Annotated in this window: 52 protein-coding genes, 2 tRNA genes and 4 pseudogenes (1 of these 58 running past the window's edge); 29 read left to right on the plus strand and 29 right to left on the minus strand. The window is 42.9% G+C overall.

Going from position 1 to position 57671, the window contains the following annotated elements; genetic code table 11:
- Positions 1-421: 421 nt before the first annotated feature.
- From glmS to FTV29_RS10085, 9 genes are all read right to left on the minus strand, one after another.
- Positions 422-2260 carry a glutamine--fructose-6-phosphate transaminase (isomerizing) gene (glmS, locus tag FTV29_RS10045; RefSeq protein ID WP_180075474.1) on the minus strand — a complete coding sequence of 613 codons (1839 nt, stop codon included), beginning with the start codon at positions 2258-2260 and terminating at the stop codon, positions 422-424.
- Positions 2261-2272: 12 nt separating this feature from the next.
- On the minus strand, positions 2273-3637 hold the full coding sequence (glmU, locus tag FTV29_RS10050; protein ID WP_180075475.1) for a bifunctional UDP-N-acetylglucosamine diphosphorylase/glucosamine-1-phosphate N-acetyltransferase GlmU: 1365 nt from the start codon (positions 3635-3637) through the stop codon (positions 2273-2275).
- Between the two features lie 20 nt (positions 3638-3657).
- Positions 3658-4179, minus strand: a complete 522-nt coding sequence (locus FTV29_RS10055) for a phosphatidylglycerophosphatase A (protein ID WP_100535393.1) — start codon at positions 4177-4179, stop codon at positions 3658-3660.
- Complete coding sequence (gene thiL / locus FTV29_RS10060) at positions 4157-5074, minus strand: thiamine-phosphate kinase (protein WP_180001352.1); 918 nt, start codon at positions 5072-5074, stop codon at positions 4157-4159. The genes FTV29_RS10055 and thiL overlap by 23 nt, the downstream gene beginning before the upstream one ends.
- A gap of 18 nt (positions 5075-5092) precedes the next feature.
- A complete protein-coding gene (gene nusB, locus FTV29_RS10065; RefSeq protein WP_004728813.1) occupies positions 5093-5542 on the minus strand; it encodes a transcription antitermination factor NusB in 450 nt (149 codons plus the stop codon).
- 4 nt (positions 5543-5546) lie between these two features.
- The gene (ribE, locus tag FTV29_RS10070; RefSeq protein WP_004280926.1) at positions 5547-6017 is read right to left on the minus strand and encodes a 6,7-dimethyl-8-ribityllumazine synthase; all 471 of its coding nucleotides are present in this window, start codon (positions 6015-6017) and stop codon (positions 5547-5549) included.
- Between the two features lie 18 nt (positions 6018-6035).
- Positions 6036-7151, minus strand: a complete 1116-nt coding sequence (ribBA, locus tag FTV29_RS10075) for a bifunctional 3,4-dihydroxy-2-butanone-4-phosphate synthase/GTP cyclohydrolase II (protein WP_180075476.1) — start codon at positions 7149-7151, stop codon at positions 6036-6038.
- Between the two features lie 405 nt (positions 7152-7556).
- Positions 7557-9068 (minus strand): aldehyde dehydrogenase family protein, encoded by a 1512-nt coding sequence (locus FTV29_RS10080; protein ID WP_180050399.1) that lies wholly within the window; start codon positions 9066-9068, stop codon positions 7557-7559.
- A gap of 347 nt (positions 9069-9415) precedes the next feature.
- Positions 9416-10378, minus strand: coding sequence for an alpha/beta hydrolase (locus FTV29_RS10085; RefSeq protein ID WP_159138732.1), 963 nt, complete (start codon positions 10376-10378; stop codon positions 9416-9418).
- A gap of 366 nt (positions 10379-10744) precedes the next feature.
- Between FTV29_RS10085 and FTV29_RS10090 the strand changes: the two genes are divergently transcribed.
- Positions 10745-12445 carry an NAD-dependent malic enzyme gene (locus FTV29_RS10090; RefSeq protein ID WP_180001350.1) on the plus strand — a complete coding sequence of 567 codons (1701 nt, stop codon included), beginning with the start codon at positions 10745-10747 and terminating at the stop codon, positions 12443-12445.
- 269 nt (positions 12446-12714) lie between these two features.
- Here FTV29_RS10090 and FTV29_RS10095 read toward each other — a convergent pair whose 3' ends face one another.
- Together FTV29_RS10095 and FTV29_RS10100 are read right to left on the minus strand one after the other, a co-directional pair.
- The gene (locus FTV29_RS10095; protein WP_005173763.1) at positions 12715-12951 is read right to left on the minus strand and encodes a VF530 family DNA-binding protein; all 237 of its coding nucleotides are present in this window, start codon (positions 12949-12951) and stop codon (positions 12715-12717) included.
- 115 nt (positions 12952-13066) lie between these two features.
- Positions 13067-13255, minus strand: a pseudogene (locus tag FTV29_RS10100) (type II toxin-antitoxin system HipA family toxin); the annotation flags it as partial.
- Positions 13256-13727: 472 nt separating this feature from the next.
- Between FTV29_RS10100 and FTV29_RS10105 the strand changes: the two are divergent.
- A protein-coding gene (locus tag FTV29_RS10105; protein ID WP_373683608.1) for an IS5 family transposase occupies positions 13728-14479 on the plus strand; the annotation gives its coding sequence in 2 pieces (ribosomal slippage) (positions 13728-13959 and positions 13959-14479; 753 coding nt in all).
- A gap of 30 nt (positions 14480-14509) precedes the next feature.
- Positions 14510-15543 (plus strand): annotated as a pseudogene (locus tag FTV29_RS10110) (hypothetical protein).
- A gap of 48 nt (positions 15544-15591) precedes the next feature.
- Here the strand turns inward: FTV29_RS10110 and FTV29_RS10115 are convergent.
- The gene (locus FTV29_RS10115; RefSeq protein WP_005173768.1) at positions 15592-15900 is read right to left on the minus strand and encodes a helix-turn-helix transcriptional regulator; all 309 of its coding nucleotides are present in this window, start codon (positions 15898-15900) and stop codon (positions 15592-15594) included.
- A gap of 354 nt (positions 15901-16254) precedes the next feature.
- Here FTV29_RS10115 and acnA point away from each other — a divergent pair, with 354 nt between their 5' ends.
- On the plus strand, positions 16255-19011 hold the full coding sequence (acnA, locus tag FTV29_RS10120; protein WP_180075477.1) for an aconitate hydratase AcnA: 2757 nt from the start codon (positions 16255-16257) through the stop codon (positions 19009-19011).
- A gap of 267 nt (positions 19012-19278) precedes the next feature.
- Here acnA and FTV29_RS10125 read toward each other — a convergent pair.
- The 5 genes and pseudogenes from FTV29_RS10125 to FTV29_RS10145 form a co-directional block, all read right to left on the minus strand.
- Positions 19279-19541: pseudogene (locus FTV29_RS10125) on the minus strand (helix-turn-helix domain-containing protein).
- On the minus strand, positions 19501-19863 hold the full coding sequence (locus FTV29_RS10130; protein ID WP_159138894.1) for an MbcA/ParS/Xre antitoxin family protein: 363 nt from the start codon (positions 19861-19863) through the stop codon (positions 19501-19503). Before FTV29_RS10130 ends, FTV29_RS10125 begins: the two are co-directional and overlap by 41 nt.
- A gap of 128 nt (positions 19864-19991) precedes the next feature.
- Positions 19992-21149 (minus strand): annotated as a pseudogene (locus FTV29_RS10135) (site-specific integrase); the annotation flags it as partial.
- Between the two features lie 155 nt (positions 21150-21304).
- A tRNA-Gly gene (locus FTV29_RS10140) sits at positions 21305-21380 on the minus strand.
- A gap of 48 nt (positions 21381-21428) precedes the next feature.
- Positions 21429-21501: transfer RNA gene (locus tag FTV29_RS10145), tRNA-Gly, on the minus strand.
- A gap of 233 nt (positions 21502-21734) precedes the next feature.
- Here FTV29_RS10145 and FTV29_RS10150 point away from each other — a divergent pair.
- From FTV29_RS10150 to FTV29_RS10170, 5 genes are all read left to right on the plus strand, one after another.
- On the plus strand, positions 21735-22043 hold the full coding sequence (locus FTV29_RS10150; RefSeq protein WP_005094610.1) for a BolA family transcriptional regulator: 309 nt from the start codon (positions 21735-21737) through the stop codon (positions 22041-22043).
- Between the two features lie 9 nt (positions 22044-22052).
- A complete protein-coding gene (locus FTV29_RS10155) occupies positions 22053-22445 on the plus strand; it encodes a SirB2 family protein (protein ID WP_005094609.1) in 393 nt (130 codons plus the stop codon).
- Positions 22446-22540: 95 nt separating this feature from the next.
- On the plus strand, positions 22541-23377 hold the full coding sequence (locus tag FTV29_RS10160; protein ID WP_005094607.1) for a ParA family protein: 837 nt from the start codon (positions 22541-22543) through the stop codon (positions 23375-23377).
- A 13-nt stretch (positions 23378-23390) separates the two neighbouring features.
- Complete coding sequence (locus FTV29_RS10165) at positions 23391-23783, plus strand: hypothetical protein (RefSeq protein WP_005094604.1); 393 nt, start codon at positions 23391-23393, stop codon at positions 23781-23783.
- 194 nt (positions 23784-23977) lie between these two features.
- Entirely contained in the window at positions 23978-24571 is a 594-nt protein-coding gene (locus FTV29_RS10170) for a threonine transporter RhtB (RefSeq protein WP_159138893.1), read from the plus strand.
- Positions 24572-24592: 21 nt separating this feature from the next.
- On the opposite strand, the gene FTV29_RS10175 is transcribed toward FTV29_RS10170, so the two are convergent.
- Positions 24593-25231, minus strand: a complete 639-nt coding sequence (locus FTV29_RS10175; protein ID WP_074383709.1) for a DedA family protein — start codon at positions 25229-25231, stop codon at positions 24593-24595.
- A gap of 271 nt (positions 25232-25502) precedes the next feature.
- On the opposite strand from FTV29_RS10175, the gene FTV29_RS10180 reads away from it, so the two are divergent.
- The gene (locus FTV29_RS10180; protein ID WP_005173783.1) at positions 25503-25865 is read left to right on the plus strand and encodes a NirD/YgiW/YdeI family stress tolerance protein; all 363 of its coding nucleotides are present in this window, start codon (positions 25503-25505) and stop codon (positions 25863-25865) included.
- A 191-nt stretch (positions 25866-26056) separates the two neighbouring features.
- Positions 26057-27625 (plus strand): glutamine-hydrolyzing GMP synthase, encoded by a 1569-nt coding sequence (guaA, locus tag FTV29_RS10185; RefSeq protein WP_005094597.1) that lies wholly within the window; start codon positions 26057-26059, stop codon positions 27623-27625.
- A 396-nt stretch (positions 27626-28021) separates the two neighbouring features.
- On the opposite strand, the gene FTV29_RS10190 is transcribed toward guaA, so the two are convergent.
- Complete coding sequence (locus tag FTV29_RS10190) at positions 28022-29371, minus strand: GGDEF domain-containing protein (protein WP_180075478.1); 1350 nt, start codon at positions 29369-29371, stop codon at positions 28022-28024.
- Positions 29372-29882: 511 nt separating this feature from the next.
- On the opposite strand from FTV29_RS10190, the gene FTV29_RS10195 reads away from it, so the two are divergent.
- The gene (locus tag FTV29_RS10195; protein ID WP_180075479.1) at positions 29883-30830 is read left to right on the plus strand and encodes a pirin family protein; all 948 of its coding nucleotides are present in this window, start codon (positions 29883-29885) and stop codon (positions 30828-30830) included.
- Positions 30831-30993: 163 nt separating this feature from the next.
- Positions 30994-31644, plus strand: a complete 651-nt coding sequence (locus FTV29_RS10200) for a glutathione S-transferase family protein (protein WP_100329697.1) — start codon at positions 30994-30996, stop codon at positions 31642-31644.
- Between the two features lie 39 nt (positions 31645-31683).
- Here FTV29_RS10200 and phoR read toward each other — a convergent pair whose 3' ends face one another.
- From phoR to FTV29_RS10215, 3 genes are all read right to left on the minus strand, one after another.
- A complete protein-coding gene (gene phoR, locus FTV29_RS10205) occupies positions 31684-33042 on the minus strand; it encodes a phosphate regulon sensor histidine kinase PhoR (protein ID WP_005094591.1) in 1359 nt (452 codons plus the stop codon).
- Positions 33043-33067: 25 nt separating this feature from the next.
- Positions 33068-33778, minus strand: a complete 711-nt coding sequence (gene phoB / locus FTV29_RS10210; protein ID WP_005094589.1) for a phosphate regulon transcriptional regulator PhoB — start codon at positions 33776-33778, stop codon at positions 33068-33070.
- 248 nt (positions 33779-34026) lie between these two features.
- A complete protein-coding gene (locus FTV29_RS10215; protein ID WP_180075480.1) occupies positions 34027-34704 on the minus strand; it encodes a TetR/AcrR family transcriptional regulator in 678 nt (225 codons plus the stop codon).
- Between the two features lie 223 nt (positions 34705-34927).
- On the opposite strand from FTV29_RS10215, the gene FTV29_RS10220 reads away from it, so the two are divergent.
- Positions 34928-35776: an SDR family oxidoreductase gene (locus tag FTV29_RS10220; protein ID WP_074383703.1), complete on the plus strand. Its 849-nt coding sequence runs from the start codon at positions 34928-34930 to the stop codon at positions 35774-35776.
- Positions 35777-35873: 97 nt separating this feature from the next.
- On the opposite strand, the gene FTV29_RS10225 is transcribed toward FTV29_RS10220, so the two are convergent.
- Together FTV29_RS10225 and FTV29_RS10230 are read right to left on the minus strand one after the other, a co-directional pair.
- A complete protein-coding gene (locus FTV29_RS10225; protein WP_159138889.1) occupies positions 35874-37238 on the minus strand; it encodes an MATE family efflux transporter in 1365 nt (454 codons plus the stop codon).
- A 128-nt stretch (positions 37239-37366) separates the two neighbouring features.
- A complete protein-coding gene (locus tag FTV29_RS10230) occupies positions 37367-38521 on the minus strand; it encodes a methionine aminotransferase (protein WP_159138888.1) in 1155 nt (384 codons plus the stop codon).
- A 245-nt stretch (positions 38522-38766) separates the two neighbouring features.
- On the opposite strand from FTV29_RS10230, the gene FTV29_RS10235 reads away from it, so the two are divergent.
- From FTV29_RS10235 to FTV29_RS10245, 3 genes are all read left to right on the plus strand, one after another.
- Positions 38767-41604 (plus strand): type VI secretion system Vgr family protein, encoded by a 2838-nt coding sequence (locus tag FTV29_RS10235; RefSeq protein WP_159138887.1) that lies wholly within the window; start codon positions 38767-38769, stop codon positions 41602-41604.
- Between the two features lie 17 nt (positions 41605-41621).
- Positions 41622-43574: a LysM peptidoglycan-binding domain-containing protein gene (locus tag FTV29_RS10240; protein ID WP_180075481.1), complete on the plus strand. Its 1953-nt coding sequence runs from the start codon at positions 41622-41624 to the stop codon at positions 43572-43574.
- Positions 43575-43705: 131 nt separating this feature from the next.
- Positions 43706-44275, plus strand: coding sequence for a hypothetical protein (locus FTV29_RS10245; RefSeq protein WP_257224504.1), 570 nt, complete (start codon positions 43706-43708; stop codon positions 44273-44275).
- A 44-nt stretch (positions 44276-44319) separates the two neighbouring features.
- On the opposite strand, the gene FTV29_RS10250 is transcribed toward FTV29_RS10245, so the two are convergent.
- On the minus strand, positions 44320-45240 hold the full coding sequence (locus tag FTV29_RS10250) for a Dyp-type peroxidase (protein WP_159138886.1): 921 nt from the start codon (positions 45238-45240) through the stop codon (positions 44320-44322).
- Positions 45241-45401: 161 nt separating this feature from the next.
- Here FTV29_RS10250 and FTV29_RS10255 point away from each other — a divergent pair, with 161 nt between their 5' ends.
- Positions 45402-46022 carry a LysE family transporter gene (locus FTV29_RS10255; RefSeq protein WP_159138885.1) on the plus strand — a complete coding sequence of 207 codons (621 nt, stop codon included), beginning with the start codon at positions 45402-45404 and terminating at the stop codon, positions 46020-46022.
- A gap of 328 nt (positions 46023-46350) precedes the next feature.
- Here the strand turns inward: FTV29_RS10255 and FTV29_RS10260 are convergent, their stop codons facing one another.
- From FTV29_RS10260 to FTV29_RS10275, 4 genes are read right to left on the minus strand one after another with little or no spacing between them, the layout of a single operon-like run.
- Entirely contained in the window at positions 46351-46833 is a 483-nt protein-coding gene (locus FTV29_RS10260) for a DUF523 domain-containing protein (protein WP_005094567.1), read from the minus strand.
- Between the two features lie 3 nt (positions 46834-46836).
- Positions 46837-47637, minus strand: coding sequence for a zinc ABC transporter permease subunit ZnuB (gene znuB / locus FTV29_RS10265; protein WP_005094564.1), 801 nt, complete (start codon positions 47635-47637; stop codon positions 46837-46839).
- Positions 47638-47640: 3 nt separating this feature from the next.
- On the minus strand, positions 47641-48423 hold the full coding sequence (gene znuC, locus FTV29_RS10270; protein WP_005173813.1) for a zinc ABC transporter ATP-binding protein ZnuC: 783 nt from the start codon (positions 48421-48423) through the stop codon (positions 47641-47643).
- Positions 48405-48902, minus strand: coding sequence for a transcriptional repressor (locus FTV29_RS10275; protein ID WP_100355400.1), 498 nt, complete (start codon positions 48900-48902; stop codon positions 48405-48407). Before FTV29_RS10275 ends, znuC begins: the two co-directional genes overlap by 19 nt.
- A 146-nt stretch (positions 48903-49048) precedes the next feature.
- On the opposite strand from FTV29_RS10275, the gene FTV29_RS10280 reads away from it, so the two are divergent.
- The 11 genes from FTV29_RS10280 to FTV29_RS10330 all read left to right on the plus strand — a co-directional run.
- Positions 49049-49885 carry a metal ABC transporter solute-binding protein, Zn/Mn family gene (locus FTV29_RS10280; protein ID WP_100329707.1) on the plus strand — a complete coding sequence of 279 codons (837 nt, stop codon included), beginning with the start codon at positions 49049-49051 and terminating at the stop codon, positions 49883-49885.
- 174 nt (positions 49886-50059) lie between these two features.
- Positions 50060-50452, plus strand: a complete 393-nt coding sequence (locus tag FTV29_RS10285; RefSeq protein ID WP_005173819.1) for an ATP synthase subunit I — start codon at positions 50060-50062, stop codon at positions 50450-50452.
- Between the two features lie 110 nt (positions 50453-50562).
- A complete protein-coding gene (gene atpB / locus FTV29_RS10290) occupies positions 50563-51438 on the plus strand; it encodes a F0F1 ATP synthase subunit A (protein WP_005094552.1) in 876 nt (291 codons plus the stop codon).
- 85 nt (positions 51439-51523) lie between these two features.
- A complete protein-coding gene (gene atpE / locus FTV29_RS10295; RefSeq protein WP_000424060.1) occupies positions 51524-51769 on the plus strand; it encodes a F0F1 ATP synthase subunit C in 246 nt (81 codons plus the stop codon).
- 39 nt (positions 51770-51808) lie between these two features.
- Positions 51809-52279, plus strand: a complete 471-nt coding sequence (locus FTV29_RS10300) for a F0F1 ATP synthase subunit B (RefSeq protein ID WP_005173825.1) — start codon at positions 51809-51811, stop codon at positions 52277-52279.
- A gap of 12 nt (positions 52280-52291) precedes the next feature.
- Positions 52292-52828 (plus strand): F0F1 ATP synthase subunit delta, encoded by a 537-nt coding sequence (locus tag FTV29_RS10305; RefSeq protein ID WP_180075482.1) that lies wholly within the window; start codon positions 52292-52294, stop codon positions 52826-52828.
- A 45-nt stretch (positions 52829-52873) separates the two neighbouring features.
- Positions 52874-54418 carry a F0F1 ATP synthase subunit alpha gene (gene atpA / locus FTV29_RS10310; protein WP_100355398.1) on the plus strand — a complete coding sequence of 515 codons (1545 nt, stop codon included), beginning with the start codon at positions 52874-52876 and terminating at the stop codon, positions 54416-54418.
- 89 nt (positions 54419-54507) lie between these two features.
- The gene (gene atpG, locus FTV29_RS10315; RefSeq protein ID WP_004280996.1) at positions 54508-55377 is read left to right on the plus strand and encodes a F0F1 ATP synthase subunit gamma; all 870 of its coding nucleotides are present in this window, start codon (positions 54508-54510) and stop codon (positions 55375-55377) included.
- A gap of 26 nt (positions 55378-55403) precedes the next feature.
- The gene (gene atpD / locus FTV29_RS10320; protein WP_004280997.1) at positions 55404-56798 is read left to right on the plus strand and encodes a F0F1 ATP synthase subunit beta; all 1395 of its coding nucleotides are present in this window, start codon (positions 55404-55406) and stop codon (positions 56796-56798) included.
- Between the two features lie 26 nt (positions 56799-56824).
- Positions 56825-57244: a F0F1 ATP synthase subunit epsilon gene (locus tag FTV29_RS10325; RefSeq protein ID WP_064096955.1), complete on the plus strand. Its 420-nt coding sequence runs from the start codon at positions 56825-56827 to the stop codon at positions 57242-57244.
- 134 nt (positions 57245-57378) lie between these two features.
- A protein-coding gene (locus FTV29_RS10330; protein WP_180072504.1) for a DUF2846 domain-containing protein crosses the window boundary here: on the plus strand, positions 57379-57671 show its 5' portion. The gene runs 193 nt beyond the window's last position; 293 of the gene's 486 nt are visible here — the first part of the coding sequence; it begins with the start codon at positions 57379-57381; the stop codon falls past the right edge of the window.

Raw genomic sequence — 57671 nt, forward strand, 5'->3', positions numbered from 1 at the left:
CATCCTTTGTTGTGCATAAGTATTTGTTTTTATTGGTTCCAAAATTATATTGTATTTATTAAAGTATCATACTATAGGCAGGGCTAGTCTAAATTTAATCCTATCAAAATAAAAAAAAGTTTCATACCTATATGAGAGTAATAAAGTTTCATCCTTTGTTGTGCATAAGTATTTGTTTTTATTGGTTCCAAAATTATATTGTATTTATTAAAGTATCATACTATAGGCAGGGCTAGTCTAAATTTAATCCTATCAAAATAAAAAAAAGTTTCATACCAAAATTACAAAATACTGAAAATAATGAATATATTTTCTTTATTTTGAAAATTCGTATGAAACTTTATTACTAAGTATGATTATTTATTACCTAGTATTTAACTTTATTACTCAAAAACATTCCCCAGCCCTGATTCAATTTTAATTATTCTACCGTAACCGATTTTGCCAGATTACGTGGCTGATCGACATCTGTACCACGCAGCACTGCCACATGATAAGACAGTAACTGCACCGGGATGCTATATACAATCGGTGCCAAGACAGCATCGACTGCCGGAATATGTACCACATGCTGGCGCTCTTTGGCTTTAATACCACTATTTTCATCGGCAAAGACAAACAGTTCGCCACCACGTGCCTGAACTTCTTCCATATTGGATTTCAGTTTATCCAGCATGTCATCCTGCGGCGCCAGAATCACCACCGGCATGTCATTATCCACTAGGGCCAATGGACCATGTTTCAGCTCACCTGCCGCATAACCTTCGGCATGAATATAGGAGATTTCTTTCAGCTTGAGTGCACCTTCCAGTGCGATCGGGAAATGCGTACCACGGCCCAGGAACAGGCAATGCTGTTTTTCTACGAACAGCTCAGAAAGACCTAAAATCTCATTATCATGACGCAAGGTATCCAGAATCACTTTAGGCATATGCCAAAGTCCAGTGGTGATTGCCGTCATGTTTTCTGTAGAAATCGTATTTTTCACAGAACCGATTTTCAGTACCAGCAGCATCAATGCAGCAAGTTGCGTGGTAAAAGCTTTGGTTGAAGCCACACCGATTTCAGGGCCAGCCAGGGTCAACAGGCTATGCTGAGTTTCGCGTACCATTGATGAAGTGGCCACGTTACAGATGGTCATCGTGGTGATATCCAATCCTTTGGCAGCGGCACGTTTCTGTGTATCACGTAATGCAGCCAAGGTATCGGCAGTTTCACCGGATTGGGAAATACACACATAGAGTGTGTGATTCACAATAACTGGCGTGCGATAACGGAATTCGCTGGCAATCTCGACCTGACAAGGCAGATCAATCAGCTGTTCAAACCAGTACTTGGCGATCATGCCGGCATGGTAGCTGGTACCGCAGGCAATAATCTGGATTTGCTGAATTTTTGCGAAGTCTTGTTCTGCACTGGCAAGGAAGTCTTCGCGCAGGTCATTGCCATTTAAGGCTTGAGAAATGGTCTGTTTGATCGCTTCAGGCTGCTCATAAATTTCTTTGAGCATGTAGTGCTTATATTCACCTTTAGAGGCATTGCTGACCGCAGCATCCAGTTCCTTGACCGGACGATCGACCAGCTGACCATCGACGAAAACTTCAATCGTGCTGCGGGTCAAACGCGCAATATCACCTTCTTCCAGGTAGATAAAACGGTTGGTAATCGGGAGCAGCGCCAGCTGGTCAGAACTGATAAAGTTCTCGCCAATCCCCACACCAATGACGAGTGGCGAACCTTCACGTACGGTAATAAGTTCATCCGGATGATCTGTATGCACGATACCTAGGGCATAAGCACCTTTGAGTTGTGGTACCACCTGGCGCACAGCTTCCATTAAGCTGGGGGTGGATTTCAGGGCGTCATTGATCAGATGTGCAACCACTTCTGTATCGGTCTGTGAAGTAAAGACATAACCCAAAGCTTCAAGATCATCTTTGAGTTCTTGATAGTTCTCAATGATCCCGTTATGAACCACTGCCACATTTTCAGAAATATGCGGATGGGCATTTTCTTCAGTCGGTTTGCCATGGGTTGCCCAGCGTGTATGTGCAATGCCAAGTGAGCCGCTGATCTGTGATTCATTCACGGCCTGTTCAAGGTTCGCGACCTTGCCGACACGACGTTCACGCAGGACCTGGCTATTGTTGATGAGTGCCAAACCTGCTGAATCATAACCCCGGTATTCCAGGCGTTTTAAGCCTTCAATCAAAATATTGGTAATGCTACGTTCTGCAATGCCACCGACGATACCACACATATTTATTCCCCCTTATTTCTTGATTTTTTGCGGACGTGGATAGTTTTCTTTGGCAAATTGCTTAGAACGTTCTACCGCCAAACTGTTGTCTTCCACATCACGAGTAATCGTCGAGCCTGCACCCACTGTAGCACCATTGCCAATTTTCACAGGTGCAACCAATGAACTGTTCGAACCAATGAAAGCCTGATCACCAATGATGGTTTTAAATTTATTCACACCATCATAATTGCAGGTAATGGTACCTGCACCAATATTAGAACCGGCACCGATTTCAGCATCCCCGAGATAGGTGAAGTGGTTGGCTTTAGAGCCTACGCCAATTGTGGTATTTTTCACTTCTACAAAGTTACCGATATGCACCTCGGCAGCAAGCTTCGCACCCGGACGCAGTCGTGCAAAAGGTCCAATTTGGGTATCTTCCCCAACGATGGCGCTATCGAAAATGCTATATGGCTGAACCTTGGTCCCAGCTGCAATCTTGGTATTCTTGATAATACAGCCAGCGCCAATTTCAACGTTGTCGCCCAGCTCGCAATCACCTTCGATGATGACATTGATATCAATCTGTACATCTTGACCGACAGTTAAATTACCACGCAAATCAAAACGGCTCGGATCAATCAGATGTACACCTTGTTGCATTAGCTGTTTGGCTTGATAAGACTGGAACTGACGCTCTAAAGCAGCGAGCTGTACACGGTCATTTACCCCTTCAACTTCAAAAGCCTGCTCAGGTTCTACCGATGCAACTTGCATACCATCTGCCAAAGCCATCGCGACAATATCAGTCAGGTAATATTCACCCTGCGCATTGTCATTGCTTAAATTTGGCAGCCATTCATGTAATTTAGCATTGCTGACGGCATAAATACCGGTATTGATTTCCTTGATCTGACGTTGCTCGTTCGTTGCATCTTTATGTTCAACAATGGCCTGAATCTGACCATTTTTACGCACGATGCGACCATAACCACTGGCATCTGGCAGGGTAAGGGTTACCAGACCAATGCCGGTTGCTGTAGTGGCATCGAGTAATTTTTGCAAGGTCACAGGATTAATACAGGGTACATCACCGGAGAGGATCAGTGATACGCCATCTTGAGGCAGGACAGGTAAGGTCATTTGCACTGCATGACCGGTACCGAGCTGTTCAGCCTGTTCTACCCATTTAATAGCGTATTGTGCAAATGCTGACTGAACCTGGTCACCACCATGACCATAAATGGTAATAATATTATCTGCGTTTAATTTTTTTGCCGTTTCAATGACATGACCCAGTAAAGGACGTCCTGCAAGGGGTTGTAATACTTTCGGTAAGCTAGAGCGCATGCGCGTTCCTTTACCTGCAGCAAGAATAATAACAGTCGTTGACATGTTCTAATCCTAAATATGGCTTATGCCACGATGAAGTAAAAATAAAGCAAAATACAAAGAGCAGCCCAAAGGCCGGCAATAATGTCGTCCAGCATGATGCCGAAGCCACCGTCCACTTGACGGTCAATGACCCGGATCGGCCAGGGTTTCCAGATATCAAATAATCTGAACAGGGCAAAACCGACCAGCAACCATAACCAGTTCATCTGACCTAAGTAGATCAGGGGTAAAAATGTGATGGATTGTCCGGCAAATTCATCCCAGACAATGCGTCCATCATCATGTACGCCCATGACCTTGGCTGTGTGGCCACAAATATATATGCCAATCAGGGACATGATAGCAATGGCAAAAACACTGTTTAGAAAACCAAGATGCAGCCAAATCGGGATAAATAAAAGTGCAAAAGCCGAACCAAAGGTACCAGGTGCTTTAGGTGCCAGACCGGAACCAAAACCAACCCCACTAAAGACAATCAGTCGGTCGATCCATGACATGGCTTTAAAATTGATCGCAGGTTTATGCAAAATGTTGATACCCATTAAATTGAAGCAAATGATCTACGCCATCTTTTTCAAAAGTTAAGCCGTGCTGCTGCTGAATTGTGCCGACTATACTAATCGAAACATCAAGTTGTTTTTGCAATAATTTTTCGTAATTTTGCGGGCTTATTGTAAAACATAATTCATAATCGTCGCCACCGGCCAGTGCATATTGCCATTTTTGTGCTTCACTTAAGGCCTGCAGGGCAGGATTGATCGGTAAGTGTTCCAGTTGTAGCTTGGCACCGACTTGCGAGGCTTTGAGAATATGTCCAAGATCTTGGGCCAAACCATCCGAGACATCAATCATGCTATGCGCCAAACCTTTTAAGGCGGCACCGAGCTGACAGCGTGGCGTCGGATAGTCCAGACGTTTCTGTAGCGGATGACCTAAATGATTTAAGGCAAAAGCAGCATCGCCGACAGTTCCACTGACACAGATCAGATCACCTGGTTTTGCACCTGAGCGTGGCACCGCTTGGCCAATATCGACCCAGCCTAAGGCTGTCACAGATAAAGTGAGATGCGGACTTTGGGTGGTATCACCCCCGATTAAACTCACGCCAAATTGATCGCAACAATCATATAAACCCTGACTAAAGGCTTTGAGCCAGTCATGATCAATTTGGGGTAGGCTCAATGCCAGAAGAATACTATGCGGTTTTGCACCCATCGCGGCAATATCGGAAAGATTAACAGCAACCGATTTCCAGCCAATCGCATGCGGATTTGTATCGAGAGGAAAGTGTCGTCCAGCAACCAGTGTATCGGCACAGATGACCAGTTGTTGCTGAGGTGGAGGGGTGAGCAAGGCTGAATCGTCACCGACGCCTAAATCGACAGAACGGGTATTCTTGCGATTGAAATAGGTGTCGATAATCGAAAATTCAGCCATACAACAATTCGACTTTAATTAGTTGGCTTGTTGCTTTTCTGCTGCACGTAAAGTTGTCGCTAAACGATCCAATACACCGTTGATGTATTTGTGGCTGTCGGCACCGCCAAAATGTTTAGCCAACTCGATCGCTTCGTCTAGAACCACACGATATGGAATCTCAAGATGTTCTTTGAGTTCATATGCACCAAGACGAAGGGTCGCAAGTTCAACACCATCCAGTGCTGAAAGTTCACGATCGAGTACCGGAATTAAGAGCGCATCCAATGCTTCATGATTGGCAACCACTTGAGTCAACAATTCATGATAATAGCTCAGATCCACTTTATGCATGGCATTTTCCACACGCGTACGTGCTTCAATCTCATGCACCGGATTGTGGCTCATTTGCCATTCATAAATTCCTTGTACAGCAAAGCGACGTGCTTTACGTTTTGCTGCATAAGTTGCTTGAAGTGTTTGCGACATAGCGTTAAATAGCCTTTAACAAGTTAACCATTTCAATCGCAGTCAGGGCAGCTTCGCTACCTTTATTGCCTGCTTTTGTTCCAGAGCGTTCAATCGCTTGTTCAATACTGTCCGTAGTGAGTACACCGTTAATGACAGGTAAGCCAGTGTCCAGGCCAACCACGCCTAAACCTTTGGCACATTCGCCTGCAACGAAATCGAAGTGAGGCGTGCTACCACGAATCACGGCGCCAAGCGCGATGATGGCATCGAAACGATCTGAAGCTGCCAGTTTTTTCGCAACTACAGGAAGTTCCCAGGCACCAGGGGCATGAACAACAGTGATATTATCCTCTGATACACCATGACGTTTCAATGTATCAATGGCACCTTCTAACAGATGTTCAACCACAAAGCTGTTAAAACGACCAACTAAAATCGCATAACGGTCTTCGTTCGCGAGATGTAACATACCTTCAATACGGCGAACTGCCATAGCAACCTCGATGATTTCTTAAGATGTTTGTTGTGCGGTGATGTATTCCACCACTTCTAAGTTAAAGCCTGATAGTGCATTGAAGCGCAATGGAGAGCTGAGCAGCTTCATTTTTTCAACGCCTAAATCACGCAAAATTTGTGCACCGACACCAATGGTCTGATACTGCTGAGACAGTGCAGCATTTGATTTTACATTTTTTGGTGCATTTAAGGTATCTAAAGCCGGACCCAAATCCTGTAAATGACGTTGCCCAATCCAGACCAGTACACCACGATCACTATTGGAAATTTCTTTTAGTGCACGGTCTAAATTCCAGGCCGGTTCGCCGTCCTGTTTTTTCAGTTTGAGCAAATCACGGGTCGGATTAAAACCATGTACACGAACGGTGGTCACGCCTTGTTTAGGCTCGCCTTTGACCAGGGCCAAATGAATATCCGGGTTGCCCAGTTCACGATAACGATATAAATCAAATGTGCCGTATTCAGTGTCGAGTTTTTGATGATCGAGACGCTCAACCGTTTGCTCATTGGTCATGCGGTAATGAATCAGGTCGGCAATGGTGCCAATTTTCAAACCATGCTTTTCAGCAAAAACTTCAAGATCCGGACGGCGCGCCATGGTGCCATCTTCATTGATGATTTCACAAATCACCGAAGCCGGTTCCAGTCCTGCTAAACGAGAAAGATCACAACCTGCCTCGGTATGCCCGGCACGGTGCAATACGCCACCCGGCTGCGCCATCAGCGGGAAGATGTGTCCTGGCTGTACAATATCTGCCGGTTTGGCATGAGCAGCCACCGCAGTTTGAATCGTGTGCGCACGTTCAGCCGGTGAGATCCCGGTAGAAATACCTTTGGCTGCTTCAATTGACAGGGTAAAATTGGTTCCATGCTGGGCACCGTTTGCATCGACCATCAAAGGCAGATTCAACTGCTGGCAACGCTCTTTGCTTAAAGTCAGGCAGACCAGACCACGTGCATGGGTGATCATGAAGTTGATGTCTTCAGGACGTACGTGCGTGGCAGCAATCACTAAGTCGCCTTCATTTTCACGATCTTCATCATCCATCAGGATGACCATTTTTCCTGCACGGATATCTGCTACAAGCTCTTCAACAGTATTGAGCGGCATCAACCTTCACCTTCTTTTTTGATCTTGATCAGACCGAATCATGACATTATTGGGTACATAGTCTAACGCTTTTTAAGCAATTTTGCCTATGCTTATTAGTTTCCCTATAGTGGTTCAATGTTATACACAGTCTTGGGAATCATGAAAAGCCGACTTTAAATGAAAGCCAGGGCTTTATGCAGGTTTTTTGAACAGTTAAAATGCATAAAAAATGAAAAACTTAGGCGAAGTCCTTCTAAGTTAAAGTATTAATTTGTTTTTTTATACAGTTTTATTCCTGTTTTTGTGATTTTCAGGCTTTTATTTTGCTGGTCAACGATCAAGAGCAGAAAAATTTACCAGATATTAAAAAACTTGAATAAAACAAAAAAGCGAACCGCAGTTCGCTTTTGAGAAAATTCATACTTAGAAGAAACCAGCCGGTTTGGTTGAATAACTCACCAGCAGGTTTTTGGTCTGTTGATAATGATCCAGCATCATTCTGTGATTCTCACGGCCAATCCCTGATTTTTTATAGCCACCGAAAGCCGCATGTGCAGGATAAATATGATAACAGTTGGTCCAGACCCGACCCGCTTGAATCGCGCGTCCTGCACGGTAAGAGGTGTGTGCTGAACGTGACCACACACCTGCTCCTAAACCATAAATAGTGTCATTGGCGATTTTAATGGCATCATCAAAGTCCTTAAATGTCGCCACCGCCAGCACCGGCCCGAAGATTTCATCCTGAAAGGTTTTCATGTCATTGGTGCCTTTGAAAATGGTCGGTTCAATATAAAAACCTTGTCCCACTTCCTGACGTGCTTCACCGCCGGTCAGAATTTGTGCACCCTCTTCGCGGCCAGTAGCAATACAGCCTAAGATTTTATCCTGCTGTTCCTGCGAAGCTTGTGCGCCAATCATGGTGTCGGTGTCGAGTGGATGGCCGGTTTTAATGCGTTGCACCCGTTCTACCGCACGCGCCAGAAACTCATCGGCAATACTTTCCTGCACCAAGGCACGAGAAGGACAGGTACAGATTTCACCCTGATTCAGAGCAAACATGGCAAAGCCTTCCAGTGCCTTGTCCAGATAATCATCTTCCTGATCCATAATGTCGGCAAAGAACAGGTTCGGTGACTTTCCGCCAAGTTCCAGTGTTACCGGAATAATATTCTCGGTGGCGTATTGCATGATTTGCTGACCGACTGCGGTTGAACCGGTAAAGGCAATCTTGGCAATGCGCGGATTGGTCGCGAGTGGACGACCGACTTCGATACCATAACCATTGACAATATTCAGTACACCCGGCGGCAAAATGTCCTGAATCAGTTCAGCTAAAACTAAAATGCTGACCGGGGTTTGTTCCGCAGGTTTCAGCACGATACAGTTGCCTGCTGCCAAGGCAGGTGCGAGTTTCCAGGCCGCCATCAGGATCGGGAAGTTCCACGGAATGATTTGACCCACCACACCCAACGGTTCATGGAAATGGTAGGCAATGGTATCTTCATCAATCTCGGAAATGCCGCCTTCCTGAGCGCGGATACAGCCGGCAAAATAACGGAAATGATCAATACATAGCGGAATATCGGCCGCTAAGGTTTCACGGATCGGCTTGCCGTTGTCCCAGGTTTCTGCCACCGCCAGCAGTTCCAGATTTTGTTCCAGACGATCTGCAATTTTTAGCAGGATATTGGAACGGGTGGTGGGCGAGGACTTATTCCACTGTGCTTTGGCCTTGTGCGCTGCATCCAGGGCCAATTCGATGTCTTCTACAGAAGAGCGCGGCACTTTGGTAAAGACTTTGCCATCTACCGGAGAGATATTGTCAAAGTATTCGCCTTTGACTGGAGCGACCCATTCGCCGCCAATGAAGTTGTCGTATTGGGCTTTAAATTGAATTTTTGCACCGTCAGTATTGGGGTCTGCATAACGCATAATCTATTCCTTTATATGATTGTTATTGGTACATGCTGACCCTATTTTCTCAATTGAAAATGCTACAGTTTCAGCAGTCAGCTCTACTATAAAGAGGGAAAAAGACAGGTGGTGCTTTGATTACACGCTTGCTACAAAAGACAACATTTGGAATATGAAGTATAGGAATTAAATTTTATATTTAATCGAAGCTTATCCTAAGAAATAAGCATTTAACTGGTGCTTAAAAAATCGAAGGATTCATGTATTTCTGATGGTTGCGGATTACATTCAAGAGGGCCATTTTACTCAATCAAAACACTCAACAGAAAACAGGAGCCTAAAATCATCTTTCCTGTTTGCCGGCATTATAATCCTTTGCTGTTGAGCCATTGAAACAGCTGCTGGTAGACCTGTTCACGTACAGATTTGTCTGAAAGCACCAGATCGTGTAAACCATTCTGAATGCTTTGAACCGTGACATCAGCTTTAATTTTTTTGGCATATTTCTGAATGTCTTTAACTCCCAAAATCACATCACTAGTTTGCGCTGCCTTGCCCCATTTTTTGGGATATAAAGTCTGATGCGAATGCATGACCAGAACCGGAATATCGAGTTCGATGCCGCGATGAATTTCTTTTTGTGCTTCATAGATGGCACGAATAAAACTGATCCGTACCCTTGGGTAGCGGGTCTTTTTCCAGTCCAGACTGAAGTCCCATTCACCTTTTAAATCCTTGTGCAGACTGGTGGCATACCATTTATTTAACTCACTCGGAAATCTAAGGTCGGGAAAAATTTTCGCCAGTTTGCTTAACTGCGGGATGCCGAGCGCACGTTTTATCGGATTCATATTAAAGTTATAAAATGGACTGTTGACCCAGAGTGCTTTGATTAACCGATGATTAGGGTGATGTGCCGCGAACAATGTCGTGATGAGGCCGCCGGTAGAATGACCACAGAGCAGGGCAGCATCATGGCCCTCGCTTGCGATAATATCCAGTGCCTGGCTAATTTCTGCATCATATTCAGACAGCTCATGCACATTATAATAGTTCTGATGCGGCAGAATCGAACGGCCATATTTTCTTAAATCCAGCGCATAAAAATCAAAACCTTGCTGATTAAAGCGTTCCGCCATTTCAGTCTGGAAGAAATAATCAATAAATCCGTGAATATACAAAACTGCTTTAGGAGTAGGCTGCGCTGCTTTTTTACGTATCAGGGTTGCTACAACTTTGCCCTCATAGTCATCTGGAAAGCTCAAGGTGGCTTGCTCATAGCCGATGCCTAAAATATCAGCTTGATAAAGGGGCTGGAATTCACTCATTTTTATACTCATTTATATTATTGAATTTATACTTTATCCTTGATGAGCTTTAACTTTTTGTCAAATCAATCTTCTGCCTTAGCAGTATGAAAAAGATCAACACTATTTAAATAGGCCATAACCCATTTTAAATCAGTGAGATTTTAAAATAGAACAAGCATTTTTGATGGATAAAAGAAATTTATTACAAAATTAACCAAAATCTCTCCTATCACGCTACGTTATCAGATTATAAAATCCTGCTAAAAGTATTATCAATTTACTAAATACCCCAAAAGGCTAAAATCAGGATAGGCTATATAAAATAACGATAGTGATGTCATTGTTTTCGGCGAAGTGCCGAGGATTGATTAGAAGAGTTAAATAATGCCCAGAGAAAATTTGAACAGTAAACGCCCTTTATATATTCCGTATGCCGGAAATACCTTATTAGAACTCCCGTTACTCAATAAAGGTTCTGCATTTACTGAAGAAGAGCGCAGAAGCTTTAATTTGCATGGTTTAATTCCTCATGTGACCGAGACCATCGAGGAGCAGAGTCAGCGCTCTTATCAGCAATATTGTGCTTTTAATAGTGATATCAACAAGCATATTTATTTGCGTAATATTCAGGATACCAATGAAACCCTGTTTTATCACCTGATTGAAAATCACCTTAGCGAGATGATGCCGATTATTTATACCCCGACTGTAGGGGAGGCATGTCAGCGCTTTTCTGATATTTATCGCCGTCATCGCGGGATCTTTATTTCCTATCCGGATCGCGATCAGATCGAGCAGATTATTCACAATATTAATAAAAAGAACGTGAAAGTGATTGTGATTACCGATGGCGAACGCATTTTGGGTTTAGGCGATCAGGGGATTGGCGGAATGGGGATTCCGATTGGTAAATTGGCGCTCTATACTGCCTGTGGTGGAATCAGCCCGGCGTATACCTTACCGATCACTCTCGATGTCGGCACCAATAATCAGCAATTGCTGAATGATCCGATTTATATGGGCTGGCGTGAACCGCGGATCAGCGGCGATGAATACTATGCTTTTGTCGAAATGGTGATTCAGGCCATTCAGCAGCGCTGGCCGGATGCATTGATTCAGTTTGAAGACTTTGCGCAGAAAAATGCCATGCCTTTGCTGGAAAAATACCGTGATCGCATCTGCTGTTTTAATGATGATATTCAGGGAACCGCTGCGGTTTCGGTCGGAAGTTTAATTGCCGCTTCACGTGCAGCAGGCAAGCAGTTGAAAGATCAGGTGGTGGCATTTCTGGGGGCCGGTTCAGCTGGTTGCGGGATTGCGGAACAGATCATTAAACAAATGATTGCGGAAGGCTTGAGCGATAGCGAAGCACGTGCACGGATATTTATGGTTGACCGCTTTGGTCTGATCACTGAAAATCAGCCAAATTTACTGAATTTTCAGCGTAAATTGGCACAGCCTCTTGAACATGTAGAAAGCTGGGCAGATGCTGAAGCCATGATTTCATTAACAGATGTCGTGAAGCATGCTAAGCCAACAGTACTGATTGGGGTTTCGGGGCAACCGGGATTATTCACGCAGGAAGTGGTTGAAGCTATGGCTGAGAATAGCGTGCAGCCAATTATTTTCCCTTTATCCAATCCGACTTCACAGGTAGAAGCAGTACCGGCAGATATCTTGCAATGGACTAAGGGTAGAGCGCTGATTGCCACAGGTAGCCCCTTTGCACCGGTGAATTATCAGGAAAAAATCCATCATATTTCACAATGCAATAATTCTTATATTTTCCCCGGAATTGGGTTGGGGGTGATTGCTTCGGGTGCGAAGCGTGTTACAGATAATATGCTGATGGCTTCTAGTAATGCTCTGGCGGATTGTTCGCCTAAGTTGCAAGACCCACAAGCGGATTTATTGCCAAGTCTCGATCATTTGCAGTCTATTTCAAAGCAGATTGCATTAAAGGTAGCCCTTGCTGCCATTGAGGATGGGGTGGCGCCTAAAGTAAGTATTGAGGACTTGCAGTTAGCGATTGAGCATAATTTCTGGACACCGCAATATCGTGATTATCAGCGGGTCACTTTCTAATTTTAAATGAAGACAAACTCTGACTAAGCACTCGTTTTGGGCTGGTCAGCGTTTATTGGTTAAAATAGGCAATGCCTAAAAAAAGCCCCGATCTTTCGATCAGGGCTTTTTTGAATCTGGAGCGGGAAAGGAGACTCGAGCTCTCTGATTCCAATCTCGATAAAGTCGCTGAGATTTATTTTATTAAATAATATTAATTTTAAATATATGATTTAATGTAAAATATTTTACTGACTGGTATAATTTGATGATAAGAGAGGAGCCTGGGTCTACGGTTTCTGTTTTGCCTTTTGGCGTAAGACGTACAAATATAAGCTTTCTACTTTTTCACGTGCCCATGGTGTGGTACGCAAGAATCGTAATGATGATTTAACACTTGGGTCTATGCAAAAACATCTAATTTCAATTTTACGACTTAAACCTTCAAAGCCACCGTAGTAATCCAATAATTCATCCAAAATGTCAGCAAGTTTTTTGCCGTGTAAAGGGTCATTGGGGGTGTTCATAATAGATCAATCGTATTTTGGGTGGCCATTATTATAACCTGAGCTAATTGGAAAACTAGAGCGTTTGAATGTAGGTAATGATGGACTGAATAGCCACCAAAATTCTGGAGCATGCCCAGCAATTGGGTGAGGCATCATATATATGACTTGGTAATCCCATGTGCTGTGTAGGAAAGTTTTTTCTTAATGGGTCACCTTTTAATGGGAGTAGGTACGAGGAGCGTTCTAAACCTTTACGGATCGCTTCAGCACTGTATTCAAAGGCAATTAATGGTCGACCTGTGATTGCTGTTGAGGAGACCAGTGTACCCCAAAGCCAATATTCACCCCATCAATTATAGTAAGCATTAAGTTTTTTGAGCGGGGATTTATTTCGAGATAAAGTCGTTCTTTACGAAGCCTCTCACATAAAACGCAACAACTTCTTCAGGTTTTTCTGAATCTTAAATCCATAATATTGGGTCTTATGTTCAGATATGGCTATTAAGCCACAAAATAATGGAGTTATAAAATGTGTCGGTTGATCGATGCAAAGGTGCTTTATTGGATGATTAGATCCTATTAGATTAAAGAAGTCTAATTAGACATTTACAATCTAATGGAATCTAATACAATCTATAGCAATAAAGAATCATTGCTGAGTAATTAAAATGAGTAGCATCTTCAATGACCCTTGGCATTTTCCACGTACAGAACTAGGGCGTGTCCTCATTTGAAGAATTGGTTTTAAATATTTAAAATCCTCCTTTAAGCTCTCTTCATTTCTAGATTTCTCAATGGCACGTACTCTTCTCACTGATGATATTTGGCAGCAAATTCAAGATACTATGCGATTACATGGGTGTTACTGTTCAAAAAACAGTAGAAATATCATGGAAGCCATCTTGTGGAAACTACGTACCGGTGCGACCTGGCGTGATATTCCTCAAGAGTTTTGTCCTTGGCAAACTGCTTACAATCGCTTTAATCGCTGGGCAAGTAAGGGATTATGGGATAAATTTTTTTTAAGTTACGAGGCATTCTGGATCAAGAATGGGTATTCATTGATGGAAGCTACATACGCGTGCATCAACATGCAAGTGGAGCTCGGCATGGTTTCGAAAGAGCAATTGGACAATCACGCGGTGGACGAACAACAAAAATACATCTTGCAACCGACGCGAATGGATTACCGATTGATTTTAAAATCACTGGGGGTGACGTCCACGACAGTCAAGTTGCAAAACAACTGATTGATTGTGTCGGTGAGGCAACTTATCTGATTGCTGACAAGGGGTATGATGCTGAGCACATTAGAATCTGTGCCCAGAACAAGAATATGATTCCCATTATTCCGTTGAGATCAAACAGTAAAAGATCGAATCAGGAATTTGATAAATATCTATATAAATTAAGACATTTAGTTGAGAATATGTTTGCAAGATTAAAACATTTCCGTGCTATTGCAACTCGATTTGATAAACTCGCACGCAATTATAAATCTATGATCTGTATAGCCTGTATATTTATTTGGTGCAAAGCCAAATGAGGACACGCCCTAGCTAAACAAATTTTAGGCATGTTTGAGACTGGACTAAACACCTAGCTAGTTCTCTGACTTTTTTTGCCCCACGCCGGATGGGAAAAACTGAATTTTTACGAAAAGATATTACGCCCTTAGCAGAACAGCTTGGATGGCGCGTTTTTTATTTCAGTTTTTTAGATGCAGGCCTGCATAGTGAAGGACAGTTTGTAAAAGCTCTTGATGAGTTTTCACAGCAAAATGGCTTGATTGGTAAAGACAATCATTGGATTAAAAATATTGGCTCTTTAAGTACAGAGGTGGCAGGTGTAAAAGCCGAAGTGACTCTTGCACAAGGGCAAGTGAATTCCAGTATTTTATCTAGTATTACAAAACTGGCTCAGCAGGGTAAACCTATTTTATTGCTACTTGATGAGATTCAGGCTTTAGCTAGTTCAAAATATAAAACAACTATTGCCAGTTTGCGTACTGCTTTAGATATGCATAAAGAAACGATAAAGGTAATTTTTACTGGTTCAAGTCGAGAGGGCTTGAGACAAATGTTTTCTGTGAGTAGTGCTCCATTTTTTCATTATGGGCAGAATTTACCTTTTCCAAATCTAACAAAAGCATTTACAGATCATCTGGCAGATGTATTTAATCAAACAACAGGACGTAGTTTGGATAAAGAAATTTTATGGTGTGCTTTTTTAGATATGAAGCAAAGTCCTCAACTGGTGAGGTCATTGGTTGAGCGTTTAGCATTAAACCCAATGCTGGCTATAGATTTTGCAAAGGAACAGCTTATAGCCGATACAATGGGGCACCGTGACTTTTCAGGATTATGGGGAGAGTTTAAGTTATTAGAACAGTTGCTCTTAAAAGCCATAGCTGAATCACAAGTTGAACTTTATAGTATTCAATTTAGACAGCATCTTGCTGACTCCATCGGTGTAGACAGCATTGCAGTATCAAGTATTCAATCTGCCCTACGTTCTTTATCAAAAAAACAAATTATTTTTAAACCAGAAAATGGTACTTATGAAATCGAGGATGCTCTTTTTAAAGAATGGATTATGGATGAAGCATAAATTTTTTAATAATGGTCAGTACCCGGTAAAATACCTCGTTAAGAGGATTCATGATTCCTCATCTCCGAGAAGACCCTTCCATGGGTTGGTCATTAAGTCATCCTGATCTTCGATCGTGATTTTAATTTCATCATTCAATAATTGTCTGATTAAATGAACTTTATCATCTGGAATGAGCATCAGTTGAGCATTTAATCCTGCCGCGATAATTTCTAAGGTCTCTAATCGTGGATTGCCCTGACTTTCCAGTTTTTGGTACTGCTGTCTTGAAATGCCTGTACGGGATTGCATATTAACTTGCTTTAAGCCCAATAGGGTTCGTCTTTTTTTGATTTGCTGAAGTAAAGATTCATTTATTGTAGACACATTTATTTCTTTTAGGTTCTATAAGAAATATATTAGTTTCTTTTTTAAAGCAATTTATCATTTCGATCTGTAAAACAGCCCTAGCTACGTAGTGATCTGAAATCACTCTGAAAATACGCGGTTCAATTTAACTTATCTCCTTACGGAATTGGCAGAAAGATTGTCGATGCCGGATCTGAACTGTCGACAACTCTCTGGCAAAAATTCCTGGCAGCCCTGCATTTAACTGCCTAGCACAATCCGATAATAAATAATAACAAACCCGCCGCGCAGTTGGCATACAGTAAGTAAAGAAGTGGTGGACTGTGATCATAAAAATAACATCTCAAGCCGGAGGTAAACTAGATGGCCAAGTATAGTGATATCAATAGTTTTAATACCTTAGAAACATTGACCGTCGGTTCAGAACACTATCAGATTTTCAACCTGTCCAAATTGCAAGCGCAATTGGGCGACCTGTCCCGGCTGCCAAAATCTTTAAAAGTCTTGCTGGAAAATTTACTACGTTTTGAAGATCAGCTCACGGTGAAAACCGAGCATATTCATGCGCTGGCAGGGTGGTTAAACAACCAAACCTCAGAACAGGAAATCCAGTATCGTCCGGCACGGGTCCTGATGCAGGATTTTACCGGTGTTCCCGCAGTGGTTGATCTTGCCGCGATGCGTGCAGCGGTGGCCAAAGCTGGTGGTGACCCGGAAAAAATTAATCCGTTGTCACCGGTGGATTTGGTCATCGATCACTCGGTGATGGTCGATTACTTTGCCAGTCCGCAAGCTTTTGAGCAGAATGTCGCAATTGAGATGCAACGCAATGGCGAGCGCTACCAATTTCTACGTTGGGGGCAGGCTGCGCTCAATCAGTTTCGCGTGGTGCCGCCAGGAACCGGGATTTGCCATCAGGTTAATCTGGAACATCTGGCACAAGTAGTTTGGAGCAATGAGGTCGATGGGCAGCGCTTTGCCTTTCCTGATACCTTAGTCGGTACCGATTCACATACCACCATGATCAATGGCTTAGGCGTGTTAGGTTGGGGAGTAGGCGGCATCGAAGCGGAAGCGGCCATGCTGGGCCAACCGATCTCCATGCTGATTCCAGAAGTGATCGGCTTTAAGCTCATAGGTAAACTCAAAGAAGGTATTACAGCAACTGATCTGGTGCTGACCATTACCCAGATGCTTCGCCAAAAAGGCGTAGTTGGAAAATTTGTCGAATTTTATGGCGATGGTCTGGCCGATTTACCCTTGGCTGACCGTGCCACTATTGCCAATATGGCACCCGAATATGGCGCTACCTGTGGCTTTTTCCCGGTTGATGAGGTAACGCTTTCCTATTTACGTTTAACCGGACGTCAGCCGGAAAGAATTGCCTTGGTAGAGGCCTATAGCAAGTTGCAAGGATTATGGCGTAATCCGGGGGATGAACCCGTCTTTACCGACACTCTGGCTTTAGATATGTCGACAGTAGAAGCCAGTCTGGCGGGTCCGAAACGCCCGCAGGATCGTGTGCTATTGTCGCAAGTGCCAAAAATCTTTCATGCCTTCATGGATCTGGCCTTGAAACCGGTCAAAGAAGAAAAAGAGCGTCTGGAAAATGAAGGAGGGGGAGGTACGGCTGTTGAAGCGAAACAGGCCAACCTGCCACATGAAAATGCTTTTTGTATGATTGATGGTGAAAAATATCCGTTGCAGCATGGTGATGTAGTGATTTCAGCCATTACCTCCTGTACCAATACCTCGAATCCCAGTGTCATGTTGGCAGCAGGCCTATTGGCCAAAAAAGCAATCGAAAAAGGTTTGCAGCGGAAACCTTGGGTGAAAAGTTCACTGGCTCCAGGTTCCAAAGTGGTCAGCGATTATCTTGATGCAGCAGGGTTGACGCCTTATTTGAATCAACTGGGTTATAACCTGGTGGGTTATGGTTGCACTACCTGTATTGGTAATTCGGGACCTTTACCTGAAGTGATTGAAGAAGCTGTGCAATGTTTTGATTTGAATGTAGCTTCAGTGCTTTCCGGAAACCGTAACTTTGAAGGACGGGTGCATCCTTTGGTGAAAACCAACTGGCTCGCCTCGCCACCCTTAGTAGTTGCCTATGGTCTGGTCGGGAATATTCGAACTGATCTCACTGCTGAGCCGATAGGTGAAGGTTTTGATGGCCAAGCAGTTTATTTAAAAGATATCTGGCCGACACAGATGGAAATTGATGCCGCACTACAGAACGTGAATACCGAGATGTTCCAGAAAGAATATGCGGAAGTGTTTGAAGGCGATGCCAAGTGGAAAGCGATCCAGATTCCACAAAGTCAAACCTATGCTTGGGATGAACAATCAACCTATATCCGGCATCCTCCCTTTTTTGCAAAAATTGATCAGCCGGTGCGACCAATTCAGCCGATCAAACAGGCACGGATTTTAGCTATATTAGGCGATTCAGTCACGACGGACCATATTTCCCCGGCGGGTAATATCAAAAAAGATAGTCCGGCCGGCCGATATTTGCAGCAACAGGGGGTTGAGGTAAAAGACTTTAACTCTTATGGTTCCCGCCGTGGCAACCATGAAGTGATGATGCGAGGTACCTTTGCCAATATCCGCATCAAAAACGAAATGCTGGGTGGCGAGGAGGGTGGCAATACCCTGCATATTCCAAGTGCAGAAAAACTCTCGATTTATGATGCGGCAATGCGCTATCAGGCAGAACAAACCCCACTCGTAATGATTGCTGGGAAAGAATATGGTACCGGTTCTTCACGTGACTGGGCGGCCAAAGGCACCAACCTGTTGGGGGTGAAAGCGGTGATTGCTGAAAGTTTTGAGCGGATTCACCGTTCCAATCTGGTTGGCATGGGGGTGTTACCTTTACAGTTTGTAGAGGGTCAAAACCGGCAGATCTTGAACCTAACGGGCCATGAAACACTGTCAATTTTAGGCTTGTCTGATGATATTCATCCGCATCAAATGCTGAAAGTAGATGTGCAACATACCGATGGTACGTGTAGCCATTTTCAAGTGTTGTGTCGTATTGATACCTTGAATGAGGTGGAATACTTTAAGGCCGGTGGTATCTTGCACTATGTCTTGCGCAATTTGCTCGCTTCCTAAATTGAATTATGAAAGCCCGATACCTACCACAATGCCGGTCAGTTAAGAATTGAAAAACTAAAATTATGCTCAATTAAGACATAAATTTAGATCAATTTAAATTCAAATATAAGGAAATTTAGATTTTTTTTCATCCAAATTTCCTTAACTGACTGGTATTAATCTTTTGATGGGTCTTTTCATAATCTAATGGAGAGCGCTGACCATTGGAACTATGCCTACATTATTAGGTGTAGATATCAAATGTGAACATAGATCTAATCTAATTTATTCATCATATTCCGCAAATATTTCTTCAATTTCATCCCATTGGGGCAAGTTAAACTTTTTTTATTCACTTCGAATTGTAAACCCATGCCATCAAGCACACGTTCAAATATGTCAAATGAACCTGTAAAATGACCATTCTCTATCTCTGAAATTGTTGTTTTATTCACTTTAGTCTTTTCTGAAAGACTTTTCTGTGTATAGCCTAATAATTTGCTTATCTTAAAGTTTAGCCCGAAGACCTTCCACCAATTGTAAAACAGAGGCCAATCCCTGAGGGTTCTGAATCTGTTCTATTGGAATGCCATTCATCAATTTATTGGGTGATTTCATAAAATGCTGCATCCAGGCTGTATCCCCACCTGTCAGAGCATCTAATGATGTGGTAATACGGATTAAAGTGAGGGCGATTTCTCCCTGTTTTGAAGTGGGATCTAATTCAAGAGAAGTTAAAGCTTTCACCGAATCTATACTGAGTATTAAGGCTAGTTGATCCTGTGCAAGACCAAGTCGTTCAGCAGCAGCTAAGACTGCCTTAGCTAATATCATTTTCTGTTTTGCAGTTTTTTCTGATGTTGTATGCATGATCGATCCCTGTTCCAGACGCTGCTAATTCATAGAGTTTATACTATTTAATTATCGTTGATCAGATACTCAATTTTTACTAAATATATTAAATTTGGCTTTACATAAAGAAGCAACGGTTAAATTATTTAACAGCATGTAGTTATTTTTAGACCTTCAGCTTTAAGTTCAAGAGATCGTGGTCTACCGATACAGGCTAAATGTAAACAGAATTTAAATGCGGCCAGTGCTTTGGCATCTTTTGTTGAGTAAAGCTGGAGACGAACATAATCTTCTTGAGTCTTAGGATGCTCTGTTGTGCTCGATTTAGCCAGCTTCAGTAATAAAGGCTGTTTCTTTTTATCTAGCAATTGTACCAAGTCTTGTCCAAGCAAATGCCAAAATTGATGGGGAAACAGGTCTTTTACCTTGGAATAAAATGATTCCAATTGATCGATTTTATTCCATCGATAATGAATGCCAGTATGCGAAACCGTAACACGACTTAAAAATGTCTCAAGCACCACTTTTATTTGATCTGGCTTTTTTTCAAAGATATTTTGAATATTTTCAAAGAAATAGTTCCTTGCTGTGCACTCTTCAATGGTATCAATCATGGCGGGTTTTAAAGGTTTATCAAGATGATTCGTGTTGTTGAGATCAAATAATCTTGGGTTGTTTTTTTGAGACTTGAGTTGGCCCAGTTGTTTGGCATTTTTATACCAGTACTCAACCAGTTCTATAGGTAAGCTCATTTCCTGTGAGACCTGATCTGGATCATGATGAATTTCCAGTAAATTTAGGCACTTAAAAAACCATGCAAATGAGATTTTGGATTCCTTTGTTCCTGCGAAATATTTAGAAAAATCATGAGGCTGTGAGTTAAATGAAACCTCATCCAGAATGTCTTCTATGTTACTTTTTAACCAGTCAGTTTGGTCGTTGAGTAACTCCTGACTTAAATGAATAGCATGCTTTTCAAAATTGAATGGAGCAGTATCTTTTACTGTGTTTAAAAATTTGAAAGAAGGTAGGTAGCCCATCATCTTCTTTACTAATTGAGTATCTATGTCTGGATGATATTGCAGTATTTTATGCCCAGCGATCAGGTAGCTCAGATGAATATAGCTTTTAAAGGTTTCTGTAGGGTCAATGTGACCCAGTAAATGGGCAATCATAAACCAATGATTTTGACCATGCGTATTACGGAGTAACTCTGTCCGAATGGACTGATATTCTTCTTCGGTATAATCCGTCACATTCTTGACCAGTGGAGCGTAATTACAGTTCAGAACAACGGATAAGGTCGTGGGCACGCCATGGTCACATCTTGGTCACAAAATATAAATTACATTAAGAATATTTTTTATTGAATTGAATAACAAAGGAAGGGGGATTTTTAAAAATATAATAAAATCAACAATAAAAAAGCCCCCATCTTTCGATGAGGGCTTTTTGAATCTGGAGCGGGAAAGGAGACTCGAACTCCCGACCCCAACCTTGGCAAGGTTATGCTCTACCAACTGAGCTATTCCCGCGGAGTCTATAAAGTTTTTTAAATGAAAAAACTAAATGAAAAAATTTTGAGCGGGAAAGGAGACTCGAACTCCCGACCCCAACCTTGGCAAGGTTATGCTCTACCAACTGAGCTATTCCCGCATGCCGTGTATAATACAGCATGAAAAAATGTGGTCAACACCTTTGTTAAAAATCTTGTATCAATTGCATAAAATAAAAGCAAAATATTTTAGACCAGACAATAAATCACCAATATTCATGTGGGAATTCATGAAACTTCGCCACAATCAACAGATTGCGCTGTAACAGATTACCAAAATACTCAGCAGAACAAGGTATACTGACTTTATATTTTCAAAGATTGGAGTCAGGCCATGAGCTTAGAACAACAACTGAAAGATCGTTTAGCACAATTATCTCCGACCCATTTAGACGTGGTGAATGAATCTTCGGGTCATGGCGGTTATTTCCCTGGAAAAGAGTCTCATTTTAAAACTGTGATTGTCAGTCAGGCCTTTGCCGGTTTACGTCCAGTCCAGCGTCATCAGAAAGTCTATGCTGCTGCTGGTGATTTACTGGCCAAAGACAAGATTCATGCGCTGGCAATCCATGCATTTTTGCCTGAAGAATGGGCAGGGCAGGACACGACCAGTCCAGCTTGTGCACATGCACCAAAAAACTAAGAGGAAATGATGGAAACTCAACTTTTAGTCAAAATTATTCATATGTCAGCAGCAGGATTGGCGATTGTCGCCATTCTTGCCCGTGCCTTGACTTTGTTTATTGGTACACAAGGCAACCTACCGAATCCAAAGGCACGAATTGCGCTGGTGGCTTTACAGCATCTGGCCATTACGGTGATCGCGTTTACAGGTATTGTGTCATTGGTGATCAAGGATTTTGATGTGCAACCCTGGTTTTATGCCAAGGTTATTTTATTTTTTGTGCTGGTATCCTCTTTAGCTAAAGCCTATAAAAAAGATGATTCAATCTTGCTGGCACAACGCCGGGCTGGCTTATTTATTGCGGTAGTTTCATTGGTTTCTATTTTGATCTTGGTGATGATCAAGCCGAATTTTGGCTAAAAGCAAGCAGGCTGTGACTTCAAGCGCAGTCTGCCTATGTGAATAATTAAAAAATACAAGTGTGATAAAAGTAGTTAAAAATAACAGGAGGGGACATGCATACACGTGTGGTATTTAATCAAAAAGGTGGGGTGGGTAAGTCCAGTATTACCGTTAATCTGGCCGCGATCAGCGCACATCAGGGTTTAAAAACTTTACTCATTGACCTGGATCCACAAGCCAATTCCAGTCAATACGTATTAGGTGACGATGCGACCTATTCAAGTGACAAGCCGGCATTAGAACCGAATATTGAAAACTATTTTGAAAATGTGCTGGGCAATCAGCAAAGTAAAGGCTTGCTCGGCAATGCAATTGGCTCGATTTTGAAAAGCCGTAGCAAAGGTCTGGAAAGTTATGTGCATCAGTCTCCCTTTAAGTATCTGGATGTGATTCCAGCCAGCCCGACACTGGGCGCCTTGGCACATGCACTGGAGTCCAAGCATAAAATCTACAAACTGCGAGATGCTTTACAACAATTGTCCGGGCAATATGATCGGGTGTTTATTGATACCCCGCCGGCATTTAATTTCTTTACACTGTCGGCTTTGATTGCTGCAGACCGCGTGCTGATTCCATTTGACTGTGATGTGTTTTCTAAACGCGCCTTACAGACCCTGATTGAAAATGTCATTGAAACCCAAGATGACCATAATGAAAGACTGGAAATTGAAGGTATTGTGGTGAATCAGTTTCAGGCACAGGCCAGATTACCGCGTGAAGTGGTGCAGCAACTGAAAGATGAAGGATTGCCCGTACTCAATAGTATGTTACCGCCCTCCATCTTAATGAAAGAATCTCATCATAAAAATCAGCCCCTGATTCATTTGGCTACTGATCATAAATTGACTCAGGCCTATCAATCGTTGTTCAATGAGATAGAGCAGAACTAAGATCGAGTTAACTATGAAACTTGTGAAATTAAGCCTGAGTATTGCAGCACTTGCATTGCTGAGTGCTTGTGCAACAACGGTGAAACCCACCTATGTGTCCCCGACCCAGTATCAGACCTTGGGTTGTCAGCAGCTGCAAGGCGAATATAACCGTATTCAGCAATATATCGACAATGGCGTGGAAGCGCCAAAACGCACGGGTGTAGGTGTGGGCGTCGGTCTGGGTGGTGGCTGGGGCAGTCGCGGTGGTTGGGGAATTGGTCCGAGTGTTTCCGTCAATATGGGACAGTCATCCAATACCAAGCGAACCGAACTGGCACGGCTTTTAGGTGAACAGGAAGCGATTGTTCAGGCCGCCCGTTACAAAAATTGTCCGATTGTGGTTCGTCAGAATATTGCTAAATAACGAATTCCTGATCTCTTCATAAATGCTGATCTTGGGTCAGCATTTTTTATGATTTTTTCAAAATAGCCGAGCTGATATTCCGCTTAATATCACTTGAAATGGCGCGTATCGTCTCAGCATCCTAGATTTATAGAGCTGTTCTGGCATGAGAATATTGATTAAGCTATAAGCTAGGCCCGGAATAGTTCATCACGATGATTGAAAATTGGTTATTTGTATTGGGGCTAATCGCCGTTCTGATGATTCCAGGGCCGGCGAATGCCTTGGTCGCCAGCTCTGCGTATCAGCAGGGTCAGGCCAAAACCAGCCTTTATATTCCTGCCATTCTGATGGGCTATTTTTATGCGATTAATGTCTGGGCTTTGTTAATTCATCTGGCTTTACCGATCTGGCCAAATTTCAAAAGCTTGTTGTATGTCCTGAGTACCATCTGTGTGGGCTGGATGACGCTGCATTTATATAAGGCCCAGCAGTTAGAACGCTATAGCAAAAATCATCCGCAGATTCGTCCCTGGCAAATGTTTACTGTCACCTTAAGCAATCCTAAAGCAGCATTGTTGGCCTCCGGGATTTTACCCATGGAAACCTGGCAAAGTCCGACCAACTTTGTTCTGGTGTTTGCTGCCTTTTGCTTGAGTACCGTTCCAGTAGGGATTTTCTGGATGGTCTTTGGTCAGGCAATTTTGAGCAGTCACTCTGAAAAAATAAAAGCCGGCCTTATTTATAGAGGCTCGGCTCTGTTTGTACTGCTTTGTCTGATCCCATTACTGATCAAGCTCTGGGATTAAATGCACAGGCTATAAAAAATCTTAAGCTGTTTTACTTTTTTTGAGTCTTTGTTGAATAAAGCCGATCACACCTGGCAAGACACTTAAAATAATAATACCGAAAATCAAATAGGTGAAGTTATCTTTGACGATCGGCATATTACCGAACATATAGCCCAGAATGACAAATGAGCTGATCCAGATAAATCCACCTACTACATTATAGCTCAGGAAATATTTGTAATTCATGCTGCCAGCACCAGCGACAAAAGGTGCAAAGGTACGAGCAAAAGGCACAAAACGCGCAAAAATAATGGTTTTACCACCATGTCTGGCAAAGAATTGCTGAGTTGCCAATAAATGTTTTTTATTGATAAAGCGCGATTCAATCTCGAAAACCCGCGGCCCGATATATTTGCCAATATGGTAATTCAGGGTATCGCCCAATACTGCCGCAACAAATAAAAGCGGAATCAGTACCCAGGGATCCATCACACCTGTAGACGCTGCCAAAGCACCTGCTGCAAATAGCAAGCTGTCGCCGGGCAGGAATGGCATCACCACCAAACCTGTTTCCACAAAGATAATCAGGAAAAGAATGGCATAAATCCAGATCCCGTAATTGGTGATAAATTCAAGCAAGTGATCATCAACATGCAAGATAAAATCAATCAGTTCCATGAGCCCAGTACAAGCAAAAGTGTGCTCAAATCCTAACAGCGATCACCTATAAAGTCAGTAATAAAAGTCGACTATTTTGCGGCTTATTTTTCTGCTGTCGGGCGAATCCCTTCACTTTTAAAATGGATGTATCAGGGTATGAGCATATTTTTATTGGGGCTTTTTGAGCAGACAACACAAGTTCATCATGGCGTTACACAACGTCTGCGGCATCTATTTCGGCTTTCTGTTTAGATCATAGAATCATCATAAAAATGGCAGGTCAAAACACATGAAAAAATATATTCTGGCGACACTGGTTCTGGCAGCTGCCAGTCCGGCACTTTGGGCTAAATCAGATCAGGCTATTCTGGAGGAAGCAAAACAGAATGTAGTCAGTATTGCTCAGGCACATAAAATGAAAGATGAAACCGGCGTGACCTTAAGGGGGCAGATCGTCAAACAGCGTGCAGCACAAAGTGACGAATTTGAATTAAGAGATAAAACCGGCAGCATCATGATTGATGTGGATGACGACCACTGGAAAAGATTAAAACTCAAAGCAGGCGATCGGGTAGAAGTCTGGGGCGAGGTCGATACGCACCGCAACAAACCCACCGATATTGAAGTGATTCAGATTGAACGCGTGAAATAAACCATTCATTTGGCTGGAACAGAAAAGCAGCGAAACTCTGCTCTCCTGTGAACCAGTCAAAAATGAGGGCATTATTTTCTGAAATTTCTTAACTGTTTAATATTTAAACCAATTGGAATAGTGTGCTTAAACACAAGAAAAATGCTAGAATACGGCGCTTATCTTTCGTTTGCCTTTCATAGTTGTTCGTCATGACTACCAATACTCAAATTACTGAAGATCGTATCCTGATTCTGGATTTCGGTTCTCAATATAGTCAGCTCATTGCACGCCGTGTCCGTGAAGCTGGTGTATATTCTGAAATGTATGCCTATGATATGTCTGAAGAAGACATTCGTGCATTTAATCCAAACGGTATCATCTTGTCTGGTGGACCTGAGAGCGTTCACCTTGAAGGCAGCCCGCGTGCGCCACAAGTGGTATTCGAGCTCGGTGTACCGGTATTGGGTATTTGTTATGGCCTGCAAACCATGTGCGAACAGCTTGGCGGTAAAGTCGAGCCAGGTACTGTGCATGAGTTCGGTTATGCAGAAGTTGATATCGTGGTACGTGACAAGCTGATCGGTAATTTACAGGACCGTGAAAACCAGTTGCATGTCTGGATGAGTCATGGTGACAAGGTTGCCCGTATTCCAGAAGGCTTCCAGATCACTGCACAAACTCCAAGCTGTCCAATTGCGATGGTGTCTGACGAAACTCGTGGTTTCTATGGTATTCAGTTCCATCCTGAAGTGACACATACCTCTAAAGGGGCAGAATTACTGTCGAACTTCGTTCATCAAATTTGTGGTTGCCGCGGTCTATGGACGCCAGAACACATTATTGATCTACGTGTAGAACAGCTTCGCCAACAGATCGGTGATGAAAAAGTATTACTTGGTCTTTCAGGTGGTGTGGATTCATCTGTCGTTGCAGCGCTGTTGCATAAAGCGATTGGTGATCAGCTGACATGTGTGTTTGTCGACAATGGTCTGCTTCGTTTGAACGAAGGTGATCAAGTGATGCAAATGTTTGCTGACAATATGGGGATTCGTGTTATCCGTGCTGCTGCAGAAGAGCGTTTCTTGACTGCACTTGCAGGCGAAGTTGATCCTGAAGCAAAACGTAAAATTATTGGCCGTGAGTTTATTGCAGTCTTTGCTGAAGAAGCACGTAAATTAGATGGGGTAAAATTCCTGGCTCAAGGTACGATTTATCCAGACGTGATTGAATCTGCTGCAAGCAAACAGGGCAAGGCACATGTGATTAAATCGCACCACAACGTGGGTGGTTTACCAGCAGACTTGGCTTTTGAACTGGTTGAACCATTACGTGACTTGTTTAAAGATGAAGTACGTAAATTGGGTACCACTTTGGGCTTGCCACACAGCATGATTTACCGTCATCCATTCCCAGGCCCAGGTCTAGGTGTGCGTATCTTGGGTGAAGTGAAAAAAGAATATGCAGACATTTTACGTCTTGCTGATGACATTTTCATGCAGGAACTTCGTGCCAGCGGTTGGTATGACAAGACTGCTCAAGCATTTGCGGTATTCCAGCCGGTGAAATCTGTCGGTGTTGTCGGTGATGGTCGCCGTTATGCATGGGTAATTGCACTGCGTGCAGTAGAAACTGTGGACTTTATGACTGCTCGTTTCGCGCATCTTCCTTATGATCTAGTCGATAAAATCTCGACTCGTATCATGAATGAAATTAAAGATGTTTCTCGTGTTGTGTATGACGTATCGTCTAAACCACCTGCAACTATTGAATGGGAGTAAAATCGGGATTTCTAAAAGCGATAGCTTTTAGCCGATTTTACGCCAAGAGCTATGCTCGCGGCAGTGAGGGATTTCACGAAGCACGGCTTCTTGCCTAAATTACGGCAAAGGCTATGGTTGCGCCAATCAGGATTTCAAGGAGTACGGCTTTTGCCTAAATTACGGCAAAGGCTATGCTCGCGGCAGTGAGGGATTTCACGAAGCACGGCTTCTTGCCTGAATGATGCCAAGCGCTATGCACGTAGTAAATATCTGGTTGATCGGAGATATCCCGATAAAAAAGAGCGCTTCGGTGCTCTTTTTTATTAGGATTTTTTCTTCGTGATAGAATATGCAACTTTTCCATGTAAAGTTTATAAAAATTTAAGCTTTCACTAATATTCCTGATTTCATTATTTAAAGGGCGGACCAGAACTGCTTGGTTTGATTGGCCTTTGAATGACCTTGCTGGGTCACGGGCTTAAAGGCATTCCAAGGATTGGCTGGAGCAGGTTTGGGCTTTTCCAGCATTTTGGAATGATAAACTTCAATCCGATTTCGGCCTGATTTTTTCGCCTGATATAAAGCGATATCGGCTTGCTTGATCAGCTCCTCCAGCTTTTGCGTAGGCGACTCCAGTTCTGCTATACCAATCGAAATGGTAAAACGAATGGGCTGGTTCGGTTTGGCATAAACAAATTGTTTCTGAATTGCACAACGAATTCGCTCTGCAATCACCAGACTGTCTGGCAGCTGGGTATCTTCCAAGAGAGCAATAAACTCTTCACCACCAAAACGTGCAAGTACATCGCTATGGCGCATTTCTTTACGGGTGACTTCAGCAATCAGTTGTAGTACGCGATCGCCGATGTCATGCCCATAGTTGTCATTGATATTTTTAAAATGATCGACATCAAACATCAGCAGGCAGGTGCTGGCATGTTTGGGCCATTGATGAATAGAACGTTCAGCCATATCGACAAAATGGCGGCGGTTGTATAACTGGGTCAAATCATCCGTATGTGCCAGATTTTTTAAGGTTTGATAGTTCCATTCGTCCAGCAAAGAGCGCAGGAAGGAACGCCGTACATTCAGAATGTTATTCCAGTTAATATAAATGCTAAAAAACCAGAGTGGACTAAACACGACAGTAAAAATAAAGGCTTGAGATGCACTCATTAACTGGGTCACTCCAATCATGATAAACAGGGCAATCAAGATGGAACAATAGACCGCAACTTTAAATTGGGTCTGTATACACAGATTGGCGATGAGAATAAAGATCGCAGAGGCATAAATATAGGTAGCAACATGGGGGCTGCTTGAAAGCACCAGCAAGCCAATCCATGCAGCTGCAGCCACAGTGGTGGCGATCGGCAGGATTCTATCTAGAATCTGAATATTTTTATATGTGTTAAACAAGTAATAACAGCAAAGCATAGCGCCTAGAACCAAGATGACGCGCATCAGACCAGAAATAAAAAACATGTCTGGAATAATCAGAATATCGGCAAAGAAATACAGCAAAAAGGCAATTTGTGCCAGATAGTTGATTTGACGTAAATTAGTATGACTATGCGTATAGACATAATCGTGAAAATATTGCTGAAACGGGGCAGGAATACGGGCATGAGAGTCTGTCAGCGCCTGTTCGATTAGCTGACGGTTTTGCAGATCACATTCAGATAATTTCAGTGATTTATCGGTCATCGAGTTTTGAAAAGATATATTCGCCGTTGAATATATATTTTCATGCTGAGCAGACATGTCCTGGTCCAGGATTATTTTTATAGGTGCCTATTATGCCGTGATTGGATGAAAAATAACCTCCCTAAAATTGGGTATCTGACTTAAATTTGACTTTAAAACGTAACAAAAATTATATTTTTTAGCTGCGAAAGTGATTGAAATCCATAAAAATAATTTTTAATTGCTTTAATTTTTAAATTAAAATCATTCGTTTCACGTGAAACATTGGGTAATTGGGCCAGCAATGTCGAAATGGCTTCTAGCGCAGGCTTGAGAGCACCCTAATCAGCATTGAGCCACTTCCACTCAGGCTGTTACACTGCGAAATTCAGGTTTGATCGCTTGAACAGGAGTTAGATCGATCAAGCGATGTTAAGGGTTTTATACGTATCTAAATATTTCCAAAGATAGATTTTGCAAATAGACCCTGTACATTGTCCTGAATAGGGAGACATCTTGCAGCAGTCCAAGGGAAGAATGTTTCACATAATTTAAGATTTAGAATGAAAATGTCGAGGTGAGCTCAGCCATGTCGAATAATAGTGATATTGAACTGTCCAATTCGGATGATTGTGAAAAATATGTCAATCAGTTTATTCAGGAATTCCCTTTACGCCGTGCCGAAATCGGACAGGGTACCGTAATCAAACGTGCCTTGCCCAGCCGACATAAACGCATGATTGGTGCCTGGTGTTTTCTGGATCATGCCGGTCCGGCCAGCTTTCCACAAGGCGATGGCCTAGATGTTGGGCCACATCCCCATATTGGTCTGCAGACCTTTACCTGGATGCTGCAAGGCACCATGATGCACAATGACAGTTTAGGTACTCAGCAGCTAATTCGTCCCAAACAGGTCAATCTGATGACCTCGGGCTATGGTATTTCACATACGGAAGTTTCTCCAGAAAGCGAAACGCATATGCATGCGGCGCAGTTATGGATTGCCTTACCGGATGACAAGATCAATATGGCACCGGCTTTTGAGCATTATCCTGAATTGCCTGTGGTTAATGATCAGGGCATCGAATTTACCGTCTTAGTCGGTGAATATTTAAAAACTGTTTCACCGGTAAAAGTGCATAGTGAACTGCTCGGGGTAGACCTGTATGCAGCAGAAAGTACCAGTGCGCGCTTAGCCCTGAATCCAAAATTTGAATATGGTTTTATGGTACTTGAGGGAACAGCCAGCATTAATGGGCATGAACTGACGGAAGATAACATGCTGATCCTTGAACTGGGATTAGAGCAGGTTAATGCTGATATTCATGCCGGGAGCCGTGTGCTACTTATTGGTGGTGAACCATTTGAAAGCCCGATTTTACTGTGGTGGAATTTGGTCGGACGTACCACCGAGGAACTTAAAATTGCGCGGCAAGAATGGATTGAAGGCCATGAACGCTTCGGTTCGATTCCGGCCTATGATGGACCACGTTTAGAAGCTCCCGCATTTCCAGACCGGATGCGTGCTTCCAGATAAACGATCAGAATTGCAGGGGGGGATGGAACCCTGTCGGATTTGAACTGAAAATGGCAAATCTGCAACCTAGGGAACAGAGCATTACAGTCATCAAAAATTGCGCTACATTCCGCTGCTTTTTGCTATGCTCAGCAAGCAAGAACAATAAAATCATGAGTCTAATATGCGTGTTTTACATCATCTCGAACAATCACGATCGTTTCGTATTCTCTGGGCCATGGAAGAGTTAGGACTGGATTATGAAGTGCAATATTATCAGCGCCAGCCTAATCTTTCCGCACCACCGGCCTTAAAACAGATTCATCCCTTGGGTAAGGCGCCAATTCTGACCGATCAGGAGCAGGTACTGGCGGAATCTGCGGCGATCCTGGAGTATTTACAGGAAAGCTATGATGAACAGCAGCAGTTTCGCCCAAAAGATCCTGCCGATAAGGCCCAGTACCGTTACTGGATGCATTATGCAGAAGGTTCATTAATGCCACTGCTGGTGATGCAACTGGTGATGACCACTGTACCGAAACATACCCCTTTACTGATTCGACCAGTAGCCAAGAAAATTTGTGAGGGAGTGAAGAAACAGTTTGTACAAAGCCGCTTAAAAGATCATATCCAGTTTCTGGAACGCTATTTGAGCGAGCATGACTATTTTGCCGGACACTTCAGTTTTGCCGATATTCAGATGAGTTTTCCTTTGGAGGCCATGCAAAGCCGGACTGGCCAAAGTTATCCAGCGATTCAGGCTTATCTGAAACGGGTATCGCAACGTGCAGCCTATGCGCGTGCACTGGCCAAAGAAAAACAGATAGCATCCTGAAAAAAAAGCTGCCGATGGCAGCTTTTTTAATGGGGGATATCAGTCTGGAAAGCTGAGGCGCTCTTTGGGGAAAATCACCTTAAAAGTGGAACCTTGGTTTTCCTTGGACTCAATTTCGAGATGTGCCTGATGTTGCATCAGGACATGCTTGACAATTGCCAATCCTAAACCGGTGCCACCAGTACGCCGGCTACGGTCTGAATCGATCCGGTAAAAACGTTCGGTCAGACGTGGCAAGTGTTTGGGATCAATTCCGATGCCGTTATCTTCTACTACAAAATAGGCAGATTCACCATCATCATGCCACCCCATGGTAATGATTCCACCTTTAGGCGTATATTTAATCGCATTGGTGATCAGGTTGCTAAAGGCGCTGGCCAGTTCCATATCTGAACCGATCAGATCGCAATGACTGTCAATGTCCAGATTCAGGGTATGACCATAATCGATATTATAGGCCTGTGCATCATCAAATAGCTGATTCATCAGACTTGGCATTTCGATGATTTGGTTTTTGGCAATATTTTTGTCATTTTCCAGACGTGACAGCAGTAGCAGGTCATTCACCAGCGCGTTCATGCGTCGGGTCTGCGACTGCATCTGATCAAAGGCGCGTTTCCAGCGCGGATTGATATCTTCCTGATCGGTAAAGGTTTCAATATAGCCACTGAGTACGGTCAAAGGCGTGCGCAGCTCATGCGAAATATTATCGACAAAATCTTTACGCATCTGTTCCAGATTGTGCATCCGGGTCACATCATAGGCGACCAGTACCCGGCTTTCTCCACCAAAGCGGGTCATTTTGACCTGGACATAATGATCTTCGAACAGCGAAGATCTCATTTTCAGGCCATCCGGTGACTCATCAATATGATGATAATATTCAATAAAACTCGGCTGGCGCAGCAAAGTTAAAATATTACGGCGACGGTCATCACTGGAGATCCCGAGTAGACGTTCGGCGGCTGGATTCCACCATTCAATCTGCTGGTTTTCATCAATTAAAACCACCGCTTCTTGCAAGGCCACCAGTGAAGACTGTGCTCGATCGATCAGTTCCACCATTTCTGCCTGAACAATCCGTTCCTGCCGCTGAGCGCGATAAACATTAAATAACAGTGCGCCCCAAATCCCGCCGATATTCGGCGGAACATCATAAGGGCGATTAGAAATCCATTCATTGACCAGATATAAAGAGCGCATCTGGGTGCTAAAGAACGCCACAAAGGCAATGACGATACAAATCCAGAAATACCCAATCCCAAAACCGATAAGGCTGGCGATGATCAGGAAAAAAGCCAGTAAGCGTAAATCCTGTTTGGCAAAATCCCATAAACTGCTGTAACGGATTCTTTTGTGCTCACGTGCCAGTTCGGGGACAGGGTAGGGTTCATACATAAAACAAGATTTACCTTAAAAGACGTTAACCTAAAGCCACATCTGCACGGGTTGAAAAACGGTAACCGGTTCCACGTACGGTTTGTACATAGCGGTTTGCGCCATAAGGTTCCAGCACTTTGCGCAAACGGCGTATATGGACGTCAATAGTACGGTCTTCAATATAGACGTTGCCGCCCCAAACCTGATCCAGTAATTGCGCACGGGTATAGGCACGTTCCGGATGGGTCATAAAAAACGCCAATAGACGGTATTCAGTGGGCCCCATTTCCAGAATTTTATCGCCAAAATTAACCCGCTGACTGACCGGATCCAGAATCAGGCCATTGGCATCAATGGTTTTTTCACCGCTGAGTGCATTGGCACGGCGCAGGACAGCTTTAATGCGTGACACCAGTTCCCGGGTCGAGAACGGCTTGGTCATGTAATCATCGGCACCGGCATCCAGACCTTGTACTTTGTGGTCTTCTTCACCGCGTGCGGTCAGCATGATCACCGGAATTTCTGACAGGCTTTCATCACGTTTCAGACGACGACATAGATCTACACCGCTGATCCCGCCCGGCATCATCCAGTCCAGCAAAATCAGTGCCGGACGCTGATCCACAATCATCTGATGCGCCTGCTTGGCATCTTCGGCTTGTAAGCATTGAAAACCGGCCATATCCAGAGAGGTATGGATCATTTCCCGAATCGGGAGTTCGTCATCGACGATTAATATGTAGTCATCTTTCACAACGCAATACCCTATTTCATGTAAACGGTGAACCGTTTTATATTTATGACAGGCTTATTACAAAGACTAATTATGACAGTATCATTGCAGAAAGGGAAAAACTGCTGAAATTCGCAAAGATTTGTGACAATTTTAGTAAAGAAACTTGTTAAAAAATCATAAATTAATTTTACTTTTATCGGTGCTTCAGCAGAAATTAGAACCTGTTTTAGAATGCAGAAAATCTGGTTAAGCCTTCGATTTAACAGCTATTTTTTGTCGGAAAATGACTCCAATAATGCCAAAAATACCACACTGCACGATGATAAAACTTCCTCCAATGACTGCTTGAATCCGCTCATGACCCAGCGAATGGCAATTTGGGTGACATAGCCATTTAAACCGGTCGACACCAGTGAAATTTCCTGCTCACTACGATTTAACTGCGGCATCATTAACATGACAAAGGCATGAATCATGCGGTCGAAGCGCGACATGGTTTCATGAATGGTGGCCTGATTATGCAACTCCTGCACCAGCATGGCATCAATATAAATGATCCGTGCCATACGCGGATTGTCACGCAAGGTGCTAAGCAGGGCAGTCAGACTCGCTTCAATCATTTTTTTCGGATCAGTGGATGCCTGCATCATGGCCTGCATGACATTCTGTTGCAGTTCATCAATCAGTTTTAAAAAGATGGTCTGAAACAGGTGCTCACTTTTTTTAAAAGATTCATAAAAATAACGTTCAGTCAGTTTGGCTTCATTGCAGATATCTTTCACGGTTACTGAAAAAAAGCCATGGCTGCCATAAGCTTCAATACCGGCTTCAATCAGCTTTTCACGACGTACCTGCTGTCGCTCAGCCATCGACAGGCCTTTAAACTGACGTTCCTTGCTTTTGGGTGGTCGTGATGGTGTTGCTGCATTGATTGAATCGGTCATAAAGCCTGGCTACTCATCTGCATGAAGATTTTGAATATCTTAGCAATAAATCACGCTTTGACCTATGTCGAAATTCAGCAGAGGAATTTGGCCGCTAAGGACATCGGATAATTATTGACAATATATATTGTCAAAATTATATTGAGGGTCTGTGCTAACTCCTGAAACAACAGAACAAGATCCTGCTGTCATGGAAGAGCAGTTATTTACATAAGGAAATTCAATGAAAAATTTTAAGAATAAAGTCGCTGCCATTACCGGTGCCGGTTCAGGGATCGGTCAGCAGCTGGCAGTTTTGCTGGCACAGCAAGGCTGTCATCTGGCACTAAGTGATATTAATGAACAAGGACTGGCACAAACGGTTGAATTGTTGCAGGGCAGTGATGTTCGGGTGACGATTCAAAAAGTTAACGTGGCCAAGCTACAAGAGGTACGCAGCTGGGCAGCACAGGTGGAGCAGGATCATGGCAGTGTCAATATGATCTTTAACAATGCCGGCGTGGCACTTGGCTGTACCGTAGAAGGTGCGAGCTATGAAGATCTGGAATGGATCGTCGACATTAATTTCTGGGGCGTGGTGTATGGCACCAAAGAATTTTTGCCTTTAATCAAGAAAACCGGCGATGGTCATGTGATTAATATTTCCAGTCTGTTTGGTTTAACCGCGCAGCCGACCCAGTCGGCATATAACGCGACCAAGTTTGCAGTGCGTGGTTTTACCGAATCCTTGCGTCAGGAACTGGATCTGCAAAATTGCGGTGTGAGTGCACTTTGTGTACATCCGGGGGGAATTCGTACCAATATTGCCAATGCTGCGAAAATGAATGACAGTATGCTGACCTTGGGCATGAATCCGGAAAAAGCCGCCCGTAATTTTAATAAACTGCTGCGTTGCCCGCCAGTAGAAGCCGCTCGTCAGATTCTGGAGGCGGTACAGAAAGACAAACGCCGTTTATTAATTGGTAACGATGCCAAAGCTGTTGATTTGATTCAACGGATCTTGCCAAGCGGCTATCAGCATGTCACTGCACTGGCAAGCCAATTCGGAAAAAAGAAGAAAAAATCTGCTTAAATCATTGGATATTAAACCCGCGAAAGCGGGTTTTTAATTTTTTATTGCAGATCAGGAGTGAGTTGCTGTAAGGCTGTAGGCATGTAAAATAATGAAGCTAAACCAATATTTTAATGGTTTTTTTCTTCCAGACCAACTGATAATACAGTCCCTGCAAAATACACATGCTGACAAAGGCCAACGCATAGGCATACCAGATCCCTTCTAGCCCCCACCACCGGCTAAACAGATAAGCGGCAGGAACTTCAATACAGAGAATTGCAAAAATATTGATCAGCATCGGTGCAGTTACCGTACCACTTGAACGCATAATTGAAGCAAAAATGGCGCTGGCACCAAAGAATAAAATGGACCAAAGCACAATGAATAAAAGTTGCTGACCCAGCACCACGACCTGAGGATCAGTAATAAACAGTGCCATTAAATATTTTGAGAACAGGTAGGCCAAAACCACCAAACCGCCAGTAAACAGAATATTCATACTGAGTGCAGTCCGTGTGACTTTATTCAGTAAATCGGATTTTCCTGCACCAATCGCTTGTGCACCAAACACAGAAGCTGCAATCGCAATCGACAGAGCAGGAAACTGGATATAATTTAACACCTGGTTGACCGCACCATAGGCAGCCGTTGCTTCTGCGCCATAGCGGTTGACCAAGCCGACAATCACCAGACCGGCGACAGAAGTCGTGATCATCTGTATTCCAGTCGGAACGCCCAGACTTAAAATAATTTTGCTTAATTTAGGCTGATGGCGGATATGTTTTAATAATGCCCAGTCCAGCCTAAGCGGATGTTGTTTATAATTTAAATACAGGACTAGAAACAACAATACGGCCAGATTACCCAAAATGGTGGCAATTGCCGGCGAGATAATGCCCATTTGGGGAAAGCCAAAATATCCGGCAATTAATATCGGGGTGACTACCAAGCCCACGCCAATGGTGAGTGCGGAAGCAAACAGCGGTGTGGTGCTGTCGCCTACACCGCGCAAGATAGAGGTATAAATAATATAAATAAAAATTAGGGGACTACCTGCCAGCATCCATTGCACATAGGGCAAGGATAAATGCATCACCTCCGGATCTGTACCGAGCGCCAAGAGGATATTTTCGGCAAAAATCACTCCAAACAGCGCGATCAAGCTTCCGCCAATCAAGGTCATAAATAAAGTTGAACCGACCACACAGCGCACTTTTTCGATATTTTTTGCGCCCCAAGCCTGTCCAATGAGTACAGTAGAACCGGCAGATAAGCCAATGACAAAAGCCATCAAACAAAACAGGATCGGGAAAAATACCGCAACCGCAGCAATGGCATTGACTCCCAGCATTTGCCCGACAAAAACCGTATTAATCGTACCTGAAAGGCTTTGCAGGATGTTGGTTGCAATTAATGGCAACAGAAATACCAGAAAGGCCTTCCATAAATTCTGTTGTTGGATCAGTGATTGCTGTGCCATGCCCTATCCTGTTATTGATTTTTCATCTATTTAATTATGTTGCTATTATTGAATAAAGCAGGAATAAAGGCCTTAGCTTTTAAGTAACTAAGGCATTTATTTTATAAGAATTTTAGTTAAAATTTGAATTAAACCTTTGAAAGAATTTGACCTGCCTGAATCAGGGTCTGTTCTTTTTTTGCAAAACAGAACCTGAGCAGGCGTAAATCGGCAGGCGCTTGCTGGTAGAACACAGAGACTGGAATTGCCACGATCCCGTGTTGCTCTGCCAGAAAATGACACATCTCTACATCATTTAAATCAGGCCGGATAGCCGAATAATCGAGATTCTGGAAATAAGTTCCTTGAGAGGGCGTCCATTTAAAACGTGATGTTTCTATTGATGAATTAAATAGATCACGTTTGTTTTGATAGAACCGGGAAAGTTCGCGTATATGTTCAGGATGCTGTTGCATGTATTCCGCCAAAGCCACCTGAATCGGAGTCACGCCACAGAAGCTGGCAAACTGATAAATCTGTCTGAACATTTTCATGAGTGGCGGTGCCGCAATACAAAAACCGGTTTTCCAGCCGGTGACATGAAAGGTTTTACCAAAAGAACCAATCACGAAGCTACGCTCGCGCAGTTCAGGAAATGACCAGGCTGAATGGTGCTGAACGCCGTCGAAAACCAGATGTTCATAGACTTCATCGGATAACACCACAATATTGCGCTCACGGATCAGCTCAATCAGATGTTGCCAGTCTGCTCTGGACCAGACACTACCGCTGGGGTTGTGAGGAGTGTTGACCACAATCATGCGGGTACGCTTATTGATGGCATCTTTCACCTGATTCCAGTCCACAGAAAACTCGGGATGCTGTAATGCAATATGTACAGGCGTTGCACCAGCCAGCTGTACTGCAGGTGCATAACTGTCATAGCTCGGATCGAAAATAATCACTTCATCACCCGCACGAACTGTGGCCTGAATCGCACAAAAAATCGCAATTGTGGCGCCGGAAGTAATCGTGATCTCTTCTAGCGGGTCAATGCTCAGCTGATCGCGCTGTCGATACAGATCGGCCACCAGCCCACGCAATATCGGCAAGCCATCTCCAGGTGCATACTGGTTAAATCCGTTATGACTGGCCCGGCTCAAAGCCTCAATCAATGCCGGTGGCGCAGGAAAGTCTGGAAATCCCTGTGAAAGGTTCAATGCGCCGAGTCTTCGTGCCAGGGCCGACATGGTGCTAAAAATCGTGATGCCTAGATCAGGCAGTTTAGAGGGGAATTTCAGCATGTCCTTGGCCTTGAAAATAAGATTGAATCCAGTGTAGCAGCAAGTTCTACTCTGGATAATCAGAAAATTCTGAAATATTTGGCATTATTTTTACCTCTATTTTTCAGAGATTTATTGAATAGGTGCAATTGAATTACTGAAAATCAAATGCCTAATTATGTGAAATGCACACCGAGCTGGACGAAATGGACAACTTTTCCTAGAATTTGCTCCACAATAATAATGCTTAAAACTATAACTATAAAATGCCAAAACATATTCATCTGCTGCTGGAGCAACTTGGGCTGAACCGGCAGCATCGTGCGCTGCATCTGCAGTTTTCACATCTGCTCTTAAATCATCAGGTCCTGATTCAGCGGATTGATGGCCAGCATCAGATTAATCAGGGTCTGCAGGCAGAACTGATCTGCCTTTCTACGCAGGCCAATCTTGCTTTAAAGCAATTTATAGGCTGTCAGGTGGCAGTAGATCAGGTAACAGATCGTGGCGAACTTTTTCGAACCAGTGGCATTATTACCGCAGCCAGTCAGGGACACAGCGACGGTGCCTTGAGTCTGTATAAACTGACCATGCAGGATGCTACTGCACTCTGGCACAAACGCCGTAATAGTCGGGTGTTTATGAATAAGAGCGTGCGCGAAATCAGTGAAATATTATTTAGTGAATGGCAAAGTAGAAGTGCATTATTTGCAGCCAGTCTTAGTCTGGACCTGACCGGATTAAATCGGGATTACGATGTACGCCCTTTTGTGATGCAGTCCAATGAGTCGGATTATGATTTTTTAACGCGTTTATGGCGTAGTGAAGGAATAAACTGGCTGATTGATGAAAAGCACTCCATTGTTCCGGTGTCCGCTACTGAGATTCAGCCGCAGAACCTGCGTTTAATCGATCATTCTCAAGCCTTTTCAGCTTTAAAACGCCGTTCAATCCGCTTCCATCGCAGTCATGCCACCGAGCAGTTTGATACGCTGACCAGTCTGATTGCCGTACGTCAGCTTAATTCCAACAGTACCCATACCCAGCGCTGGCAAGCGCAGCACCTTGCGCAGGATCAAAGCCAGTCCTTATTAAATACTCATCAGCAAAGTAGCGTGCAGGATACGGCCAGTCTGAATCTTGAAGATGCCTGGAACATTAGTCCGGCCTGGACAGGTGATTTGAATGCCGAGGATCAGGTGACGGCATCTGGTACGGCACAACTGGAACGACTGAATCAGCAGCTCAATCATTATCATGCGCTGCAATCCAAATATTTTAAAGCCAGCAGCAGTGTACGTGATGCTCAGGTCGGGTATTGGTTTGAATTAAAACAGCATGCTGAAATTGATCAGCATCCCGTGCATGAGCGTGAATTTTTGATTTTGGGTAAACGCTTCTATAACCAGAATAATTTACCTAAAGATATTTTATTGCAGCTAGACAGCTTGCTCGGTCAAAGTGATTGGCAAATTTCGGAGGAAGAACGGCAGGCCAATGAGTTGTATATCGTCCGCCGTGACATCCCCGTCGTACCTGAATATCAGCCTTTTATGCATCGCCCCGTTGCATATCCGCAGCGAGCTCGAGTGGTCGGGCCTGAAGGTGAAACAATCCATGTCGATGCTTGGGGAAGAGTGAAAGTTCGTTTTCTATTTACCCGAAGTGATGACCATCAACATGATGCTGGTGCAGGCAGCAATGACAATGATAGCGATTCGGCCTGGATTGATGTATTAACCCCTTGGGCTGGTGAAGGTTATGGAGTCAGATTGCATCCACGAGTTGGTGAAATGGTAGTGATTGATTTTTTTGAAGGCGATATCGATCGGCCCTTTGTTATGGGACGGATTCACGAAGCAGAACGACATCCAGTGATGTTTGATGCGAAGGGACAATTACCAGCCACCAGAAAACTCAGTGGGATCCGTTCCCAAGAAGTAGAGGGTGAGGGTTTCAACCAGCTGCGTTTTGATGATACGACGGATCAGATTAGTGCACAGTTACACAGTAGTCATGGTGCTAGCCAGTTGAATTTAGGAAATCTCAGTCATCCTAAAGAAACAGAATCGAGTGAAGGTCGTGGGGAAGGGTTTGAACTTAGGACAGATCAGTGGGGGGTGGTACGAGCAGGGCAAGGCTTACTGATTTCGACCTATTCGCAAGATACAGCAGCAGGTAATCACCTGGATGCTAAGCCTACCAAGAACCAGATGGAATCAAATCTGAATAACACCAAAGTTCTGAGTGACATGGCAGAAGCTCAGCAAACTGATCCGCTTGAGCTTTTTAATAGCTTAAAACAATTTCTGAATCAACTAGAAACTGAAGATGCGAGCAAAGCCACTGCATTTAAACAGGCTGTTATGGTATTAACGGCACCACATTCGATTGCGCTGAGTACAAATGAAAATATTCATTTATCTGCAGACCAGCAGATAAATTACAGTGCAGGGGAAAGTATCCATCTATCGACTCAACAGTCTCTGATTGCACATGCGCAGCACAAGATCAGCCTATTTGCTGCCCAGAACGGAGCACGCTTATACGCAGGCAAAGGTAAAATTGAAATACAGGCCCAAGATGATGCCATCGAAGCAATTGCACGGAAGGTGATTAAGCTGATTTCAACTGAAGACAAGATTGAGATCACCAGTCCGAAAGAGATCCTGCTAACCGCGGGAGGGTCTCAAATAAAGATTAATAGCAGTGGAGTGTGTGTCACAACTGGTGGGAAATTTGAGTGTAAGGCGGGGCAGCATAGTTTTATGGGAGGGGCTAAAACTTTTTATGATTTACCTGAGTTGCCTAAAATTGGTCCATATGCTGTAGATTTTTTATTTACTAGTTTGGGCGGTACAGGAATTGAAGGTGCAGAGGTAACTATGTTCACACCTGAAAATAAGGAAATTTTATGGGAAGGTAAAACTGATTTAAAGGGTAAGTCTGAATTATCTATTTTTCAAAAATCATTAGCTTATGAAGCATTAGTAGGATTTAAACAATGGTCTAGTAGCTTTGAAGATTTGGAATTTAAAGTGCCTGATATAGAAGATGAGTTTGATGTGGGAGAGCATGGAATTCAGTTGGAAGATATTGAATAATTATAAAGGTAGTCTCTGTGAATTATTATATCGTAAAAAAAGGAGATACATTATGGGGTATCTCGAGAAAATTTAATATTACTGTGAAAAAAATAGCAGAAATTAATGAATTAGATACTTCTATGATCCATAAAATAAGAATAGGTCAAAAAATTTATATTAATGAAAAGAATAAGATTAATGCTGAAGTGGTTTTAAAAATCATATTATTAGATTTATCTTTTAAGTCAATTCCAAAAGGTACTGTAAAGCTAGAATATGATGATAAGTCAAAAGAAATAATTTTTAAAGATGGTGTAATCTATAATATAGAAATATTAGACCATTTAAAAGGACTAAAAGTTTATTATAAAAATATTAAAGGTGCCTTTGATCTAATAGCTCATCATAAAAAATTACCTATAGGTAAAAAAGTTTTAAGATTAACTTCAAGACAAATGAAGGTTTCAGGTGTACATTATCCTAAGTCTGGTATAGCCCAACAGACATTAGATGAAATTAAACAATCATTAAAAAATTTAGCAGACCCAGTTATAATGGGAGGAAGTAAAAAAATAGATGAGCTACATACTAATAAATCATCTTTGCCGGAGCCAAGAAGTGATCAAAAAAGGACTGATTCAGGTAATAGTACTCATATAATTGCAAGCCAATTTACAGAAGAAAACTTTATTCTAAGTAGCGTCAATAATAAATATAGAAAATTCGTTATAGAGGCTTCGAAGCGGCATAATTTTACACCTCATAGCCTCGCAGCTTTAATTCATGCTGAGGCTGCAAAAAAAAGTAATGGTGAATGGGATCCGGAAAGTTTTAATGCAAGTACAAATGCTGCTGGACTAACACAATTTTTAAAAAGTACTTGGCTTGAAATTTGTAAAAATCAACATACTCTAATAGGACAATATGCTTCAAAAAATAAGAAGCTCACTGAGAAGCAACTTCTCAATTTGAGATTCATTCCTGAATTCTCTATTGATGCAGCAGCAGCTTATGCAGTCGTTAACTTTAAATGGTCAAAATTGCCTTATCAAAAATTAACAGAACCAAGTTCAATAGCGAAATTTGCTTATCTATTACATCATGAAGGAGCGGGTGGTACTAGGTCATTCATACAAAATAGTTTTTCTCAACAAAGAGCGAAGAATTTGTTATTTGCACAATTTGGAAGTAAAGGTAAACAAAGAGCCTCAGATTATTTGAAAAGATATAATGATGATGCAAAAGCTGCCTATGGAGCATGGTTAAGAGCTTATATTGATGCACATATTAATATTTATGATTATGTACTGGATAAATCAAAAACTTCCGGGGTAAATTTATCTTTAGAAGAAACAATAAAAATTTTATTAGAACAAACTTCTTCACCAACACCAACACCAACACCAACACCAACACCAACACCAATCTTAAGTAAAGAAGTACAAGAAAATAAACCTGTAGGAGGAAGTGAAATATGGGTAGATCCTTTAGCAGTAAATAAGTTAAGAACTGCTGGTCTTGCAAATATCAAAAGTGCCACTTTTGGGAAGGTTAGAAATGGAGGTACAAGAAATCATCAGGGTATAGATCTAGCTGCTGACTCAGGTACAAATATTTTTGCAGTATGTAGTGGCATTATTGCTGTCGCAAAGGATAGTGGAGGGCCATATGGTAAAATTGTTGTATTAGAAGTAAACATTGATGACCTGCCTATACAACAAAAAAATTATGCATTAAAAAACATTATAAACAGTAATTTTATTTACTTTTTTTATGCACATCTATCTACAATAAATGTTGAAAAGGGAGATGCTGTGGATGTTACAACAGTTTTAGGTAAAACAGGTTCTAGTGGAAATGCGAGTGGAATGACTACTATTTCAAAGGGTGGACATTTACATTTTGAGACAAGAAGCTCGCCATTATTGGGTAAAGGCCTACAAGGAAGATTTGATCCTATCCCCTTTTTTTTAAATAAATTAATTTAGGCTTTTTAAAAAATATGAAAATAATTAAATTCCTAGTAATAATTAGTACTTTTTTTTCATTATCGTGTCATTCGAATAATATAGATTGGAATGATTATCAGCAGAGTGCTATACAAACCAATGAGCCAATTTTGTTTTTAGATCAATTTGGTAGTTTTTCTCAATTAAATGAAAACTTAAAGTTAGGTTTGGTTGATTACGGTAATAAAAATAAAAAATATTCTGGTGGAAATTATATTCTTAAAAGTTATGGTGTTGAGGTCTTTAATAATCAAATAGAATATACTTTGTTCCAAAGTACAGTGCCTTTAAAATCTAGTGTCGATTTAAAGATACTATATCAAGATGAAAAAATAGTAGCTTTTCGAACAAGAGAATTTAGTGAAATAGATTATGTGAAAAGAGCTTATAAAAAATTTAGTTCTAATATATTTATATATAATAAATTATCAAATTTAGTAGTCGAGGTTCCAGTAGTAGATTCTTCATCTAAGAGTTTAGAAAGTAATTATTTAAATATATTGGCTGGTGATAATTTTTCTTATTTTGTCAAAGAAAGAGAATATCTATATGAGGCGGATATTAGCGAAGGTAACGGTAAAATTAATAATTATAAATTAGTATTGAATTTAGAATTAAAATGTTTATTCTATACATTAGGTTGTGAAAATATAAATTCTAAGAAATTACTGAAAAAATAAGTTACTAGATTGCTACATCATTAATGTAGCAATCTTTTTTAACTTCACCCTTCCAAAACTTCTTCCAACAACTCTTCACTCGGTGCAAAGTAATATGCTCCATCTAGTGGAGTGACGAAGTGTAGCAAGCGGTCATGGATCCCATCGCCAGACGTACCAAACATACGCTCTAACATGGCATCAATAATAGTTAAATCTTTGGTATAGGCAATGAAGAATAGACCTTGGTCACCACGGCCATCACCATAAGGCAAGGAATGACGGAGAATCTCCATTTCTTCGCCTTCTTCATCTTCCACTACAGTACGTGCAACGTGAGCATTTGCCGGTTTAACCTCATCCTCCAGTTCAATCGATTCCAGTTTGGTACGACCCATCACTTGCTCTTGAGTATCGACTTTCAGCTTTTTCCACTTTTCCAGATCATGCGCATAACGCTGGGCAAAAATAAATGAACCATCCTGGAAAATGTCCGTATCTTCACCAAGTAATGCCACCTCAGCACGATCATCTGGGAATTGCGGATTTTCAGTGCCATCAATAAAGCCTGTCACATCACGGCCATCAAAATAGCGGAAGCAGACACGTTCATCCAGAACTTCAACCTGATCCTGAATTCCTTCAAAAAAAGCCTGACTCAGCGCAAAACAGATATCCGCCCGTGCACTGGCAATATGAATCAGAATATCTGCCGGAACAACCGGCATTGCAAATGAACCCTGAATCGGTTCAAGCTGTTTGAAACCTGCAGGGCTTTGTGAATAAAGTCTTGACCAAAGCTCAGGACCAAAAGCGACCGCTGTTTTAATTTGTGCTTGAGGATGTTGCGTAATCAGACGATCACGAGAAGTAAAAAGATGTTCTAATTTTTCTTTGAGTGCTTCAATATTTAAGTCTTTAAGACGCAATACAATAAAGCGAGCATGATCTGAGGGGAGGGGCAAGATTACCGATTGGGCTGTCATTCATGGCTCCTGTAATGATAAATCCTGTTTTTTAATGCACATATTGTGCCTGAAGCTCTGCAGAGTGAACAGTGCAGCGCCTTATATTTAAGCAATTTTTTAGCCTGAATCTATTGGATAAGTCCTATAATATTGTGCAAGTTTTCCAGAGTTCAATGTTCATGTCCTACCAAATGTGGTTTGCCTATATGCTGGCCTGTTGGGTGATTAGTGTTTTACCCGGTGCAGGGGCAATTTCTTCGATGTCGAGTGGGCTGAATTATGGTTTTCGGCATGGCTACTGGAATGCATTGGGTCTGCAACTGGCATTACTGGTGCAGATTGCAGTGGTGGCAGCCGGAGTGGGGGTGCTGTTTGCGACCACGCCATGGGCATTTTTGGTGGTGAAATGGTTTGGTGTGGGCTATTTATTATATTTGGCTATTTTACAGTGGAAAGCGCCGGTACAATCCATCGAAATTAAACATGAATTGGCACGTAAGTCTTCGGGAAAACTGGTTTTATATGGTTTCTTGGTGAATATGAGTAACCCCAAAGCCATTGTGTTTTTACTGGCTGTATTGCCACAATTTCTGGATTTATCCAAACCACAATGGATTCAGTATGTGATTATGGCGCTGACCATGATCACGATTGATCTGATTGTGATGGCGGGCTACACGGGGCTTGCTGCAAAAGTTTTACGATTGCTCAAGTCACCAAAACAACAGAAAATTCTAAATCGTACATTTGCCGTATTATTCGGTTGTGCTGCTAGTTTGTTGAGTTTGGTACATCAATAACAGTATGGAATACATTTTTAAGTCTATTAATTGATTTTTAAGCGTATTTCATCTAGTTTGATCGCATGAAAACAACAATAGGCAAAGCAGCATGTCAACGCCATTATGGATTTTGATCTATGTCTTACACTGCATTTTAACCAAGTGGATTATTTCGTGGGGCGGGGCAGCATATATTAGAGGCTGGAAAACATGGTTTGTGTTTAACATATCTCAATCTGAAGAATGGACGAAAGATCAGGTAATTATGATGGCGTGGTTCTTTTGGATTGCATTCACGATTTTATTTTTGATTGGGCTGTTTAATCCTGAATTTCGCTTTTATAAATTAAAGAATAGTCTGTGATAATTGCGCCAAGAATTCATCTTCAGTCATCACAACAATGCCATGTTGTTTAAAGAGTGCAGCGGTAACACCATCGCCCTGAATTTTATGTCCTGAAAATGATCCGTTATAAATCAAATCACTACCACAAGAGGGACTGTGGGCTTTAAGAATTGCATGTGTGGCGTGAAAGTCTTGCGCAACTTTTAAAGCGAGATATGCACCTTGTATAAAAGCTTGAGAAACATCATTGCCTAGAATATCTATAACTAAAGATTTTTGCGCAAGTACATCTAAGCCTGAACCATTTTGAATTTCGGCAGGTGGACGTGGAATCGGTAGTCCACCTGAGATTTCAGGACACAGACTGATATATTGATTTGGAACTAAAGATTCGAGCACTTCTTTGACAAGGCAATCCTTGCCATCGTAACGAACTTTTTGACCGAGCAAACAGGCACTCACAAAGTAGCGTTTAGTCCCCATGTCCTAGCTCAGCTTTTTAAATTTTTGAAAGATAAACATCATTGCAAATAACACTGCCATGGTCAGCACAATGGTCAGCCCAGTTGAAGTATTAAGGCCTGCGCTCGACCAGAGGCCTACTGTCACACCAATCTGTGCAATCACGAATGCCCAGATCACCATTTGGCGTGGAGAGTTTGCCAGAAGGCGAGCAGTCAGAGCAGGAATAACCAACAATGCACCCATCAATAGGGAACCGACCGCGCGTAAAGCCAGTACAGTAAATAGCGCAAGCAATAACATAAAGATCAGGCGTTGCCATTTGGCATTTACCCCTTCACTGACCGCCATATCCGGATCAATCGCGATCTGAATCTGGGCTTGCCAGCTTTTATATAAAACACCTAAGGCCAGAATGATCACAATGGCGAACGTGGGCAAGTCCGCCCAGGAAATGGTCAGTAGATCACCGAATAAATAGCTGAGCAGTTCAGGTCTTAAACTTGGTAAATGTTGAATAAACAATAAACCCGAGCAAAGTAAGGTTGCTGAACACAGTGCAAGCAGGGCATCATTGGGGAGGCGGGGATCATGTAGCACCCACAGAATGGCAACCAGCAATAATGCCAAGAAGGTCACGCCCATCCACAGCGGTAGACTTAAGGCGCCTGCAATCGCAACACCCAGTAAAGTACCATGTGCCATAGTATCAGCAAAAAATGACATACGACGCCACAGCATCAAGCAGCCTAGCGGCGCCGTCAGAAACACCAGTAGTGTGCCCATAATCCATGCAGGTAAAAGGAGTTGTAACCAATCCATCATGGTTTAAGCTTCCGGCTCGGGGTGAATATGAGGGCGCGTATCATGCTGACACGGCGTAGCAGAATCGCCATGCGCACAATGATCATGATGATGCTGATAAAACACCCGATTGGTGCCAAAGATTGCCTGATATTCCGGATGCTGCTGTACGCTTTCTGGCAGGCCACTGCAACAGATATGCTTGTTCAAGCACACCACCCGAGTCGTACCTTGCATCACCCATTGCAGGTCATGTGACACCATTAATACGGCACAGCCATATTTTTCCGGCAAGTTACGCACATATTCATACAGTTCAGCTTCGGATTGAATGTCCAGACCTTGCATCGGTTCATCCAGCACCAGAATATCCGGCTGGCGTAATAAGGCCCGTGCCAAGAGCACCCGCTGACGCTCACCGCCTGAGAGTTGCTGAACTTTGGAATCTTGCAGTTTACTAATGCCAGTATCCCGAATAATTTCAGTTTTGATTTTGGATGGACATTTTTCCAGCGCCAGTAAATCTTTGACCCGCAGCGGCAAGCTATGCGATGGATTGAATTTTTGCGGCACATAAGAGAATTTCAGTTTACGTGCAGTTTTGATCTCACCGGATTGCGGTTTTAAAATGCCGAGCATAACTTTAATTAAAGTCGACTTGCCTGCACCATTCGGGCCAATCAGCGTGACAATCTCTTTTTCTTGCAATGAAAAATCAATGGCTTTTAAAATATCACGCTCATCAATCTTGACCCAGATCTGGGAGAGCTGAATCAGGGGGGAGGCACTTAGGCTTTGTTGCGACACTGCTGACAGATTCCTGAAATTTCAATAATGCTGTGATGTGCGCTAAAGTCATCCGAGCTTGCAAGTGCATCAAGTTGGTCAAGCAGACCTTGCGCTGATGCTTCTGTCACCGCTTTACATTCAGTACAGATTAAAAAAGCCGCCTGATGCCCTTCACGTGGATGGCAACAAGGGATATAGGCATTGATCGAGGTCAGGCGGTGAATCAGCCCTTTATCCAATAAAAAATCCAGGGTTCGGTATACCGTAGGTGGCGCCGCAGGACGGTCACTGGCATTTTTCATTTGTGCCAGTAAGTCATAAGCCCCCATCGGGCCAGTCGCATTTAAAATGAGTTCCAGCACTTCTTTACGCAAAGGGGTAAGGCGTGCGCCTGTTGCTGCACAAAGACTTTCCGCTTCAGCAAGACGTTGTGCGACATTGGGATGATCGTGCACGCCGTGCAATGCGTTGTGGTGTTCGTGCGAACAAGAACCCATAGTTCACCTCAAGTGCGAAACTGAAAATTAATAGATTTCAAATCTTAACATGAAGCGTTCAGAGTTTCGATTGGGCATAGGTATTTTTGTATTTTTGTTATATTATAACACTCACTAATTTTTTCGTTTTTAAGTGATTTCTACTCATGTTCCGTCTCCTTGCAATGGGTCTTTTGGCTTTGTTCAGCACACTCAGTTGGTCACAAAGTCTGGTGGTCTCGACTCAGCCGATCTATCTGATTGCCAAGAAAATTACCCAGGGCGTGGAACAGCCGACTTTATTACTGGCCAATCAGAGCGGACATGATGTCAGTCTGACCCCGGCACATCGTAAAATCATTCAGGATGCCGGTCTGGTGATCTGGCTGGGTCAGGCGCATGAAGCACCGCTGGCCAAAGTGCTGAATGACAGTCATAAAGGTATCGCTATTTTGGAATCCGGTATTTTGACCACATTGCCGATGCGTAACCCGCGTGGTGAGGCCTTAAAAAATACGGTAGATACGCATGTCTGGCTCGATCCAAACAATGCCGTAAGGATTGGCTTCTTTATTGCGGCGCTGCGTTCGCAACAATTGCCGGAGAACCGTGAACTGTACTGGAAAAATGCACGCGACTTTGCGCAAAGCATGTTTGCGACGGCCCAGCGTTATAGTTCCAGCACTAAAGCCAAAGCTTACTGGTCGTATCATGATGCCTATCAATATCTGGAACGTCCCTTGAATCTGAAGTTCATGGGCGCACTGACCGATGATCCACATGTCTCGCCAACTGTGGCTCAAATCAAGTTCTTACAGGATCATCGTCCACAGCCTAAAATGTGCCTTCTGGCCGAAGGGCATGCCAGTGAAAATCAGTACCGAAAACTTAAACCGGTGGTGTTTCAGCATGTCGATGAAAGCATGAGCGGGGCAGGGGACTTTGTGCAAGCCTGGCAGCAATTAGCAGCAGAAACCCAGAAGTGCGTATTAAATGCACGCTAATGATTTAAAAAATAGACAGATTTTGATTAGTTTAACAGCATTGCCCCGATTTAAAAAAACACGACTAAGGTCGGGAAAAGATTGCATGTTCAGGGGTGTAACTCTATAATGCCTGCGATTAAAAATAATCACCTGTTAAACTTGTCAAGCATGATTGCTGTGAGTGAATAAATAATGAGCCGAACTAGTCGCTTGATTGACCGACGATTAGCGAAAGCTTTGGTCCTCCTGCAAGCCTGTATGATCCCTGTTTCAGCCTTGATCGGCTGGGTCGTGAAAGACTCAACCGCAGCCCTGAGTGCAGCATTAGGTGCGCTCGTTTGTTGGCTTGCGACTTGTTATTTTTCGTGGCAATCGTTTCGAGCAGCAGGAGCCCGCGCGTCTAAACAAGTTCTTTCGAACATGTATAAAGGCTTAATGGGAAAGTTTGCAATTGTGATTGTTGGTTTCATTTTAATTTTAAGCAATGTCGAACCGTTGTCAGCGGTGGCGTTGTTTTGTGGTTTTATACTTGTTCAAGCCATGTCGTGGGTCGCTCCGTTTTGGGCGTCACGTCTACAAAAATGAGTATAGACACAACAAGAAATTGAAAAGTTTTTCAGGAGCAGGCGAGATATCAAGCAGCACGCGATATTCGTTTGTTCTATTAGTTTTTTGACATTGACCAGGTGTGATTTATGGCTGCTGAAGAACATGCCCTTACTTCGACCGAGTATATCAAGCATCACTTGACCAACATGACCTATGGCAAAATGCCAGATGGTACATGGAAATTGGCCGAGAGCGGTGCTGAAGCTCAACAGATGGGGTTCACTGCTATTCACTTGGATTCAATGGGTTGGTCTATCGGACTGGGTCTGATTTTCTGTTTGTTGTTCTGGTTGGTTGCGAAAGCGGCTAATGCTGGTGTTCCTACCAAGTTCCAGTCTGCAATTGAAATGATTATCGAGTTTGTAGATTCAAGTGTACGTGATACCTTCCACGGGAAGTCTCGATTAATTGCACCCTTAGCTTTAACCATTTTCGTGTGGATTTTCCTCATGAACTTGATGGATTTGATCCCTGTTGACTTTATTCCTTATGTAGCTCAACACGCGATTGCTTCTATGCTGGGTGTAGACCCTCATCAGGTTTACTTTAAAATTGTTCCGACTACAGATCCAAACGTTACCCTCGGTATGTCTATTTCTGTATTCTTCTTGATCATTTTCTATAGTATTCGTGAGAAAGGTGTTGGCGGCTTCGTTGGTGAGTTAGCACTTAACCCATTTAACCCAAGTAACCCAGTTGCTAAAGTGCTTTTGATTCCATTCAACTTATTGTTGGAATTGACCACTTTCTTGGCGCGACCAGTTTCATTGGCTCTACGACTGTTCGGTAACATGTATGCGGGTGAGTTAATCTTCATTCTTATCGCGTTATTACCGTTCTGGATCCAGTGGGCGTTGTCTGTGCCTTGGGCGATTTTCCACATTTTGATTATTACGCTACAAGCATTCATTTTCATGATGTTGACTATCGTGTACATGAGTATGGCAAGCGAAAAGCATTAATGGTATTGCCTAACTGTCAACGGATGGTTGGGCACACAATTTTTTAACTTAATTTGGTATAAAACCTAACCTCTGAGGAATTATCATGGAACTCACTTTAGGTCTAGTTGCAATTGCATCTGCTATCTTGATCGCTTTCGGTGCTTTAGGTACTGCGATTGGTTTTGGTCTTCTAGGCGGCCGTTTCCTTGAAGCTGTTGCTCGTCAACCAGAATTGGCTCCGCAACTTCAAACTCGTATGTTCTTAATCGCAGGTCTTCTTGATGCTGTGCCTATGATCGGTGTTGGTATTGGCTTGTTCTTCATCTTCGCTAATCCATTTGTAGGTTAATCAGCTTAATTCCGAAATTCACTATTTGAGGAATTTGCAATGAATATCAACCTCACATTGTTTGGCCAAGCGATTGCGTTTGCGATTTTTGTCGCGTTCTGCATGAAGTTTGTATGGCCACCACTAATCAATGCGATTAGTGAACGTCAGCGTCGTATCGCTGATGGCTTAAATGCTGCTGAAAAAGCGAAAGCTGACCTTGCAGATGCGCAAGCACAAGTGAAAGCTGAACTGGACACGGCAAAAGCACAAGCGGCTCAATTGATCGAACAAGCGAACCGTCGTGCAGCACAGTTGGTAGAAGAAGCGCGTACTCAAGCATCTGCTGAAGGTGAGCGTATTCGTCAACAAGCGAAAGAAGCTGTTGATACCGAAATCAATTCTGCTCGCGAAGAATTGCGTCAACAAGTGGCTGCTCTTGCAGTGACTGGTGCTGAGAAAATTCTTAGCCAGCAAGTTGATGCAGAAGCTCACAATGCCATGCTGACTCAGCTGGCTGCTAAACTTTAAGAGAGGCGGATTATGGCTGAACTCTTGACGTTGGCACGCCCTTACGCAAAAGCAGCATTTGCTTACGCTTCTGAGCAGGGTGCAACTGACTCTTGGTCAACTGCACTTGAATTGCTCAGTGCTGCGGTGCAAGACGAAGCATTTTCAGCTTATCTAAATCGCCCTGAGCTTACACCTGCTGAGCAGGTGTCTCTTTTTGCTAAAGTTTTAGGTGAAGACCAAACTGCAGCAGTGTCTAACTTCTTGACATTGCTTGCTGAAAACAACCGTTTGGAACTTCTTCCTGAAATTGCTGCAGAATATGAACAGCTCAAATCACAGAATAACAATACTGTGGATGTTGTGATTGAATCAGCATTCCCATTGACTTCTGTACAGGAACAACTTCTTACTCACGCATTAGAGAAAAAATTCGAAGCGGCGGTAAATGTTTCTGTAGAAGTTAACCCAGCGCTGATTGCTGGTGTAGTTATTCGTGCAGGCGACCAAGTGATAGATGATTCTGCGCTTAACAAGCTTGAAAAAATGCGTACTCGTCTTCTTGCTTAATTGCATTTAGAAGACTGAACTTTAAAAAGATTGAGGTATAGCGCAATGCAACAACTGAATCCATCCGAGATCAGTGCGCTCATTAAACAGCGTATCGGCGATCTGGACACCAGCGCAACCGCTAAGAACGAAGGAACCATTGTTATGGTTTCCGACGGTATTGTGCGTATTCACGGCTTAGCTGACGCTATGTACGGTGAAATGATCGAATTCGACGGCGGCCTTTACGGTATGGCACTGAACCTAGAACAGGATTCAGTGGGCGTCGTTGTTTTAGGTAACTACTTAAGCCTTCAAGAAGGTCAAAAAGCGCGTTGCACAGGTCGTGTATTAGAAGTTCCGGTTGGTCCAGAACTTTTAGGCCGTGTAGTAGATGCTTTGGGTAACCCGATTGATGGTAAAGGCCCTATTGATGCAAAATTAACTGATGCTGTTGAAAAAGTAGCACCAGGCGTAATTTGGCGTCAATCAGTGGATCAACCTGTACAAACTGGTTATAAATCAGTAGATACAATGATCCCTGTAGGCCGTGGTCAACGTGAGTTGATCATTGGTGACCGTCAAACTGGTAAAACAGCAATGGCGATCGACGCGATCATCGCTCAGAAAAACTCTGGCATTAAATGTGTATACGTAGCAATCGGTCAAAAACAATCGACTATCGCTAACGTGGTACGCAAGCTAGAAGAAACTGGCGCTATGGCGTATACCACTGTTGTCGCAGCAGGTGCATCTGATCCAGCAGCAATGCTGTATTTGGCTCCGTACTCTGGCTGTACAATGGGTGAATACTACCGTGACCGTGGTGAAGACGCGTTAATCATTTATGATGACTTGTCTAAGCAAGCTGTTGCGTATCGTCAAATTTCATTGCTTTTACGCCGTCCACCAGGTCGTGAAGCTTATCCAGGTGACGTGTTCTATCTACATTCACGTCTACTTGAACGTGCTTCTCGTGTATCTGCTGACTACGTTGAGAAATTCACTAACGGTGAAGTTAAAGGCCAAACTGGTTCATTAACTGCATTGCCGATTATTGAAACTCAAGCGGGTGACGTATCTGCATTCGTACCAACCAACGTAATTTCGATTACTGATGGTCAGATCTTCCTTGAAACATCATTATTCAACGCAGGTATTCGTCCTGCTGTGAACGCGGGTATCTCTGTATCTCGTGTTGGTGGTTCAGCGCAAACTAAGATCATCAAGAAATTGTCTGGTGGTATCCGTACTGCTTTGGCGCAATACCGTGAATTGGCAGCATTTGCTCAGTTCGCTTCTGATCTTGACGAAGCAACTCGTAAGCAACTTGAACATGGTCAACGTGTAACTGAATTAATGAAGCAAAAACAATATGCTCCATATTCAATTGCTGACCAGGCTGTTTCAATTTATGCATCTAACGAAGGTTATATGACTGACGTTGAAGTGAAGAAAATCGTAGACTTTGATGCTGCGTTGATTTCTTACTTCCGTTCAGAACATGCTGCGTTAATGCAACAAATCGATGCCTCTGGTGATTACAACAAAGACATCGAAGCTGCAATCAAAGCAGGTATTGAAAGCTTTAAAGCGACTCAAACTTACTAAGTTCAACCTTAGTTGAATTTAGTGTTGGTTTGGTTCACGGAATCAACCTTCGGAAGCTCGCAAGGGCTTTCGAATACTAGGTTAAGCGTATGGCAAATTTAAAAGAAATTCGCGCCAAAGTAGCTAGTATCAAGAGCACGCAGAAGATTACTCGAGCGATGCAAATGGTAGCAGCTTCTAAGATGCGTCGTGCGCAAGAGCGCATGGCTCAAGGCCGTCCGTATGCCGAAAATATGCACCGTGTAATTGCTCATTTGGTCCAAGCGAATCCTGAATACAAACACCGTTATATGGTTGAACGCCCGGTTAAGCGCGTTGGCTATATCATTGTGTCTTCAGATCGCGGCCTTGCTGGTGGTTTGAACATTAACCTGTTCAAAAAAGTGGTTAAACACGTACAGCAGCAACAAGAGCAGTCAATTGAAGTTCAATTTGCTTTAATTGGTCAAAAAGCGGTTTCGTTTTTTAAAAACTACGGCGGTAAAGTGCTTGGGGCGACGACGCAAGTCGGTGATACTCCAAGTCTTGAGCAGTTATCTGGTTCTGTACAGGTGATGTTGGATGCTTATGATAAAGGCGAGTTAGATCGTATTTATCTAGTGTCAAACGGCTTTGTCAATGCCATGACTCAAAATCAAAAGATCGAACAACTTGTTCCTTTGGCTGCTGCTGAAGAAGACAAGACTCTTAACCGTCAATACGGTTGGGATTATATCTACGAGCCTGAAGCTGAAGAGCTTTTAAATGGCTTGTTAGTTCGCTATATCGAGTCTGTGGTGTATCAAGGTGTGATTGAAAACATCGCATGTGAGCAGTCTGCACGTATGGTCGCTATGAAAGCAGCGACAGACAACGCAGGCGAGATCATTAAGAGCCTGCAACTTATTTATAACAAGCTGCGTCAAGCCGCGATTACTCAGGAAATTTCTGAGATCGTTGGTGGTGCCGCTGCCGTTTAACATTATTTTGAATTGAGGAGACAGCAATGAATAGCGGTCGTATCATTCAGATCATCGGCGCGGTTATCGACGTCGAGTTTGAACGCAACAGCGTTCCTAAGATCTATGACGCTCTCCAAGTAGATGGTACTGAAACTACTTTAGAAGTTCAGCAACAGCTTGGTGATGGCGTAGTTCGTACTATTGCAATGGGTTCTACTGAAGGCCTTAAGCGTGGTTTGAACGTAGTTAACACTGGTGCGCCGATTTCTGTACCTGTAGGTACAGCGACTCTAGGCCGTATCATGGACGTTCTTGGTCGCCCGATCGACGAAGCTGGTCCTGTTGCGACTGAAGCGCGTTTACCAATTCACCGCTCTGCACCTTCTTATGCAGAACAAGCAGCTTCTACTGACCTTTTAGAAACTGGTATTAAAGTCATTGACTTACTTTGCCCGTTCGCTAAAGGTGGTAAAGTTGGTCTGTTCGGTGGTGCCGGTGTTGGTAAAACTGTAAACATGATGGAATTGATCAACAACATCGCGAAAGCTCACTCAGGTTTATCTGTGTTTGCTGGTGTTGGTGAGCGTACTCGTGAAGGTAATGACTTCTATCACGAAATGAAAGATTCTAACGTTCTAGACAAAGTAGCAATGGTCTACGGTCAGATGAACGAGCCACCAGGTAACCGTTTACGCGTAGCGTTGACTGGTCTTACTATGGCTGAATATTTCCGTGACGAGAAAGACGAAAACGGTAAAGGCCGTGACGTACTATTGTTCGTAGATAACATTTATCGTTATACACTAGCGGGTACTGAAGTATCAGCACTTCTAGGTCGTATGCCATCTGCAGTAGGTTACCAGCCTACACTTGCAGAAGAGATGGGTGTTCTTCAAGAACGTATTACATCGACTAAGTCTGGTTCTATTACGTCAATCCAAGCGGTATACGTACCTGCCGATGACTTGACAGATCCATCGCCTGCTACAACGTTTGCTCACTTAGACGCAACTGTTGTATTGAGCCGTGACATCGCATCTTCTGGTATTTACCCAGCGATCGATCCACTAGACTCAACTTCACGCCAATTAGATCCGTTAGTTGTTGGTCAAGAGCATTATGAAATTGCACGTTCTGTACAGAACGTATTGCAACGTTATAAAGAGCTTAAAGACATCATCGCGATTCTTGGTATGGACGAGCTTGCTGAAGAAGATAAACTGGTTGTTTACCGTGCGCGTAAAATCCAGCGTTTCTTCTCTCAACCGTTCCACGTAGCTGAAGTATTTACTGGTGCTCCTGGTAAATTAGTATCTCTTAAAGAAACGATTCGTGGCTTTAAAGGTCTTCTAGCTGGTGAATACGATCACATCCCAGAACAAGCGTTCTACATGGTTGGTGGTATTGACGAAGTGATTGCTAAAGCTGAGAAACTTTAATTAGTTCCCTAATTTAGGAGATTCTCATGGCGACTATGCAATGTGACGTTGTAAGTGTTCAAGAGTCTTTGTACTCAGGCACTGTAACTATGCTAATTGCTAAAGGTGCTGGCGGTGAGTTAGGTATTATGCCTGGTCACGCTCCGCTGGTAACTTTGCTCCAACCTGGCGCGATCCGCGTTATTTTGGAAAACGGTACAGAAGAGTTGATCTATGTATCTGGTGGTGTTCTAGAAGTTCAACCGCATGTTGTTACGGTTCTTGCAGATACTGCAGTCCGTGCAGAAAACTTAGATGAAGCTGCAATTATTGAAGCGCGTAAACACGCTGAACAATTGCTAGCAAATCAAAAGGGCGATTTGGACGCTGCTGCTGCTTTGGCTGCTCTTGCAGAAACTGCTGCTCAGCTGGAAACGATCCGCAAAATCAAAAACCGCGCTCAGTAAGAGACGGTTTGAGATTGAAAAAACCACCCGAAAGGGTGGTTTTTTTATGCGTAAAAATTAATATCCTTTATTAGGAAATAATTTATATTTTTGTTATATTTCGGTTTCTTAAAAATAAATAAGGGGATTCCGGGGTGTCAAATAAAGTAATTTTACCGTTTTTATTGTCAATAGGCTTTGTTGGTTGTGCATCGGTTCCGAAAGCAAATCTACAAGCAGTAGAACAACAAAAAACTGTACAAGCACCACAAGTAGGTCAAGCAGGAATCTATGTGTACCGCTCGAAGAATGTTGTAGGTGCAGCACTTAAAAAAGATATTTGGATTAATGGTGAATGCTTAGGTGAAACTGCTCGTGGTGTATATTTTTATAAAGAGGTAGAAGGAGGTAAAACGCACACTGTTTCCACTGAGTCAGAGTTTTCGCC

Source organism: Acinetobacter sp. YH12254 (assembly GCF_013417415.1).
GTDB classification, from domain to species: Bacteria; Pseudomonadota; Gammaproteobacteria; order Pseudomonadales; family Moraxellaceae; genus Acinetobacter; species Acinetobacter pseudolwoffii.

Excerpts from the sequence above, each read along its gene's own strand:
- glmS (WP_180075474.1), bottom strand. The coding sequence starts at position 2,260 with ATGTGTGGTATCGTCGGTGGCATTGCAGAACGTAGCATTACCAATATT.
- glmU (WP_180075475.1), bottom strand. The coding sequence starts at position 3,637 with ATGTCAACGACTGTTATTATTCTTGCTGCAGGTAAAGGAACGCGCATG.
- FTV29_RS10055 (WP_100535393.1), bottom strand. The coding sequence starts at position 4,179 with ATGGGTATCAACATTTTGCATAAACCTGCGATCAATTTTAAAGCCATG.
- thiL (WP_180001352.1), bottom strand. The coding sequence starts at position 5,074 with ATGGCTGAATTTTCGATTATCGACACCTATTTCAATCGCAAGAATACC.
- nusB (WP_004728813.1), bottom strand. The coding sequence starts at position 5,542 with ATGTCGCAAACACTTCAAGCAACTTATGCAGCAAAACGTAAAGCACGT.
- ribE (WP_004280926.1), bottom strand. The coding sequence starts at position 6,017 with ATGGCAGTTCGCCGTATTGAAGGTATGTTACATCTCGCGAACGAAGAC.
- ribBA (WP_180075476.1), bottom strand. The coding sequence starts at position 7,151 with ATGCCGCTCAATACTGTTGAAGAGCTTGTAGCAGATATCCGTGCAGGA.
- FTV29_RS10080 (WP_180050399.1), bottom strand. The coding sequence starts at position 9,068 with ATGCGTTATGCAGACCCCAATACTGACGGTGCAAAAATTCAATTTAAA.
- FTV29_RS10085 (WP_159138732.1), bottom strand. The coding sequence starts at position 10,378 with ATGAGTGAATTCCAGCCCCTTTATCAAGCTGATATTTTAGGCATCGGC.
- FTV29_RS10090 (WP_180001350.1), top strand. The coding sequence starts at position 10,745 with ATGCCCAGAGAAAATTTGAACAGTAAACGCCCTTTATATATTCCGTAT.
- FTV29_RS10095 (WP_005173763.1), bottom strand. The coding sequence starts at position 12,951 with ATGAACACCCCCAATGACCCTTTACACGGCAAAAAACTTGCTGACATT.
- acnA (WP_180075477.1), top strand. The coding sequence starts at position 16,255 with ATGGCCAAGTATAGTGATATCAATAGTTTTAATACCTTAGAAACATTG.
- FTV29_RS10130 (WP_159138894.1), bottom strand. The coding sequence starts at position 19,863 with ATGCATACAACATCAGAAAAAACTGCAAAACAGAAAATGATATTAGCT.
- FTV29_RS10150 (WP_005094610.1), top strand. The coding sequence starts at position 21,735 with ATGAGCTTAGAACAACAACTGAAAGATCGTTTAGCACAATTATCTCCG.
- FTV29_RS10155 (WP_005094609.1), top strand. The coding sequence starts at position 22,053 with ATGGAAACTCAACTTTTAGTCAAAATTATTCATATGTCAGCAGCAGGA.
- FTV29_RS10160 (WP_005094607.1), top strand. The coding sequence starts at position 22,541 with ATGCATACACGTGTGGTATTTAATCAAAAAGGTGGGGTGGGTAAGTCC.
- FTV29_RS10165 (WP_005094604.1), top strand. The coding sequence starts at position 23,391 with ATGAAACTTGTGAAATTAAGCCTGAGTATTGCAGCACTTGCATTGCTG.
- FTV29_RS10170 (WP_159138893.1), top strand. The coding sequence starts at position 23,978 with ATGATTGAAAATTGGTTATTTGTATTGGGGCTAATCGCCGTTCTGATG.
- FTV29_RS10175 (WP_074383709.1), bottom strand. The coding sequence starts at position 25,231 with ATGGAACTGATTGATTTTATCTTGCATGTTGATGATCACTTGCTTGAA.
- FTV29_RS10180 (WP_005173783.1), top strand. The coding sequence starts at position 25,503 with ATGAAAAAATATATTCTGGCGACACTGGTTCTGGCAGCTGCCAGTCCG.
- guaA (WP_005094597.1), top strand. The coding sequence starts at position 26,057 with ATGACTACCAATACTCAAATTACTGAAGATCGTATCCTGATTCTGGAT.
- FTV29_RS10190 (WP_180075478.1), bottom strand. The coding sequence starts at position 29,371 with ATGTCTGCTCAGCATGAAAATATATATTCAACGGCGAATATATCTTTT.
- FTV29_RS10195 (WP_180075479.1), top strand. The coding sequence starts at position 29,883 with ATGTCGAATAATAGTGATATTGAACTGTCCAATTCGGATGATTGTGAA.
- FTV29_RS10200 (WP_100329697.1), top strand. The coding sequence starts at position 30,994 with ATGCGTGTTTTACATCATCTCGAACAATCACGATCGTTTCGTATTCTC.
- phoR (WP_005094591.1), bottom strand. The coding sequence starts at position 33,042 with ATGTATGAACCCTACCCTGTCCCCGAACTGGCACGTGAGCACAAAAGA.
- FTV29_RS10215 (WP_180075480.1), bottom strand. The coding sequence starts at position 34,704 with ATGACCGATTCAATCAATGCAGCAACACCATCACGACCACCCAAAAGC.
- FTV29_RS10220 (WP_074383703.1), top strand. The coding sequence starts at position 34,928 with ATGAAAAATTTTAAGAATAAAGTCGCTGCCATTACCGGTGCCGGTTCA.
- FTV29_RS10225 (WP_159138889.1), bottom strand. The coding sequence starts at position 37,238 with ATGGCACAGCAATCACTGATCCAACAACAGAATTTATGGAAGGCCTTT.
- FTV29_RS10230 (WP_159138888.1), bottom strand. The coding sequence starts at position 38,521 with ATGCTGAAATTCCCCTCTAAACTGCCTGATCTAGGCATCACGATTTTT.
- FTV29_RS10235 (WP_159138887.1), top strand. The coding sequence starts at position 38,767 with ATGCCAAAACATATTCATCTGCTGCTGGAGCAACTTGGGCTGAACCGG.
- FTV29_RS10250 (WP_159138886.1), bottom strand. The coding sequence starts at position 45,240 with ATGACAGCCCAATCGGTAATCTTGCCCCTCCCCTCAGATCATGCTCGC.
- FTV29_RS10255 (WP_159138885.1), top strand. The coding sequence starts at position 45,402 with ATGTCCTACCAAATGTGGTTTGCCTATATGCTGGCCTGTTGGGTGATT.
- FTV29_RS10260 (WP_005094567.1), bottom strand. The coding sequence starts at position 46,833 with ATGGGGACTAAACGCTACTTTGTGAGTGCCTGTTTGCTCGGTCAAAAA.
- znuB (WP_005094564.1), bottom strand. The coding sequence starts at position 47,637 with ATGATGGATTGGTTACAACTCCTTTTACCTGCATGGATTATGGGCACA.
- FTV29_RS10275 (WP_100355400.1), bottom strand. The coding sequence starts at position 48,902 with ATGGGTTCTTGTTCGCACGAACACCACAACGCATTGCACGGCGTGCAC.
- FTV29_RS10280 (WP_100329707.1), top strand. The coding sequence starts at position 49,049 with ATGTTCCGTCTCCTTGCAATGGGTCTTTTGGCTTTGTTCAGCACACTC.
- FTV29_RS10285 (WP_005173819.1), top strand. The coding sequence starts at position 50,060 with ATGAGCCGAACTAGTCGCTTGATTGACCGACGATTAGCGAAAGCTTTG.
- atpB (WP_005094552.1), top strand. The coding sequence starts at position 50,563 with ATGGCTGCTGAAGAACATGCCCTTACTTCGACCGAGTATATCAAGCAT.
- atpE (WP_000424060.1), top strand. The coding sequence starts at position 51,524 with ATGGAACTCACTTTAGGTCTAGTTGCAATTGCATCTGCTATCTTGATC.
- FTV29_RS10300 (WP_005173825.1), top strand. The coding sequence starts at position 51,809 with ATGAATATCAACCTCACATTGTTTGGCCAAGCGATTGCGTTTGCGATT.
- FTV29_RS10305 (WP_180075482.1), top strand. The coding sequence starts at position 52,292 with ATGGCTGAACTCTTGACGTTGGCACGCCCTTACGCAAAAGCAGCATTT.
- atpA (WP_100355398.1), top strand. The coding sequence starts at position 52,874 with ATGCAACAACTGAATCCATCCGAGATCAGTGCGCTCATTAAACAGCGT.
- atpG (WP_004280996.1), top strand. The coding sequence starts at position 54,508 with ATGGCAAATTTAAAAGAAATTCGCGCCAAAGTAGCTAGTATCAAGAGC.
- atpD (WP_004280997.1), top strand. The coding sequence starts at position 55,404 with ATGAATAGCGGTCGTATCATTCAGATCATCGGCGCGGTTATCGACGTC.
- FTV29_RS10325 (WP_064096955.1), top strand. The coding sequence starts at position 56,825 with ATGGCGACTATGCAATGTGACGTTGTAAGTGTTCAAGAGTCTTTGTAC.